This is a genomic window from Pseudoalteromonas agarivorans (assembly GCF_024518735.1).
Taxonomy (GTDB): domain Bacteria; phylum Pseudomonadota; class Gammaproteobacteria; order Enterobacterales; family Alteromonadaceae; genus Pseudoalteromonas; species Pseudoalteromonas atlantica.
Map to the genome: position 1 here is coordinate 57,672 of NZ_JANIGJ010000010.1, position 57,671 is coordinate 115,342.

A 57,671-nucleotide genomic window follows, 5' to 3' on the forward strand; every position below is an offset into this window, starting at 1 on the left:
AACTTTTAAATGCAAAGAGGCTCTGGTGTTCACTTAAAGTAACGCTTTTTGTACAGCTATCTTGCCAGTGCCTAATATAGGTTTACGCTAATTTGTTGAGTAAAATGTATTCATCATTACAATGCGCGCTCACTTTAAAACCCTTTTAAAAACATATGTTTATTTATTGTTTCAAGCGGGTTTTATATTAACATTTAAGTAACGAGCGAGGTTGTTTTGGCGCACTATCTACCTATTTTGTCGGCTTTTATTTTAGTTTTTAGCTTTTTACCGCTATTGAGCAAAATTAGAAAGAATCGCAGTGTGTCGGGGTTATCACTATTAATGATGACCTTTGGTTTAGCGCAAAGCCTCTACTTTATTACCTACAATATTTATTTTGAACGCTACTTTATTGCTTTACCATTTTTTGTAACTGGAGCGCTAAGTGGTTTAATCTTATATTACTTTGCACGCTATAACGCCGCAAAAGCTGAACGTATACAGCTTGTGGCTATGCTTGGCTTTTCGTTATTACCTTTTTTATTGCTGTTAAATAAAAGCCTAGAAACATCATCGGTGCTCAACGCCCTTACATACGTAGGGCTGGTAATGAGCTCAGTGCGGGTTATGCCGCAAACGTATAAAACCTTACGCAGTGGCAATATTAGCAATTTAAGCGCCCGCTACTTTAGCTTACAGTTTGTAGCAGGTACCTGTGGCTTATTTGTAGAGCTAAGCAGTGCTATGCCCAGCACCTCGCATATTTTAATGTTTGTTATGTTACTACTTACAAATGCCGTGCAATTTGCATGTATGCAATATTATAAAATGCGCCCCGCAATGGCTTAACTATAAAATTAATAGTGATTATTTAATGGCTATGTGGCAGGTTTAAACTCTAATTAATTTAGGGGGGAACCTATGCAACTCACCATCCATCAAATTGATGCGTTTACCAGCGAGTTATTCAAAGGCAATTACGCGGCTGTGATCCCGCTTGAGTCGTGGCTTAGTGATGAGTTAATGCTTAATATTGGCGCTGAAAATAATGTTTCTGAAACTGCGTTTACTTGCCCTCAGGCAGATGGCAGTTTTGCAATACGGTGGTTTTCGCCATTAATGGAAATAGATTTTTGCGGCCACGCTACGCTCGCTGCTGCGTATGTTTTATGCGAGCAGTACAACCTTAGCCAAGTGCGCTTTAACGCCGCGGCTGTAGGGGAGCTTATTGTTAATAAAAATAGCGATGGTAGTTTTGCTATGACCTTTCCTAAACAAGCGCCAGATGAAGTACAAACTATACCTGATGCGTTGTTGAAAGGATTGTCTATACAACCTATTAAGGTGCTTAAAAACCGCCAAGCATATTTTACTATATACGAAAATGCTCAACAAATTCATGATTTAACCACTGAGTCTGATTTGTTAAAAACCTTATATCCACTAGATGTGGTCGCCACAGCCAGTTCTGCTGAGTACGATATTGTGTCTCGTTATTTTTGGCCAGCAAGTGGTGGCGAAGAAGACTTTGTTACGGGCTCTATTCACACCGGCCTTGCCCCTTACTGGGCGCATCAGTTAGGTAAAAATAAATTAAACGCGTATCAGGCTTCAAGCCGTGGTGGTTTTATACAATGCGAAGTAGGCGAAAATACAGTGACCTTAACCGGTAACGCTGTGCGGTATTTAAAAGGCACAATTTATTTATAAATAAACAGGCCACGTATTACGTGGCCTGTTTGATTTAGTTAGTTAAGCTTCTAACGCTTTAGCTATTAAGTAATCAATATACTTTTTATGCGCTTTAGTTGCTGTATCGGCTCCCCATCCTACGCTTGTATCAGCTATTTGTGTTAACTGATAGAGCGCGGCAGTTTTTGCCAAATTGTCGTGTTTACTGGCTTTGCCTAGGCCTGCAATAGCAATAAGCTGATTTACATACTCAATTTGTAGATTGCGGCTAATAGACGTGCTCTCTTTGCTATCAACAAAAATACTGGCAGTTAGGTCGTCCATAAATTGCGTTAGGCTATATTCGTTACCGTACAACGCGGTGTCTGAAATACGCAGCATAACAGCAGGGTGCAGCAATTGCGCAAGTACTGTTTTTTGCATGCCTAAAATCATTTTGTGCGCTTTAGGGTCTTCATTTTTACCATAATGGCTAAAGCCGCGACGTTGTTGCTGTAAATAGTTATACAGTGGTTGCATGCTAGTGAGTACATCTGGCGCAAATACATATTTAGCAAGTATGTTCATTGCTTGTGTTTGGCGCTCAAGCGGTACGGGGGTAAAGGGTTTATCAGCATGCTTGTCGCCCACAACGGCACGTTCAACATATACGCCACCTATTTGGCGAGAAACAATGCCCGCTTGCGAGCGGTATTGGCCAAATAAACTATTAGCTGAGGTAACCAGTTGTTGGTAAGACTCACCTTTTACTGTGGCTTTCTCTTTTAGCTCAGTAAATAACGTATTAATTAGCGCCATACGGTCGGCGCCATAGGCTACAGGGTTTGATGAAAGGTCGCCTATCATTACGCGTGGGTCTATATGGCGACCCGGTGCGCGCATGTCGTCGGCATCGTTACCAAAGGCAAGCGCATGCTCGCTAGAGCGCGCTAATATAGTATTTAGGCGTGCGCGCTCTGCGGTTTCATCTTCAAGGGCTGTGCTGTAGCCATAGTTTATAGCCCAATCGTCATAAGGGCCTGGTTTGGTTTGAAAAATATCGCCTTGCTGCACACCAATGGGGGCTATGTTGGCCGGCGCATAATCCATCACTGAGCCTGTAACTATGCCTTGGGTTTTGGTTTTATCATGAACCTCTTTTTCATCCCACAAAATAGACGATTTCATATTGTGGTTTAAGCCTAGTGTATGGCCTACTTCATGAAGAATTAACTGAGTTAAACCTTGGCGAATCATTTCATTGTCATCAATCGAGGCACCTGTTGCTAAACCTTTAGCAAGTAATAGGTTTTGTTGAATTTCATGGCCTAGTGAGCAATTTAAATCGCCACTTGTGTGCAGGTTTTCGCCGTGGCTCATTGTACCTTGTGTATAAAGCGTGTCGTAAATCCAGCGGTTTTTCATAAACACAAACTCAAGCATAATGTCTGAGCCAAGTATTTCACCGGTTAGCGGGTTGGCCAGAGCCGGCCCGTAGCCACCAAATGGCGGTTTAGGTGATGAAGTCCAACGTAATACGTTGTAGTTAATATCACCAGCATCCCAGGTTGCGTCATCGGGTTGTACTTTAACTTCTAGTGCGTTTTTAAAACCGGCTTTTTCAAAAGCGCTATTCCAGGTAAGTACGGCATCGCGTATTGTGTCGCGCCACTCTACTGGGGTGGTATTTTCTATCCACCAGGTAATTGGCTTTACTGGCTCAGAAAGCTCAGCACTAGGGTTTTTCTTTTGTAGGTCCCAGCGTTTAATAACATCTTCATACGGTGCCCAATCGGTCGAGGTCATTAGATCAAATTGATTGGTGAAATAGCCTATGCGCGCGTCATCTTTACGTGGTTTATAGTCGTTTTTTGGTAATGCAACAAAAGAGTGCTGCACTTTTACAGAGACATTGCGCGGGTCGCTTACTGCGCTTGTACCACGCACTGTGGGGCTGGCATTACTAAATACGTAATCTACAACCACATCTAAGTTGTTTGGGTAAGGACGCTGCTTAACAATACGCGACTTTTTGCTGTTTAATTTACCCACTTTAAAGCGTTTTTTAGCTTTTTTATCGGCTGGGTTTGGCGTTGGCGATACCTTGTGTAGCGCCTCACTTAAAAATAGCTTGTTGACCTTAAAGGCTATTTTTCCTTGCTCTTCTTTTTCTATTTTAATGCTGGCTAAAACGGCTTCGCTAATATTGGCATTGCTTGCTTTGGCAATGGCACTGTTTTGATCAAATTTATAGCGAGGGGTTTTGCTAACTATATCTATGCGGTCAAAGTATTTTCTAAACTCAATAAGCTTGGTTTCTCTATAGGCACCGCGATAATGCCCAGCATCAGTGACACCGTCGACTGTATGAGCAAAGTATACAAAAGGGGTATTAAGCTGCGATTCGGCGATCACCATTAAGTGCTCACCGGTTTTTGGGTCTTGGTATAAATTAAAAATACCTGAAAATTCGGTTTGTCCTTCGACCATTTCGCTTAGGGTTTGTGGTTTTTTGTCTTCTTTTTTATCGCTAGCCAGTGCGTGGCCGCTAAGCGCTACACTAAGTGTTAGCGCAAGGGTTGTTAATTTCATTGTAATAATTTTTTTCGCTGTTATTTATTTAGTGTGACTGTACGTAAATTAAAATTTGTTCGCACATCTTCTCGATGAAATAATAGCCTAAACCTGTAATTTGTTGATTTTAAATAGTAAAAGTTTGTAACAAAATATAATAAATGCGATGAATAGCAGGTGTTTGTTAACGGGTACACAGCTATATTTAGTTCCCAATTTGATTTGTAACAGTTGCTTACAAATGTCAGGTTAATGTTTTATTGCGCTCTGTTATTATAGTGTTAGTAGAAATATGAGGTAATTAGGATATGCAATCAAATTCACTGAGATGGGTGTTCCCATTTGTAGCATTAGCCATTGGTGTAGTGGGCTTTATGGGAATAAACGCTATTGCACAAGAAGATCAAAGTAAAACAGCAGTAGATACACGCCCCACCGTGCAAGTTGAGCCTGTAGAAGCTAATAATCATCAAGTAATAATAAACAGCTATGGCGAAATAAAACCATTAGAAAACACGCAGTTGGCGGCGCAGGTGTCGGGCGAAGTAATTAGCTGGCACCCTAACTTTGTAGCGGGTGGCGTGGTTTCTCGTGGCGATACACTTATTAGCATTGAAAAAGACAACTACGAAGCAGCCGTATTGGTAGCCGAAGCCGATTTAGCGCGTGCCAAAGCGGCCTTAATTGAAGAGCAAGCGCAGGCAAAAGTGGCCGAAGACGAAGCAAAGCGTTTTCCGAGTAAGGCACGTACTGACTTGTTTTTACGTAAACCACAGGTGCTAAGCGCCCAAGCAGCGGTTAAATCGGCGCAAGCCGCATTAAAAAGAGCGCAACGCGATTTAGAAAACTGCGATATAAAAGCACCTTACGATGCGCTTGTTATAAGTCGTAATGTGGGGGTAGGCCAGTTTGTGGCTATGGGCGCACAAGTGGCCGATTTAAATAATATAGAAACAGCAGAGGTTATTATTCCTATTGCTGGTTTTGATAGCGTATTTTTACCGGAGCGAATTAAGGGCATTAAGGCCACTATTATTCAAAAAGGTTTAAACAGTTTTACACGTGAAGGCGTGATTGACCGCGACCTAGGTATTGTAGATAACGCGACGCGCATGAGCAGCTTAGTGGTACGTATTGAAGACCCATACGGCTTAAAAACACAGCAACCGGCTATTAAATTTGGCAGCTACGTGCAGGTTAATTTTGCAGGCGCCATGCTTAATAATATTTACCGTTTGCCGCAATCATTAGTTAATAACCAAACGGTGTGGATAGTTAACGAAAACCAAGAGCTTGAACCGCGCAAAGTAACCGTAGTGAGAGAAGAAGGCGAGTACTTTTATATTAGCAGCGGACTTAACGCCGATGATAAGTTGGTTACCACGTTACCTGAGTACCCACAAAAAGGCATGCAGGTTAAAGTGGCTGGCATGGGCGAGCCAAGTAACGCTAATACAAACACCGAAAGTAGCGCTGATGCGCAACAGTTGTAAGGTGTAAATTAATGAGCGAATCAATTGAAAAAAAACAAACAGGGTTAATAGCTTATTTTGCTAAAAACTCAGTTGCAGCCAACCTAATGATGGTTTTTATCATCATCATGGGGATTATTAGCTACTTAACCATTCAGCGCCAAATGTTTCCTAATGTAGAAATTAACTACATTAATGTTGAGGCAAATTACCCCGGTGCCTCACCACAAGAAATTGAAGAAAGCATTCTTATAAAAATTGAAGAATCACTAAAGGATGTGACCGAAATTAAAAAGGGCGTGTACCGCGCCTTTAGAAATGGCGGTAGAGCAAGCCTTGAAATTAACACTGATGCAGAGCTTACCGATGTACTTGATAAGGTAAAGCTGCGTGTTGATGGTATTGCAACCTTTCCTGCGGGTATGGAACCGGTCACCATAAGTCAGATTGAGTTTAGGCAAGATGTTATAGGGATGACCTTAGTTGCTGATTTGCCGCTGACAGAACTCAAACCAATTGCCAATCAAATTGAAGATGAGCTATTACAGCTATCAAACGTGTCGTTGGTAGAAAACGATGTGCCGCTTGATGAAATTGCCATTGAAATCGACCCAGACACTTTGCGCCAATACAACTTAACCCTAAGCGATGTAATGACCGCTGTGCGTAATTACTCTGCTAATTTTTCGGCGGGACAACTAACAACAGATGCAGGGATTATTTCTGTTCGGGTTGAAAACCAGTATTACTCTGGTGATGAGTTTAGACAAATTCCGGTAAAAATAGGCGAATACGGCGCTAAAGTATTGTTGCAAGACATTGCTGTTATTAAAGACCAATTTACCGAAGGCGAGCGCTACTTTAAATTTAATGGCGAAAACGCAGTGTATATGTCGGTAAAGGCAACGCAAGATCAAAACATGATCCCCGTTGCCGATTCGGTTAAAGCATTTATTGAACAAAAAAATACCCAGCTGCCACCGGGCGTTAGGTTAGAGCCATTAATGGACATGACGTACTACCTAAATGCGCGCCTTGATATGATGAAAGCTAACTTGTTTCAAGGAGCAATATTAGTCGCTATTATGCTTTCATTATTCTTGCGCTTTAAATTAGCGCTTTGGGTAATGATTGGCTTACCAGTGTGCTTTTTAGGCGCCATGATGCTAATGCCTTTATTTGGTATAAGCATTAATATTATTTCGTTGTTTGCTTTTATTATGGTGCTCGGGATAGTGGTAGATGACGCCATAGTAATAGGTGAGGCCGCCTATACTGAGGTTGAAAAAAGCGGAGGCGGAGTTGAAAACGTCGTCCGTGGTGCTAACCGTGTAGCAACCCCTGCTACATTTGGTGTACTAACAACCATTGCAGTGTTTGCCCCGTTTACACTTTCAAGCGGGCCAGAAAGCGCCTTTTTTTACGGTATTGCTGTAGTAGTTATGCTGTGTTTAGTATTTAGCTTAGTTGAATCAAAACTTATTTTACCGGCGCACATTGCCCACACGCACTTTTCACCTATTAAAAAAGGGGGCTGGCGCGATAGGTTTAATACCCGCTTTTTTGGTTTTGTAAATGGCCCTTATAAGCGTTTTATATCGCGTTGTGTAGATTGGCGTTGGACAGTATTGTTTGGCTTTATTGCTATGTTTTTTATAAGCATTGCGCTGATCACATCAAATAAAGTACGCACTGTACCCACTCCTAAAGTGCCGCATGATTTTCCGCAAATTCAAATAGAAATGAATGACAATGTGTCTGATTTACAAACTATTGCAGCTATTCGTGAAGTAGAAGCCATGGTGTTAAGAGTTGATGAAGAAACAGAGCGTGAATTTGGCCAAAAAATAATTCGTGATGTACTGGTATTTAACCAAGGCAGAACGGAGTCTCAGTTACTTGCGCCGTTAGTAGATGAAGACTTACGCCCTTATAACGCGTTTGAACTTTCGCGCCGCTGGCGAGAAGCTATGCCAACCATTGCCGGTATTAAATCACTCACTATTGAAGATGATGTTGGCGGCGGTGGCGGCACCGGCGAAGGCGAATTTGGTTATTTACTGTTTGGCTCTGATATAGAAACGCTTAATGCGGCAGGGCGTCGGTTTATTCAGCTATTGCAGCAACAAAAAGGCTTGTTTGATATAAGCTCAACCATTGACCCTGCTAGCAAAGAAGTGCAAATGAGCTTAAAACCTGTAGCTTACGATTTAGGGCTCGACCTTGCTAACATTGCAAACCAAGTAGGCGCTAGTTTTTATGGTGGCGAAGCACAGCGTGTAATACGTAACGGCGAAGAAGTAAGAGTAATGGTACGTTACCCTAAACTGACTCGCGAAGCGTTTTCATCGCTAAAACACACTGTAGTTACTACACCTCAAGGGCGTGAAGTACTTTTAGGTGATGTGGTTGAATTAACCGAAACGCCGGGTATTAGCTATATTCGCCGTGAGGGCGGTTATCGTACTGTTTATGTGTACGGCAGTATTGATGAAGAAGTTATAGAGCCAGGCGAAGTGGTTTCGCAAGTAAAAGAAAACTTACTGCCACAACTTAAAGAAGAATACCCAAGTGTAAAATCAGAGCTAGGTGGCGCAATAGAAGAGCAACAGGCGCAAGCTAATGAGCAGCTGCTGTTTTTTGTAGGCGGCATGATTTTAGTTTATATATTGCTTGCTGTACCACTTAAAAGTTATGCCCAGCCGCTTATTGTTATGTCGGTTATTCCGTTTAGTTTAACGGGGGCTATTTGGGGGCACTTTTGGTTTGATTTAGACATTAGCTTAATGTCGGGCTTTGGTTTAATAGCCGCGGCTGGCGTTGTAATAAACGACTCGCTGGTAATGACCGACTACGTAAACCAAGTACGCCGAGAGGGTGTAAGCGTTAAAAACGCGGTAATAGAAGCCGGTTGTGCACGCTTTAGGGCAATATTATTAACCTCTATTACAACCTTTGCAGGGGTTCTGCCCATAATGTTTGAAACCAGTTTACAAGCTAAATTTGTAATCCCTATGGCAGTAGCGCTAGGCTTTGCGGTAATGTTTGCAACACTAATCACCCTTATATTGGTGCCGTGCTTGTACATTATTTTAGGCGATATTGGCGGCGTGTTTAAAATGGCTTTTCGAAAAGTATTTAGGCGAAAAGCCCCTATAAACCAAACCTCTTAAACTATTAAAAGCCAACTTTAACAAGTTGGCTTTTTAGTTATTTAGGATTATATAAAAATCTCGGTTACATTCTTTTGTTTGAATAAGCTTTGCGCACGTTTTATAATCACTTTTTTCTGTTGGCAAATTAGTCGAAAGGCTAAGACGCAAAGTTTCCGGTCTAAGGTGTAAACTACGATAGCGGGGCTGCTGCATAATTTTTATACGGTATTGCTTGCCCTCAGTGTCGTTTTTGTGTATCCATATGATATGGATAAAATTTTGTGACTCTTAAGGTGTTACTGTGTTTATGCATACGTCGTTGGCCTGTGGAAAATGGTCAACTATAGGTTGTTTAAACCATCATACTCAATTATTCATTGGGGATGTGGTTAGTGTAACCTTTTCAGACATGCAAGGAGTGCTTGTTGATTTATCGTTTGATTATAAAATTACCTCTTTAGAACAAGGTGAGCCTCATGCTTGGCCACGCTTAGTTGCTGAGTATATAAACGTGCATGTGCCCCTGGTAAGTGCAGGTAGAATGACCAAGCAAGGGTTGGTTGTTGGCTATCGAGATAACGAAATATTTGCCCTAGAAAGTAGCGGTATTAATAAGGCAAAGGTTGATTTTCATTGCATTGCAAAGTGCGATACCCCCGCTAAGTACACCAACCAAGCATATGATTTTGTATACCCTAATGGGGGTGAGCAATACAACGCGGGGACTCGCGTACTGCAGCCTAAAACAGGTTATATATACCAATGTAAGGCATGGCCATTTAGCCAATTTTGCAGAACCAATAATGATAAAGACCCAAGCTTTGAACCTGGTATCGGAAAAAGCTGGGCAATGGCCTGGACTAAGGTCACTTAGCGCTTTTAAAATAAAAACCATCTTCCCATGGGTGTAATGACAAGAATAAAATTGCAGTAATTTTAAAATTTGGACTTATACCTCAAGCCCACTCTCTATGAGTGGGCTTTTTTATTTTTATGATAAACTGCCTGCATTGTTATTTTTTATACGGTTTTGTTGTGTCTTTAAGTGAATTTTCTTCTCAATCATTAGCGCGTTTTCCTGTTGCTAAAAAGCAACCTCATCAATTAACTATGCACAATAAAACGCGCACCGATAACTACTACTGGATGCGCGATGATGAGCGCGAAAACCCAGAAATACTCGCCCATTTAGCGGCCGAAAATACATACTGCGATGAGCAACTAGCCGCAATAAAACCACTTCAAAGCAGTATTTTTGAAGAACTAAAAGGGCGCATCGTAAAAGATGACAACACGGTGCCGGTTAAAGATGGCAAGTACTGGTATCACTCAGAGGTACGTGGTGACGATGAGTATTCGCGTCATTACAGAAGCACAAGTATTAACACCGATAACAAGCAGTTACTACTTGATGTAAATGCTTTAGCTCAAAACCATGAATTTTACGAACTAGGTGAAGTCGCGCTAAGCCCATGCGAGCAATTAATGGCATACAGCGAAGACACCGAAGGGCGCAGAATTTACAGCGTACATTTTAAAAACCTGCAAACAGGTGAAATGCTCAGCGATGTTTTAGAAAACACTGAAGGGCAAATTGTTTGGGCTAACGACAATAAAACCGTATTTTACGTTAAAAAAGACTTACAAACGTTACTGGGTTTTCAGGTGTTTAGGCATGAACTAGGCACAGCGCAAAGCCAAGATGTTATGGTGTACGAAGAGCACGATAAAAGCTTTTTTATGGGCTTGGGTAAAAGCCGTGACGAGAGCCTTATTATTATAGATTTGGCCACCACCGAAACAAACGATACCTGGGTGCTTGATGCCAATAACCCGCAAGGAGAATTTAACGCATTACTACCGCGCGAAGAAGGGCATGAGTTTGATATAGATAAACACGACGATACTTATTACATAGTAACCAACTGGCAAGCTAAAAACTTCAGACTGATGACGGCAACAAGCGAAACGATTGCAGATAAAACGCAGTGGCAAGAGCACACCGCGCACCGTGAGCATGTGTTGCTTGAAGGCGTAGAGATATTTGACGACTTTTTAGTATTAACTGAGCGCGAGCAAGGTCAAGCTCGCTTTGTTGTTATTAACCATGCTCAAGAGCGCATGGCGCTTGAATTTAGCGACCCATGTTACTATGCCGCTGTGGCGATGAACCCCGAGCCACAGGCACGTTCGGTACGTATTTATTATTCAAGCCTAACCACGCCTGGAACGTTGTACGATGTTGATTTAGCCACGGGCAAAAAAACATTGTTAAAACAGCAGCAAGTACTGGGCGGGTTTGATAGTGCACTTTATGCCTCTGAGCGCTTATTCGTGACAGCACGCGATGGCGTGCAAGTACCTGTTTCGTTAGTTTATAGAAAAGACACCTTTACCAAAGATGGCACTAACCCGCTGTTTCAATATGGCTATGGTGCATATGGTTACACGATAGATCCGAGCTTTTCGAGTACCTCATTGAGTTTGCTAGACCGCGGTTTTGTGTATGCGATTGCACATGTTAGAGGCTCCGAAATGCTAGGACGCCATTGGTACGAGCAAGGTAAAAAAGAGCATAAACAAAATAGTTTTAGCGACTTTATTGATATTACAAAGGCTCTTGTAGAGCAAGGCTACGGTGATAAAAACAAAGTATTTGCCTCTGGCGGCAGTGCAGGTGGTTTGTTAATGGGCACTGTATTAAACCAAGCGCCAGAGCTTTACTTAGGTGTAGGGTGTCATGTGCCATTTTTAGATGTGTTAACCACCATGCTAGATGAAAGTATTCCACTTACCACTAACGAGTATGATGAATGGGGCAACCCAAACGATGAACACTTTTATGATGTAATAGCCGCGTACTCACCGTACGATAATATTAGCGCCCAAGATTACCCGCACATTTTAGTCACCACAGGCTTGCACGACTCTCAAGTACAGTATTGGGAGCCTATGAAGTGGGTAGCAAAAATGCGAGAACTCAAAACCGATAACAATATACTGGTATTCAAAACCGACATGGATGCAGGGCATGGCGGCGCATCTGGGCGTTTTAAAAGCCTTGAAGAAAAAGCCCTCGAAATGGCCTTTTTTATTGCGCTTATAAATTAACTGCAAAATACGCAAAATGTATTAAGCTTTAATGAAGCACTGATATATAAAAGGTTATTTATGTTTGGAGCACATGGAGAGTTTTATATTTGCTCTCAGCCACCCACCATGTATTTAAAGCTAATGGGTAGTTTTAATAATGAAGGAATTACTTTACTAACTAATGGCGTGGTGAACGAATTAAGTATGCACCCCAAAGGCGCACTAAAATGTGTTGTGGTTAATTTAGAAGAATTTGAGTTAATAACTGTAGATAGCATGGACTCGTTAGAGGCGTACTTTGCCAGCGTAAAAGAGCGTGGCTACGAACGCGTAGATTACTTATATGCAAACATTATTGCTAAAAATATGTTCGAGAAGGTCTGGAACAACAGCGATATTGAAGTTAACTTTTATAAAGACTCAGAAAGTTACCTACATCAACACCCAGACGATGAATACATTAAAACCTACTGGTAAATAGAATTACAAGCCCCTATGCTACGGGGCTTATAATGCTCTCTAGGCAGTTTTTGTACCTTCTTGATAAATTTAACGAGATATTGTTTTTAAGCTTCACTTTATAGTCGCCGCTGTCTGTTGGCATAAGCTCTTTTATGGCATGTTTTCTAACTAGCGTGGAGCGGTGAATACGTATAAAACCTTCAGGCTCTAGCTGTTGCTCAATGTTTTTCATGGTTTCACGGTGTAAAACGGGGGCGCTGTTACCATTAAAGTGCAGCTCTACATAATTACCCGCACCATTTATCCATACAATATCGTTAATATCTATTAAACGTACCTTACCTACATCTTTAACAACAATATGTGCAGCAATGGGTTGCTCGTTTTCAGATGCGGCTTTAAACAAGCGCTCGGCTTGTGTGGCTAATGGGCATAAATGAATAAGCTTATCGAAGCATTTTTCAAGCCTTGAAGCGGTTGCATCGACGGTTAAAAAATCGACTGCGCCGACTTCAAACGCAAAATTAGCAAATTCAGCCGACCTAGCAATCACCACCACTTTCATTGTTTTAGCCAATTCAGTTAGGTGCACTATTTGAGTAGGATCATTTAAATTAGATAATTCGTAAAAAAGCACATTAAAACGAGAGGTATCTATTTGATCTAAACGCTGCTCGGGCAGTTGCGTTTGCGAATCAAAGTGACGGTGAGCTTGCACCTGCTGAGTTAAGAATGTTGCAAATTTGCTCGTGCTAACTCTAATTAGTGCATGAAAGTAAGTAATCATAAAAAAATCCATCTCTAGAGTGTGTAGTTATAAAGACCGTGTATTTAATAAAAAATGTTAAAAAAAATTTAATCTAATTTATAACAATCTGGGATAAGTACCTTCATCCCATATATCCTGCTGTTTGTACCTGACTAAATGCCTATTAAATAATGCGCATAGTGTCTTAAAATTATTCCACTTAATGTTGAAATGTTTGTAACCAACCAGTTACAAAAATAACATTTCAGGGACATTATAGTATGAAAAAAATAAATAACTTAGATAGTCGTACATTTAAAAAATCTTCATTGTCTTTAGCACTTAGTGCGACAGTGCTTGCTGGCTTTTCTTTTCAAGGTATAGCCGCAGAAGAAGACGAACTAGAAAAAATAGAACGCGTGCAAGTAACGGGTTCTCGTATTCGTTCAGCCGAGGCGATGTCATCTGCACCTATACAGGTTGTAAGTGGCGAGGCAATTGATGCATCGGGTTCTTTAAACATTCAAAACCTACTGCTAGAAAACCCAGCATTTGGTTCTCCAGCTATTAGCCGTACTAACTCTAACTTTTCAACGGCAAGCGCGGGTGTAGCTACTGTTGATTTGCGTAACTTAGGTTCAAACCGTACTTTAGTACTTGTGAATGGGCGCCGTTATGTATCGGGTGTACCTGGTAGCTCGGCAGTTGATTTAAATACCATTCCTAGTCAATTTATTGAGCGCGTGGAAATTATGACCGGTGGCGCATCATCAGTATATGGCTCTGATGCGGTGGCAGGTGTAGTTAACTTTGTACTAAAAGATGACTTTGAAGGCGTAGAGTTTGAAGGCCAATACGGCGAATCAAGCGAAGGCGATGATGAATCGCGCCAGTTTTCTTTTACCTCGGGTTTAACTACGGGTGATGGCAAAGGTCAAGCCATGTTCCACTTAGGCTACTCAGACCAAGGAGCTGTGTTTTCACGCGATCGTGAGCGCTCTGCAGTAGACCAATTTTCAGGTATTTATTTTGAAGACGATCCGGCGGCAAATCCGGGTTCTATTTTTGAAGCCGTTAATCCGTTTTTCTCATCATTTCCGCCACAAGGGCGTTTTGATGCAGGCGATACACGCTTTACTTACGATCCAAACAACAACTTACAAGACTCGTTTAGCACCAATGGCGGTGACGGTATAGATGCCAACGGCTTTAACCGAAGCGGCGTACGTACCATTGCTATACCAACAGAGCGTTACTTATTTGCCTCAAATGGTAGTTACGAGCTAACAGATAAACACAGCTTCTTTTTTGAAGGGACGTACGCATCTAGTACCACTATTTCAGAGTTAGAGCCTTTTCCGTTTGCCTCAGATGACATTTATGCCAATGGCCGCGTGCCAATTGAGTTTGACGTAAATGGCGAAATGCTCAGAAATGCCTTTGTGCCAGATGATATCTACAATGCAGCAACAGACACCGACGGTGATGGTGCTAGAGATATCTTTTTTGCAAAACGTTTAAGTGACGTAGGTAACCGTGGTGCCCGTGCAGAGCGTGATACATTCCGCTTAGCTGTGGGCTTTCAGGGTGAGATTAACGACAGCTGGTTTTACGATACCTACTATGTGTACGGTAAAACGAAAGAGTCGCAAGTATCAGGTGGCTTAGTAAATGTACAAAGCTTTCGCCAAGGTTTAGAGGCGGTAATTGATAGCCAAGATTTAGATGCGGATGGCATTACCGATGAAGCGATTTGTATTGATGCAACAGCGCGTGGCTTTAATTGTGCGCCAGTAAACATTTACGGATTTAATTCACTATCGCAAGGTGCAATTGATTTTGTAAGTGCGCCAAGTACGCTTTCTACGTCGGTCGAGCAAGAAATTATTGGCGGTAATGTCTCAGGTGATTTATTTGAGCTGCCTGCGGGTATGGTAGGTATTGCGGCTGGTTTTGAATACCGCGAAGAGTTTTCTCGCAGTGAATTTGATGCCCTACAGCAAGCGGGCTTAAATGCCGGTAATGCAATTCCTGCAACCGAAGGTTCTTTTGATGTAACTGAATACTATGTTGAGGCTAACATTCCTGTGCTGGATGCGGTAACAATGAACGCCGCAGTCCGTTTATCTGACTACTCAACAGTAGGTAATACAGAAAGTTGGAACGTAGGTGTTGATTGGGAAGTGATGGATAGCTTACGCCTTCGTGCTACCCGTGCTCGTTCTACACGTGCGCCTAATATTGATGAGTTATTTTCACCGCCTTCGCAAACATTCCCAAGTGGTTTAAACGATCCATGTATAGGTGTTACAAACAGTGGCGGTGGCGCTGTAGGTGATGCGTGTCGTGCCGATGCGGGTGTTACAAATAATATTGCATCAAACGGTGAGTTTACCCTTAACCAGTCTGATTTACAGGGTATTAGTGGTTTTAACCGTGGTAACCCAGACTTAAAAGAAGAAGTGGGCGACTCTGTGACTGTGGGTGTGGTATTTACCCCAGAGGAGCTAATTTCGGGCCTTGACGTTACCCTTGATTACTTTGATATAGAAATCACAGATGCGATTGTATCTACACCGCGCCAATTTATTTTAGACCAATGTTATGGCGGTGGTGATGATAGCTTCTGTAGCTTTATAACTCGTCGTAGCGGCCCTTCTGGTAATAATAGCGCAGGTTCACTTGAGTTTATTGACAGTGGTGTATCAAATAGTGGTGGTTTAGGAACTGAAGGTGTTGATTTAACACTAACTTACTCTGCCGATATTGGCCCAGGCGCATTTAGAACTCGCCTTGCATACACTTACTTGATTGACGGTTACACTATTCCGTTACCGGGTGCGGATAAAGATGAGTTTGCTGGTGAAATTGGCGCATCTGAGCACAAAGCTAACTGGAACTTAGGCTATAAGCTTGATGACTTTGATTTTAACTGGAGCATGACCTACATAGGGGCTGCTGACTTTGATGATCAATTCTTAAGTGGCTTTGGTATTCCAGCTGGCGGCGTGGGTATTGGCTCAGTAACCTACCATGATGTACAAGCAAGCTATCATATAAGTGACGCGGTAGAGCTATACGCTGGCGCTAACAACCTATTTGATAAAGAGCCTCCGCGTATACTTTCAGGTGTTAGTGGCTCAAGCACAGGTACTGAAACCGACGCAGGTACGTATGACCCAATCGGGCAAACCTTCTATATTGGTTTTAGAAGTAAATTTTAAGCAGTTAATACTGCACAATTGTCGTTTTTCCAGCTTCACTTAATTAAGGAACTGGTATTAACAAAAGCCCCAGCCGTTGCTGGGGCTTTTTAATGCAAGCGCGAAAAGGGTGGGCTAGTTTGCTTTAAAATTATTTATGCTCCGCTTAAACCAAAAACAACGCCACTGGTAACAGTGGCGTTGTTTAGTCAATAGGGGGCGCTAATATAGTATCCGAATCGCAAAGAAATTTACGATTCTCCCTATTTGTAGCCCTCCCCTTTTGAGGGCTTATTTTTTAGCTTAGTCTAAGTACGCTTTTAACATCCATACTAGTTTTTCTTGCTCTGAAATATAATCACCCATTAATGACGCTGTACCTTCATCATCTGCATCACCTGCTTGAGTTAGTATTTCACGTTGCATTTTAATTAGAGTGCTGTAGCCAGCTAATAGGTTTTCTACAGCTGCGGTACCATCGCTAATGTTTTTAGCTTCTTTAATTTCACTTACTTCTAAGTAATCAGAAAACGCATGAAGTGGCGCGCCATCTAACGTTAAAATACGTTCAGCAATTTCATCTACTTTTTCAAGCAGAAGATTGTAAATCTCTTCAAATTTAATGTGTAATTCAAAAAAGTTACGGCCTTTAATATTCCAATGAAAACCGCGCGCATTCATGTATTGAATTTGGTAGCTGCTCAATAATGTATTGAGTGACTTAACAATATCTTCGCTTTTTGCGCTGTTTAAACCAATTGCATTTACCTGTGACATACCTTGCTCCTTGATGAACCGTTTATTTATGAACTGATGATCATTATTGCTCAGTGCTATTAATTAGTAAAATTGTTTAAACCAGTCAATGCAATAGGTTTTAACTATTAATAACGTGCAGCGCAATAAATCACTCATACAATATAGATGGGTTGAATTTATTAAAATTCTACCCCTTAACAATAAAATAAAGACAAAACATGGATAAATTATGATCTAAAACAAGTTTTCTACAAGGTTGAATATTGGCTATTTGATGTATTGATCTAAATCAGTAAATGCTTATGGCTGTAGCGCATAATTCACTCAAGCAAAATAAATATCTTAAATTTATTGGAGAGCGATTATGGATGCAAAAACAGTAAAACAAAATAAAGCAGAGTTAATAGTGGTAGGTATAGCCGTTATAGCATTTGTATTGGGGCTGGTGGCGCATTTAGCAGGCGCAAGTTTTGCCAATGCCGACACGTTTGGCTACATTGCCGCGCCCATGCCACTTATTTTGGGGGTGATATTTTTAATCAGTTATAAAATAGCTGAGGCGGGGGAAGACTAGGCTGCTTCGTTAAGGCACTTAATAATGTATTCAAGCACTTGGCGAGAGTAAATCATACTGGTATGGCTTAAATGAAACACTTTATGCTCAGCCATGCCTTTAAGCTTGGTTTCGTCTAGTAAAACGGTGCCATCGGACTGACTGCCTTTGACAATTAACGGCATTAACCCAATGGGCAAATCGCCAGCAATACTGTAAAGCTTGGCCTTAAACGGCCAGTTACCATTTTTAGTGAGTAAAAACTCGACGCTGTTTTTTAAAAAGGTTTCAAACCCTTTTTGCTTCATCTTTTGCGCTATGTGGCTGCCTTGATGGGGTGTGCCAAGCGTAATCACTTTAGTGACATGGTGACTCGCTGGCGTGCCTGCCTCTAAGTAGGCGCGGGCAATTAATCCGCCCATAGAGTGACATACTAATGCAGAGGGCTCATCACCAATAAACTCATCAATTTGTTTAAATATGGTGCTTAAGTTAGGGTCGAGCGTATTGTAAGTGAGATTCAGTACTTTAACTCCAGACTGTTCAAGACGAGAGCAGAGCGGGCGCATAACAAAGCCCGACATATAAAGGCCGTGTAATACAATAACGTGGTTTATTTTCATACGCCCTTACCTACAATTTACATTAACTGTTGTGGTTTTATTTCGATATTAGCCGTATCAGAACTGACCCACACATCACCATCTTGAACGGTAATGGTAAGTTTTATATTGCGGTCAGCTAAATCTGCAAGTGCCTGAGTAGCGGCGTAATCAAGGCTAAAAATACTTAAGTTTTTAAAATCGTACAATTTAGGTTGATGTTTTTGCCACCAAATAGCTTGGTTGTTTTCGCCATAGGTATAAAGCACCACTTTTTTAGCTTTATTGCAGGCTTTTTTAAGACGCTTTTCATCTGGCAAGCCCAGCTCAATCCACAGCTCTATCTCTTCACTGTAGTTTACATGCCAAAGCTCAGGTTCATCGTCGGCACTTAAGCCTTTGGTAAATTCTAAGCCATCACAACTATTTAGCGCATAGGCTAATAAGCGAATCATCAAGCGTTGCTCGGTTTCAGAGGGATGCTGTGCCAACGTTAAATTAAAATCTTGGTACACGTGGCGGTCCATATCGCTTAACGATAATTGCGCTTTAATAATGGTAGATTTAAGAGCCATAATATCTAATCTAAAAAAATTTGCGCCAGTATAGCGCAATTAAATGAATTGCCAGTTAAAATAGCGTCAAATTATATGTTAGGAGTTAAAAATGGCTATCCAGTGGTTCCCTGGGCGCTTGTATTAACTTCCGCGCCGCTCCGTAGAGATAATAAAATCCCATTTAAAACATAGTTTTGACCTGTTTTTATTCCGTATTTGTCCAGTCTAATCTTGTTGCTTCTACTATTTTTAGTACCCACGTTAGTACCCATGAGATTGTATTTTATATATACTAGTCTTAATCATCATTGTGGAGCTTATTATGGCTAGGCCTGTAGTACGTCTAACGGATAAAAAGATAAAATCAATTACTAGTACAGGCAAAGAGCAAACGCTTTCTGACGGTGGCGGTCTTCAACTGCGTGTTTTACCTAGCGGTACTAAATCTTGGCAATTTAAGTTTAAAGATCCAATAAGTGATAAATTTAATAAATTACCCCTTGGGCTTTATCCAGCACTATCGCTTGCTAACGCAAGGACTAAAGCTATTGAGTATCAAGAACTATTAGCGCAAGGTATTAATCCAAAGGCATATGAACTAGCTAAAAAACAGGCAGAGAGCCGTAAAGCTGCGAATACTTTTTTAGCTGCCGCAGAACTTTGGTTTGAACGAAAAAAGCCAACTGTTACGCCTCATCACGCAGCTAGGGAGTGGCGAACACTTGAGATGTATATTTTCCCAAAGTTGCAAGACACACCTTTAGAAAGCATTACAGCGATTGATACTATTGAAATTCTCAGGCCACTTGAGACTGACGGTAAACACTCCACAATCAAACGTATTTGCCAAAGCTTAAACCAGATCATGGATTACTCAGTAAATCATGGCTTTATCAATGCCAATCCACTAGCAAAAATCATAAAAGTATTTACTAAAAATACAGTAGAGCATATGGCAACGATTAGACCTGAAGAGCTACCTGATTTTTTAACCGCTCTGAATGGCTCGCAAACCATCCAGAACAAAACAAAGCTTTTAATTTTGTGGCAACTGCATACTATTACTCGCTCAAAAGAAGCCGCAGGTGCTAAGTGGGCCGATATTAATGTTGAAGATGCTGTATGGATGATTCCAGCTGAAGAAATGAAACGCAGAAGAGCGCACCGAGTACCTTTAACGTCTGCTACTTTGGCAATACTTGAGCAAATGAAACCACTCAGCGGTCACCATGAATATGTATTCCCGAGTGAGCGTAATGAAAAGAGCCATGCAAGTACCTATACGGTGAATGCAGCGATTAAACGTAGCTTGGGTTACAAAGATAAACTGGTAGCACATGGCTTGCGCTCAGTTGCTTCTACAGCGCTTCATGAAAAAGGTTACGATAGCCTTTTAGTTGAAGCCTGCTTAGCTCATGCAGATGAAAATGAAACAAGAGCGGCATATAACCGCTCAGACTATTTAGAACAACGTAGGTCTATTATGCGCTGGTGGAGTGACTTTATTGAGCAAGCCAATTTAAAGTAATAAAACCTAATCAAGCATTGCTTCGACTATTTCATTGAGGGCTTTCTTTTCAGAGACGCTATGTTCCTTCATGTATTTTAACAAAAGCTTGTGGTTATTCTTTGTTAGTATGCTTAGCGATTGCGATTTTGTTCTAATTTCTCTTTGTTTAAAAGCATTCGTTAATTTGGAAACAAGCTCTTTTTTTGTTGGAGTTTTCTCTTGAGATTTAGTTACAATTGGGTCAAGGTCACCTATAAAATCTTTATTTAGTGTATTTGCATTGTGGTGGAGCAAATCCCAATTAGCTATGATAGCGATTATACTATGAAATAAATCTTCATTAGACAAAGGTTTTAAAAAATTTAAGCTCGTGAGTTTATCTGTCAAATAACCCCAAACCCATATGCAATCATCATCAGCTTTATCTGTGAGCCACTCTAAACTTGGCTTGCTTGTAAGGAATTGGTGATAGGAGTGTTTCATGTTTTTTATATAATTGCGCTTGCATTGCTTTGTTGTTTTAAATGAGTCGAATTTTTCAACTAACAAAGGATATATCTCTTCAAAAGTATAAACAGCCTCTTTAGCTAGCGGGTTTTCTGGCTTGTAATAAACTTCTTTTATTGGATTTTGGTGAATGTAAACCCAAGCCCAAAAAAGCTGTTGCTTATTCTTCTCTGAAATCCAAGATAAATCAGATTCTTCAATTGTTATATCTTCATAACAAGAGAGTATGCGGGTCATCTCATCTACTGCGCTTGGAAAAACAGACATCAACTCCATTGAATCCAAATAAGCACAGTGTTCTTTTATAATTGTAAAGGCTTCAAACTTATTTTTTGGCTGTTTGTGCCGACTTGGAGTATCTTCCATAATCTTCTTTACTGACCACATTAAAGCTCTCTGATCAGAACTCAATAAGTTTAGAATCGGTGTCCAGTGTTCCCTTAAATCATCCATTGAATTTCAATATGTATTATTCATTTATTAATTTGACTATCAGTCTATCATACATATTTTACCTGTCATATAGCTCCTGTTTTTTGTCATTCACTCATTTTAAAAGCGTCATTTTCATTTGTTTTTAGTGTCAACTATATATATTTAATATGTCATAAATGCATATAATTATTTTTTATTTGTAACAGAAAATCAAGGCTTTACTTGTTATAACTTCAGAGTAACTTTAAATCTGCAAAGCAGTTGCTCAGTAATGTGTTAATGAAATTAACCATCTAAAATAAAGCTGGTTTTTTTAGTGGGAATTTCGGTTTGGTAATATTAATTAGATTTACTAGTAACGAAGTAATTATCACAACAAATACAATTTAAAAAATACTATTCATCCACCTGATATGAACTCATACTTTTCAGGATAAAGAAGATGAATAATCAAAAACAATACTCAGTAACTACTATCCCTACTTACAAGCAATATCAAACACTCGCTAGAGACAATCAGCCCTTAGTTATTCCCTACTTAGATGCTATTGAGAAAGTCATGCTTGCTGCATGTGCTGAGCATAAAAGAACGTTTGCTGTGAGAGTTGATTTAAGGTTACCTGCTCATTCAAATACAATTGATTTAGATAGCAATAAAGTTATTAAACGATTCATTGCTTCTCTTGAGGCGCAGATTAAAGCTGATACAAAACGTAAAGCTCGTGAAGGTAGAACACCACACCCTTGCAATGTTAGGTATATTTGGGCAAGAGAACAGAGCACAGCTCATCATCAACATTACCATTGTGTACTGTTTTTTAATAAAGACCGCTATCACTGTACGGGTAAAATAAATGCAGAGAGTGATAACCTGTTTACTCGAACAGTTAAGGCCTGGGCGAGTGCGTTGAGCTTACCGTTGGATGAAACGATGCAATTAGTTCATTTACCTAATAATGCACATTACTACCTCGGCGCTAATAGCTCTGATTTCACTCAAGACTTTCATGCTCTGTTTTATCGACTGAGTTACCTCGCAAAGCTCAATACTAAGCAATATGGTTCAGGGCAGCGTTGTTTTGGCTATAGTCAGAGGTAATACTTTTAATAAAGACCTGTGCTTCCCATTATTCGTTTTAACTAGCTTTTGGGAACTTCAAGTAGCTAAATAAGCTTAACCCCTTAGTATATAAGGGATGGCAAGTTCCCAAAATACCATTATGAGAACCTAAAAAATAAATGGTGTTATCACACTTTAAAAGAGTGCTCATATTGAGCACTCGTATTTAACTAATCAAACAAACTAGCAATGCCAGCAACTAATCCACCAGCTACCGCCAAAGGGATTGTAACAGGCGCAGAGGCAACGCCTGCACCAATTACTATTGCGCCAGATGTAAGCGCTCCAGCGGCTGCACCGGAGCCTATAGCCACAGCTGTTCTGCTTACGCTAGCATCAATACTGCCAGTTATCTGTTTAGATAGCTCATTACCAACCAAGCCGCACGAAACAGCTTTATCTAAAGACATAATACCTTCCTTTTAGTTAAGTAAAACCAGCGCCAGAATGACGCTACTAAGGGTTATAGCTCTAGTTCTTCAAAGTCTTTGTCTATTTCCTCCTGTGTTATGCCTATATAACGAAGTGTGGTTGCTTCGGAGCTATGGCGAAGCATTTTCATTACTCGGGCGATGTCGTGGGTTTTCTGATACAAGTGATAACCGCGTGTTTTACGCATTGAGTGAGTACCTAAATGAATATTTAGTTCTTCACCAACTAGCGCAAATGCTTTTGTAACCGCTCTACGTGATAGCGGTTTAGGCTTTGAGTTAATCGCTTGTTGATTTCGGTATGATTGAAATAAGTAGATGTGGAGTGGATGAGTCAGTTTAATTTCGTTGATTAAGGTAAGCGCTTTATCATTTAACTTTATTTCAGCTAATTTCGAGGTCTTTGACTCGTAAATAATCAACCTATCGTTGTTTATGTCAGTGAACTTCACTGCAAGTAAGTCAGATATTCTAAGCGCGAGATTTAAGCCAATATTCCATATTTGGCTCATTTGTCTTGAACAACGCTTTTCTAGTAAATAACTAACAAGCCTTACTGTATCAAGATTTTTAACTGCTTGTACTTCAGCCATAAAAACCCCCCTTTATTCAGTTGTAACCGTAACCTGATAACAACCTGTGTTGTAGTACTCAACAAAGTTTGAAATGAACAAGGCTAATAGCTCTTTACCTTCCTTAGCGTTCAACCAACCAGCTAAAAAGTGATAAACTTGCTTAATGCTAAAGCACACATCAATTTCTTTTATCAGTTCAGGGGCATGACGGCCCTGATACGAAAAGTCAGTAATATAAATAAGCTGCCAGCTGGTGGCCTGCTTTTCTAACCTAACTTCTACTGGGTGAAAGCCGCCAGCTTCAGGGCTGTAGTCTGGATCTCTAAAGTTAAGTGTAACCGCCTTAGAACCGCCTAAAGAATCACCTCTATTGGTAACTGCACTCACAATCACATCAATAAAAGAGTCAGGCACTTTTAAGCCTGCTACTTGCTCTATTTTTAACGCCATATTTAACTCCTTTTAAATTAATCCATGCTCAGCAAATGAATACGTGCTTTCACCAATGATGATGTGATCAAGCACAGATACATCAATTAGGTTAAGTGCCTGTTGAAGTTTGGTAGTAATAAGTTTGTCTGCTTGAGATGGGGTGGTAACGCCCGAAGGGTGGTTATGCGCCAGGATAACGGATGCTGCATTAAGCTCTAACACTTCTTTAACGACTTCTCTAGGGTAAACACTAGCTGCATTAATAGTGCCTCTAAATAGCTCTTTAAACTCCAGTATGCGGTTTTGGCTATCTAAAAACAGTACGGCAAATACCTCATGCTCATGTATCGCGAGTTTATGCTTTAAGTATTCTTCGCAATCATTAGGGCTATTTAAAACGCCATCACGAAACTGCTTCTTAGCGATTATGTATGCAGCGGCTTCTAGTATCTGCTCATCATTTACTGGGTGTTTAAATTCATATAACGACTGTTGACCTTGCATTGTAAATTCCTCTTAAGTGGTTCATGCAAGTTAGTAATGTATATGTGTAAGTTTTTTGTTTGAGGGCATAAAAAAATACTAACCCCGGAAAGGTTATGTACTAATAACCAACCGGAGAAATTCCATGCGTTTAATCAAATTAAAAGAAGTAATCGAAAAAACATCACTAGGCCGTTCAACAATTTATGAGTTTATGACTAAAGGCACATTTCCAAAGCAAGTATCGTTAGGTGCCAAATCTGTAGCCTGGCTTGAGTCAGAAGTGGATGATTGGATAATGGAAAGAATTGGTGAAAGGGAAGTGTAAAGACAATAAAACTATTTATAAACTGAAGCAGCAGATTGATTATATAGAATTTGTGGTAGTATTATTTGAATGAAAAGTAAGTCAGATAAAGCTCGTATTGGCTTTATCTGACTTACTAAAATATGCGGCTTAATATTAAATAACGTACTTTACGGGAATAAAGAAATGACAAGTAATCAACAACGTGCTGAGCTTCAACGACAAATATGGGCTATTGCTAACGATGTGCGAGGTTCAGTAGATGGTTGGGACTTCAAGCAGTACGTGTTGGGTACTTTGTTCTATCGTTTTATCAGTGAGAACTTTGTTGGTTACATCACAGGCGGTGATGAAAGTGTTAATTATGCTGCCATGGACGATGATGATGAAAACATTCTAGCTGCAAAAGATGATGCAGTCCGTACGAAAGGATATTTTATCCTTCCAAGCCAGTTGTTTAGCAATGTGGCGGCTAATGCGCATAAGAACGAAAATTTAAATACGGATTTGGCGGCTATTTTTGCTGCAATCGAAAACTCAGCCAATGGCTATGATTCAGAAAAAGACATAAAAGGCTTGTTTGCGGATTTTGATACCACCAGTAATCGCTTAGGTAATACGGTAGAAGCAAAAAAACAAACACCTAGCAGCTGTGTTAAAAGGCGTGGCTGGCTTAAATATCACTCAATTTGAAGACAACGAAAACGACCTGTTTGGTGATGCTTACGAGTTCCTGATTTCAAACTATGCTGCCAATGCGGGTAAATCCGGTGGCGAATTTTTCACGCCTCAGCATGTTTCAAAACTCATCGCGCAGCTGGCCATGCACGGCCAAACCAGTGTGAATAAAATCTATGACCCTGCGGCGGGTTCGGGCTCGTTGCTTTTACAAGCCAAAAAGCACTTTGATGCGCATATCATTGAAGATGGTTTTTTTGGTCAAGAGCTGAACCACACCACCTACAACTTGGCGCGTATGAACATGTTTTTGCACAACATTAACTACGACAAGTTTAATATTCAGTTGGGTGATACTTTAACTGAACCACATTTTTTAGATGACAAGCCCTTTGATGCGATTGTCTCTAACCCGCCTTATTCGGTGAAATGGATTGGTAGCGACGACCCAACCTTAATTAACGATGACCGCTTTGCGCCCGCTGGCGTATTAGCGCCTAAATCAAAAGCCGACTTTGCTTTTGTGTTGCATGCGCTCAGTTACCTATCAAGCAAAGGTCGTGCAGCTATTGTTTGCTTCCCCGGTATTTTTTACCGTGGTGGAGCAGAGCAAAAAATTCGCCAGTACTTGGTTGATAACAACTATGTTGAAACCGTGATTTCACTGGCACCTAACCTGTTCTTTGGCACCACCATTGCGGTGAATATTTTAGTGCTTTCTAAACACAAAACCGACACCACCACCCAGTTTATCGATGCCAGCGGCGAGGCTTACTTTAAAAAGGAAACCAATACCAACGTTATCACCAATCAGCACATTGAAGACATCATGAATGTGTTTGCCAGCAAAAAGAATGTGGAGCACTTTGCTAAAACTGTAGATTTAGATGTTATCGCAGGCAATGGCTACAACCTGTCGGTAAGCAGTTATGTAGAAGCGAAAGATAATCGCGTCGTCACAAACATTACTGAACTCAATCGGGATTTAAAAACAACAGTCGCCAAAATCGATTCGCTTCGCAGTGATATTGACGCCATTGTGGCGGAAATTGAAGGTGAGGAGATTGAAGCATGAGTCAGTTGAGCTACATAGAGAAACTCTTGGATGGGGTTGAGGTTGATTGGAAAGCTCTAGAAAAAGTCGCTGACATTTACGACTCTCTCCATAAAACACCTCAGTATACTGAAACTGGGTTAAATATGATTAGAGTTACAGATATTAAAGGTGGGTATGTTAATTTAGAGCAAACTTTAAAAGTTAATGACGAAGTATTTGCTGATTTCACGAAAAAGTATTTACCTATTAAGGATGATTTAGTAATGTCTAGAGTAGGTTCTTATGGGAACGTAGGAATTATTCCTGCTGATAACATAGCTTGTATGGGGCAAAATACGGTAGTTATCCACCCTTTAATAAACAGTAAATTTATATTCTATATCTTAGGCTCTAATATTGGGCAAAACTTTATCGAGCGCAATGTTGGAGGTGGAAATCAAAAGACTCTTAGTTTAAAGTCTATTAAAGCAATCCCAGTCCCCATCCCATGCCCAGACAATCCAGAGAAATCTCTAGCAATACAAGCTGAAATAGTGCGCATTCTGGACGTATTTACCGCTATGACCGCCGAGCTGACCGCCGAGCTTAACATGCGGGAAAAACAATACAACTACTACCGCGACCAGTTGTTGAGTTTTGAAGATGGTGAAGTTGAGTGGAAGGCGCTGGGGGAAGTATTCAATATTTTCGCAGGTGGAGATAAACCAAAAGACGCTTTTTCAAAGGAAGAATCCGATGAATTTAACGTGCCAATTCTATCTAATGGAATAGGCTTAAAATCTTTGTATGGTTGGACAAACTTACCAAAAATAACTGAACCAAGCTTAACGGTTTCAGCTCGAGGGACTATTGGATGGACAAGTTATCGTGATCGACCATTTTTCCCGATTATCCGATTACTTGTTTTAACACCGAAAATTGGTGTGGATACAAAGTACGCTTATTACTATATGAAAACTATTGAAAATAATTATCCCGTGCCGCCAGCAGGGATACCTCAGTTAACAAAACCCATGATAAAGAATGTTCAATTTCCGATTCCCTATCCAAACGACCCTGAAAGATCGCAGGCAGAGCAAGCGCGCATTGTCGCTATCCTCGATAAATTCGACGCTCTAACTAACTCAATCACCGAAGGTCTCCCCCGCGAAATCGAGCTACGTCAAAAGCAATACGAGTATTATCGTGACCTGTTATTGAGCTTCCCGAAATCTCATTCAGATGAGGCAGCTTAATGAGTAAAACGCTAACGGAAATAGCAAGGTTGTTGCAAGCGTCCGACAAAAAGGTGCAGTTGATCTATGCCTTTAACGGCACAGGTAAAACGCGTTTGTCGCGTGAATTTAAAGAGATCATTGCGCCGAAAGACGATGGGCAAGATGCGCTTATTGATGCAGAGCAAGCGCCTCTGTCACGCCACAAGATTTTATATTACAACGCGTTTACAGAAGACTTGTTTTACTGGGATAACGACTTAGATGCAGATGTAGAACCTAAGTTAAAAATCCAACCCAATACGTTTATCGATTGGATATTAAAAGTACAAGGTCAAGAGGCTAACATCACCAGGTTGTTTCAGCGTTATAGCAACGAGAAGTTGACGCCTCATTTTAATGAAGACTTTACTCAAGTAACTTTTTCATTTGAGCGAGGAAATGCTGAAAGGGCACAGCATGTAAAGATATCTAAGGGCGAAGAAAGTAACTTTGTCTGGAGTATTTTTCATGGGCTTCTAGAGCAAGTTGTTAGGGTCATGAATAACCCTGATGAAGAGGATGATGAGAGCTTCAATCAGCTAGAATATGTGTTCATTGATGACCCCGTCAGCTCATTAGATGAAAACCATTTAATTGAACTTGCAGTTAATTTGGCGGAACTAATCAAGTTAAGCAAATCTGAGAAGCTTAAATTTATCATATCGACACATAATCCACTATTTTACAATGTGTTACACAATGAGCTTAATGCGAAAATTTGTTACTTATTGCAACGATTTGAAGATGGGACCTTTGATCTAAAAGAAAAAAAAGGTGGCGCGAATACCAGTTTTTCATATCACTTGTATATCAAGCAATTGATTGAACAAGCTATTACGAACAATGAAATACAGCGTTTCCACTTCAATTTGCTGCGCAACCTTTATGAGAAAGTCGCAGCATTTTTGGGGTACGCAGATTGGACTGCGCTATTACCCGAAAGCCGCGAGCTATACGCCAAACGAGTGATGCACTTTTATAGTCATCGTTCATTATCAAACGAAGAAGTTGCAGAACCTACCGAACCTGAGAAGCAGATTGTTAAGTTTCTACTTGAACATTTATTAAATAACTATGGTTTCAAACTGCAAGGAGAAGCCAATGCCTAACATCAGCCTACAAGATCAAACCTCTGAATTTTTACTTTATACCGCGCCTAACGGTGATGTGAAAGTAGAAGTATTACTCAGTGGCGAAACCATTTGGCTGACCCAAAAGCGTATTGCTGAATTATTTGGTGTGGGTGTTCCTGCTATTTCTAAGCATTTGAAAAACATTTTTGAAAGTGGTGAATTACAAGAGGAACTGGTTATTTCCATTTTGGAAAATACCACTGCACATGGCGCTATTGCTGACAAAACTCAAACTAAACCGGTGAAATACTACAACCTAGATGCGGTGATTTCAGTTGGTTATCGGGTTAATTCAGCGCAAGCCACCCAGTTTAGGATTTGGGCAACACAGTTGATTAAAGACTACATCATCAAAGGCTTTGCCATGGATGATGAGCGACTTAAAAATGGTCGTTTCTTTGGTAAAGATTATTTTAAAGAGTTACTGGATCGCGTTCGCTCTATTCGTACCAGTGAGCGACGTATTTATCAGCAAATCACTGACATTTTTGCAGAATGTAGTATTGATTACGATGCAAAGTCAGAAACTACGCGTCTGTTTTATGCTCATGTACAAGACAAGTTTCACTTTGCGATTACCGGCCATACTGCGGCTGAAATTATTGCACTTAAAGCTGACGCTAATAAGCCATTAATGGGCATGAGCACTTATAAAAATGCACCTGAAGGTAGAATACTCAAATCAGACACTACGGTTGCGAAAAACTATCTGGCAGAAGATGAAATTAAAAAGTTAGAGCGCGCAGTTTCAGCATTTTTTGATTACATAGAAGGTATTATTGAACGCCGTAATACTTTTACCATGGAAGCCTTCGCTGAAAGTGTGAATAAGTTTTTAGCCTTTAATGAGTACCAAGTGTTAGAAGGCTATGGCAATGTAACCCGCAAAGCGGCTGAGCAAAAAGCCCATGAAGCTTATGAGAAATTTAACAAACAACAAAAAATAGAGTCAGACTTTGACCGCGAAGTTAAAAAGCTACTTGGGCATGGAAGTAATAAAAAGGATGTAAACGAATGACGACTTATAAAACGGTGGCAGAATCCAATAATTTTATTGTTTTAGATAAATACACTAAAGACTGGAAAGTAGCAGAAAACTTTCAGAGCGAAGGTGATTTAGAGCGTGAGCTGATTCAGGATCTAAGCAATCAGGGCTATGAGTATTTACCCGCGCTAACGACACCCGATGCCATGTTGGCGAATGTGCGCAAGCAGCTACAAGCCCTTAATAAGGTCGAGTTTACCGATGCCGAGTGGGCTCGCTTTTGTGAGCAATACCTGAACACACCCAGCGACAATATTCTTGATAAAACTCGCAAAGTGCACAGTGACTATATCTTCGATTTTGTGTTTGATGATGGCCATATAGAAAACATCTACCTGTTCGACAAGAAAGCCATTGCTCGTAACAAAGTGCAGGTGATTAAGCAGTTTGAGCAAATGGGAAGCCATGCCAACCGTTACGATGTGACGATTTTGGTCAATGGTTTGCCTTTGGTGCAAATTGAACTGAAAAAACGTGGTGTGGCTATCCGTGAGGCGTTTAACCAAATACATCGCTACAGTAAAGAAAGCTTTAATGCAGAGAACTCGTTGTACAGGTTCTTGCAGCTTTTTGTGATCTCTAATGGCACCGACACGCGCTATTTTGCCAATACCACCAAGCGCGACAAAAACAGCTTCGATTTTACGATGAACTGGGCGAAATCAGACAATACGCTGATTAAGGATTTAAAAGACTTTACCGCCACTTTTTTCCAGAAAGAGACCTTGCTTGAAGTGATCTTGCGTTACTCGGTATTTGACGTCAGCAATACCTTACTCGTGATGCGCCCTTACCAAATTGCGGCTACTGAGCGCATTTTATGGAAGATAAAGAGCGCGTTTAACGCTAAGAATTGGAGCAACACCGAGAGCGGTGGGTACATTTGGCACACCACAGGTTCAGGAAAAACACTCACTAGCTTTAAAGCGGCACGTTTGGCCACCGATTTAGACTGTATCGATAAAGTCTTTTTTGTGGTGGACCGAAAAGACCTCGACTATCAGACGATGAAAGAGTATCAGCGCTTCTCACCTGATAGTGTGAACGGTTCAGACAGTACCGCAGGGCTTAAGAGTAACCTGGATAAAGACGATAACAAGATTGTCGTCACCACAATCCAAAAGCTCAACAACTTAATCAAAAGCGAAAGCGATTTAGCTATCTACAACAAGCAGGTTGTCTTTATTTTTGATGAGTGTCATCGAAGCCAGTTCGGTGAAGCGCAGAAAAATCTGAAGAAGAAATTCAAAAAGTACTACCAGTTTGGTTTTACCGGTACGCCAATTTTCCCTGAAAACGCCTTGGGTGCTGAAACCACGGGCAGCGTGTTTGGCCAGCAGTTGCACACTTATGTGATCACTGATGCCATTCGTGATGAAAAAGTACTCAAGTTCAAAGTGGACTATAACGATGTTCGTCCGCAATTTAAGAGCATTGAGACTGAGCAGGATGAAAAGAAGCTCAGTGCCGCTGAGAATAAGAAAGCCTTCTTACATCCAATGCGCATTCGTGAAATCTCGCAGTATATTCTGAACCATTTTAACCAAAAAACGCATCGAGCCTATTCTGGTGCAAAAGGGTTTAACTCCTTGTTTGCGGTAAGCAGTGTTGATGCAGCGAAAGCGTACTATGAAACCTTCAAAACATTGCAGACCGATGCCGAAAATGGACCCACTAGTAAGCCTCTGCGCATTGCGACCATCTTCTCGTTTGCTGCCAATGAAGAGCAGGACGCCATTGGTGATATTTTAGATGAGAGCTTTGAAGTTAGCGCCATGAATAGTAGCGCGAAAGAGTTTTTGAGCGCCGCGATTAACGATTACAACACAATGTTTAAATCTAACTATGGCGTAGACAGTAATGGCTTTCAGAACTACTACCGTGACCTTGCCCAGCGAGTTAAGAATAAAGAAATAGATCTGCTTATCGTGGTCGGTATGTTTTTAACGGGCTTTGATGCGCCTACGCTCAATACCTTATTTGTTGACAAGAATTTGCGCTATCACGGTTTGATGCAGGCGTTTTCTCGCACTAACCGCATTTATGATGCGACTAAGACCTTTGGCAATATTGTTACCTTCCGTGATTTGGAACAGGCAACCATTGATGCCATCACTTTGTTTGGTGACAAAAACACCAAAAACGTGGTGCTGGAGAAGAGCTACAAAGAATACATGGAAGGCTTCTACGATATTGTTAACAAACAAGAGCGTCGAGGTTTTGTTGATATCGTAAAAGAGCTGCAAGAACGCTTTCCTAACCCAGAAAATATTGAAAAAGAACAAGATAAAAAAGAATTTGCCAAGCTATTTGGTGAATACTTAAAAGCAGAAAATATTTTACAAAACTACGATGAATTTGCTGGATTAAAAGCGCTGCAAAGCTTAGATACCAGTGATGAACAAGCTGTTGAAGAGTTCAAGTCAAAGTACTATCTGGATGATGCTGACATCGAGGCAATGCAAACTATCGATATGCCAAGTGAGCGTGCTATTCAAGATTATCGCTCTACCTACAACGATACCCGCGACTGGTTGCGACGCAATAAAGAAGGTCAGGACAAAGATAAGTCAACGGTAGACTGGGACGATGTGGTCTTTGAAATTGATTTGCTTAAATCTCAGGAAATAAACCTCGATTACATTCTTGAGCTTATTTTTGATCACAATAAGAAGAACAAGAGCAAAGAAGGCTTGATTGAAGAAGTTCGTCGTATGATCCGCGGTAGCCTTGGCAATAGAGCGAAAGAAAGCTTGGTGGTTGATTTTATTAACCAGACAAACCTAGATAAGATCAATGACAAAGCCAGCATTATCGACGCTTTCTTCAAATTCGCCCAGGCGGAGCAGAAGCGCGAAGCCGATGCCATTATTGCCTCTGAGAAGCTCAATATCGATGCTGCCAAACGCTATATTGCGTCATCACTCAAACGTGAGTACGCCTCTGAAAATGGCACTGCACTTAATGATGCGCTGCCCAAACTTAGCCCATTGAACCCACAGTACCGGACCCAGAAGCAAACGGTTTTTCAGAAAATTGCCGCTTTTGTTGAGAAGTTTAAAGGTGTTGGTGGGCAGATATAAAAATCACGATCTATTTAAGTGCTGTTCACTTGAGAGATAATTTAGATTCTACAGAATCTACTCTCTTGGTGAGTAGCACTTTAGTGATACTAAGTAAGAAATTATCGTTTTTAAGTTCAACTTTATTAGATTAGGAAAGGGAATGACAAAAGAGTATATAAGGAATTGTGCGTGGGGCTACTCATGTGACCAAAAATGGGATAAGTTAACTGCAACTCATAATTTTGACATCAAGTTCTGTGAGGCCTGCCAAAGAGAAGTATACCGTTGTGAAACTCAAGAAGAGCTTGCCGAAAACATTACTTTAAATAGATGTGTTAATTTTTCAAGTGATATAACAAACATCATCGATACTGAGTTTTTACAGGATAAGACACCTCAGGGATATACAGGTTTCGCTCCAAAGCCTTCTCAAGATGCTCCTAATAAAAAAAGTGGGTTTAGCTCATTTGACTCTATGGAACCCACAATCGATTTTGATGACGACATCCCCTTCTAGCACACAGTTAAACTAAGACTGTAAGAACTTGGGACTCAATCGTAATAAGTCTTAACTAGGAAAGATTAAAATTTTGATATGGATATAGTTTGAGCATGTTGGTAGTTAAATGAGTTGGTTAAGTCATCTGTGGGCTAAGACTAAAAAAATAGCCAGTTTATACACTGGTACATTTATTTTTGTTATGTTTCTTAATCAACTGCTATTTTTTGGTTTGTGTTTAAATCCAATTTGCTTGATTGCAGCTATGCCTCATGTTTTATTGATCACTGTTTTTTTAGGGACATTAATTAATAAGATCTCTAATAGCTCTGATGCTGAAAAAGGTCCTCAAAAAAGCAGTGTAGAGATTTCAAAAAGGGCTTGTACAAAAAACAAACGTAATACTGAATCACCGTTACGCTTAAATAAAACGGTCAATACAAAGACGATATCAGAGAAAAGTACAAAAGCCCTTGAGCAAAGAACTAAAACTTTATCAGTTAAAACTTCAAGGCAATTAACGAAGGTAGACAAGCAAAAGACTGATTTCTTTTTAACGCAATCCTCACAACATAACCGAGTTAAGCTCGCTGAATTGAGAACTAAAGTTGATGTTAAACCAGCTTTAACAACTGAAAATACTACTTCTTTATCAAGTAAAAAAGGTACATTAAAACTTGCTAATAAATACTTAGAAGATAGCTCAACTCAAGAGAATTTTGAGCTTTTAACATGTTCACTAGGCCCCCAAAAAAATAATGAAAATACTTCCCTAACACAAAGCGCTCATCACACTTTTATCGAAGATGAGAGCCCTAGTTTTCCATTTAGCTTAAGCGAAGAGCTTCATAGAGTTAATAGCTTAAAAAAAGAGGAACTAGAAGGGATTAGCAGTAGTGTTGTGAAATGCAGAACCTTTATCAAACCCCGAGAGAGTTCTTTATATTGTGAGAAATGCAATATTGTATTACGGAGAACCAATAGTAAAGACTATTCAATATTAAGCTGTATGGCGTGTGGATCAAGTTTTCAAAATATAAGTTCGGTTCATGTTAGCCACAAATTTGATCAAGAGTTTAAGCATGTTGAGGCAAAACGGGCTAAAGCTAAGCATCAAATAAATTCAAAGTATAAGTTCAGAGAATCAATTTTAAGGCGCAAGGATGCCATTGAATGTGCCAATAGAAGCGCTGAAACGAATGCAAGAGCAGAGCTAATTTCCACAACAGTGCTATGTAGAAATAACGGTATTAAAAATAGGAATGGCTTCTTTAAGTACCTAATTGAAATTGGCCTAATTTTCTTTGAAAATAAAAAGTATTACCTAACAAACAAAGGTAAACAGTTTGGTGGTATGTATAGAGGAAATGAAAAAAATGAACGTTGGATTGTGTGGTCGAATGATGCACTTAATAATGTGATCTTTAACTTTAAGATCCCTTCACTTGAAAGGGTAAACATTAGTTATTTAATGCACATTACACACATTGCTAATCTTCCAGGCATTCTCTCTAAAGGCTTATTACCTCATAATAATAAGGCCCAAAAAGTTGATATAAGTAATGAGTTAGTAAATGCAAGACGTGCAAAGAAAGAGCCTATATATAAATATTCAGTACATGACTACGTACCTTTTTATTTTAATGTTAAAAATGCCATGTTGTTCCAGGTTCAAAAAGAGTTTGGAGCAGAGGTTGTTATCTTATCTTTTTGTAAAAAAGTTATAGCGTCCCCTAAAGCTATTTTTTCGAGAGGTAATGCATCCTCACTGAAGACAACTTTTACGTCTGATATAAATGAGCTAGCTTTTTTTAACTGGTCTAAGGTTTTTAGTTCAAGCTGGAGCCAAAATGGGATTATAGATTTAGAATTAAAATCGATAATGATGAGTGAATGCTTAGTTTATGAAAAGGTAGCTATTGATAAGCTTTATTGTATTTATTGTCAGAATGTAAGTGTACAACGACGGATAAAAAAAATGTGTGAAGATAACAAAATGGATATTGACGTTGTTGTTGACTCTAAGTTGTTTTTCTAGCATCACATTCAGAGTTATTAACTAAGGTATTGTTATGGGTGTTAAAGTAATAAGTGGAAACATATTTAATTCTAAATGTGATTTCTTAGTAAATCCCGTTAACTGTGACGGCGTTATGGGGGCGGGGTTAGCCTTAGAGTTTAAATTACGTTACCCAGACATGTTCATAAAGTACGAGGCTCTATGTGATGCAAAAAAACTAGATATAGGGCTCCTTTGGATATATAAATCAGAGCTAAAATTGATTCTGAATTTTCCGACTAAGTTGAGCTGGAAATACCCGTCAAAAGAGTCATATCTTCACCAAGGCCTAAAAAAATTTGTAGATACCTATCAAGATAAAAATATAAAATCGATAGCTTTTCCTATTTTAGGCGGGGGTAGAGGTGGGATAGATAGTGATGTTAGCCTTGCTATTATGCAGTCATACCTATCAGAGCTTAATATTGATATCGAAATTTATGAGTATTCCGCAACAGCTAATGATGATTTGTATATCGAGTTCGCTAAAAAAATAACGCCTTTATCGAGTAAGCAAATATCCGTTGAGAGCGGAGTTAAAATTATCTATATTGAAAGAATTTTAGAAGCCATTAAGGAAGGCCGTATATATCAGCTAAATCAGCTTTTATCGATACAAGGTGTTGGAATCAAAACAGTTGAAAAAATATTTTCATATAGCCAAAAGTTAGATAATCATGTGCAGCAGAATGATTTATTTTTATAATAACGAAGTTGCCACAATTTTTGATTCGCATGTAAGTGAAGGATGCCTAGATCTTTGTTGTTTGGAATAAAGTAAAAACAAGAAGACTGGCTAAATTTAAAAGCACAAACAGCTTAAAACTATTTTAAAGGGAAGCGTGATGCTTCCCTTTTATGCAGTATTGCTGAATGATAAGGCCCAATCGGCTCAATATTCCCCAGCTTTATAGCTCTGACCTCTAGAGTTATACAAAAGCAGCTAACTTCACATTGTTACCTTTATAAAATACAATATAATAACGCTAATTATAAAGGACTGCATTGTGCGCATTCAGCATCTAATCATTTTTACTTTTCTTATCTTCATTGCATCTTGTAAATCTACTATGCAAGCGAGTTACTCTTCTCAAGTTGATCCTAACTTTAAGTTTTATACAGATACTTATATCGCTGTTTTTGCAGCACAAGGTGAGAATTTTAACACTCTTGAATCTAAATATTATATCGATCACGTTATTTACTCACTGAAGCAGAGAGGGTTTAAAAATGTATATTCCTATAAAGACCTTCCAGTACCTGGAGTTAACTTTGATGCTGTTGTTTATATTAACGTTAGTAAAAGTAATGGCTCATATCAGTATGAAACATCAAATTATGGTTTAATTGATAGTGGTTACTCTACTATCAATTGTACAGGTACTTTTTGTACTCAAAATAAACAAAAAACATTAGGTATAACAGGTAGTTCAACTAATACGGGATACTTCACTAATTACTACTTTTCTACAAATTGGTTTTCTGTAAATTCAGATGAAAAAATATTATTTAGTTTTTCCTCTTCAAGCCAAGAGGATTGTTCAGATCGTGGCATGTATGAGTTTTTGATAGCACAGACAATAGATCGTTTAAATTTTAAAGAGCCGAAGGAATATAAATACTCGGTTGATATGCCATCTGAATATAGCTGCAATTACTAAGGAAGGTTGTTTTAATGGACAAGTTATTAGAAAAATTACCTTTTATTATAATGTTTGGTTTTGCCGCTACATTTGCTGTAATAGGCTTTATGGGCGATGGCTTTATAGGAGGTTTCAAAGGATGGTTTGGTGGTGTACTACTTAGTCTACCTATTATGATATTCATTATGATTTTAAGCAGCGATGTTAAATGGTACCTAAAATTTCCAAGTGCAATCATTGGAGCATTGTTATATCTAAACTATATTCTTGGTACGTTTAAAGGAATTTTTTAGCTAAGACTGTGGTTGGTATAGTGCTTTACTAATTTTTTATAGTTGGTATCTAAAGTTTATAAACCACTTTAAGTTTATCGTTTTTATTTTCTATGGGAGTTCAAGGCCGATTTTGTAGTAAACTATTTGCAGAAACGAAAGTACAAAAGCATAGTTTTACTTTTAGTACCCACATTAGTACCCATGGCCTACGGCCTGAAATTAAAGGTCATATAAATCAAATGAGTAGAGCAGGAATACAGTGGTTCCCTGGGCACATGAATAAAGCCCGTAATGAGATTAAAGAAATAATGCCGCAAATGGATGTGATCATTGAAGTGCTTGATGCACGCATTCCTTACAGTAGTGAAAACCCTATGGTAACTACGCTTCGTGAAGGTAAACCGGTCATCAAAATTTTAAATAAGGCAGATTTAGCCGACCCTAAAATGACCCAAGCGTGGAAAGACTATTTTGAGCAAGAAAGTGACGTAAAAGCGATTGCGTTTGGCCATGATAAAGCCGCTGAGGTGCACCGCATTAATGAGCTTTGTAAAAAATTGGTGCCACATAAAGTGGGTGCCGATAAGCAAATTAAAGCCATGATCATGGGTATTCCAAATGTGGGCAAATCAACGTTAATTAACGTATTAGCTGGGCGTATAGTTGCAAAAACGGGTAACGAGCCTGCGGTAACAAAAGCGCAGCAACGTATTAAGCTTGAAGACGGCATTATGCTTTACGACACACCAGGTATGCTGTGGCCTAAAGTAGAAAATGAGAACTCGGGTTATCGTTTAGGTGCCACCGGTGCAATACGTGATACAGCGCTTGAATACGAAGATGTGGCAAGTTATACCGCAGAGTATTTATTAAAAGCCTACCCAGAGCTTTTAAAAGCACGCTATAAAATAGATGAACTGCCAGAAAGTGACTGGGAGTTTGTAGAAATGGCCGGTAAAAAGCGTGGTTGTATTCGTGGCGGTAACCAAATAGACACCTATAAAATGTCTGAAATACTGATTAACGAATTACGTGATGGGATTATCGGCCGTATTACCATGGAAACCCCAGCCATGCGTGAAGAAGAAGAAATTATGGTAGCTGGCTTACGCGCCGCTGCAGAGGCCAAAAAAGCCGCTAAAGAAGAAGAGAAAAAACAGCGCCGTGCACGTGCACGTAAAAACCGCCGTTAATATGTGAGTTTATGTGAGTATATTACTTACTAAATTACAGACATAAAAAAAGCCCGTAAGGGCTTTTTTAGTTTCATATCTACCGTCACCGATATGAGCAATGTAGCAAGTAAAATAGTAGGGCGGTTACTTATCATCAACATCAAGGGGCGTTGCGGTTCATAACAAGTAACCATAGCTGTTTACGTGCGCCACACGTTGTTTCAGGGTCGAGAAACAAGTTAGTTCATTCCGTCACAAGTGGGTATGCATTCCCGTCTTGTTGATATTGATTATCAGTTAGATCTAATAAACTGTCAACACCTAAATGCAAATAATTCTTATTTTATTAAGTGCGTTTTTCATTCGCTTTTCAATGGTAATTACTCGTGTTGTTTTTTAGTCATTTAAGAATTTCATACATAATTCGAAAGCATCGAATACAGGAAAACCGAATCAAGTTGATTTCTTAAAAGGAGTTTTTTGCTCAATAAAGAGGCAATTAAATAGCTGTACTGAGGCGAAATATTTATATTTTTAAGTGTTTTTAATCAAAACTAACGCGCTAGCGGCAGATTAAAGTGGCGTTAGTATTGCGCACTATGAAGGTGGTTACAAAATAATTAAGTAACTGAGTGCCATTCAGATTACAAGAATAAAGCATAATCTTTTTAATGGGTTACATAATAATCAGTGCTATTTAACCAGTGCTTGACGTAAATCTAGAAAAATTTTATTGAATTGATTGCATTTTAAGCGACTTGTATGGTGATGTTCGCTTTAAGTAATGCTATACTCCCGCCGAATAATTTATCGACTTTATTAAGAGTAAAATAATGGCAGATTTATCGAAGTACAGAAACATTGGTATTTTCGCGCACGTTGATGCGGGTAAAACCACGACTACTGAGCGTATCCTAAAGCTTACTGGTCAAATCCATAAAACAGGTGAGGTTCATGATGGTGAATCTACAACTGACTTCATGGAACAAGAAGCTGAGCGCGGTATTACTATCCAGTCTGCGGCTGTAAGCTGTTTCTGGAAAGATCACCGTTTTAACGTTATCGATACTCCTGGACACGTTGACTTCACAGTTGAAGTTTACCGTTCACTTAAAGTATTAGACGGCGGCGTTGGTGTATTCTGTGGTTCTGGTGGTGTTGAGCCACAATCAGAAACTAACTGGCGTTACGCTAACGAATCAGAAGTTGCACGTATTATCTTCGTAAACAAATTAGACCGTATGGGTGCTGATTTTTACCGTGTAACTGAGCAAGTACGTAAAGTACTTGGTGCTGTACCACTAGTTATGACTTTACCAATCGGTATTGAAGATGATTTCGTTGGTGTTGTAGACGTTCTTACTAAAAAAGCATACGTTTGGGATGACACTGGTCTTCCTGAAAACTACGAAATCACAGACGTTCCTGCAGACATGGTTGACAAAGTTGACGAATACCATGAAATGCTTATCGAAACTGCTGTAGAGCAAGACGATGACCTAATGGAAGCGTACATGGAAGGTGAAGTACCTTCTTTAGAAGATATCAAGCGTTGTATCCGTAAAGGTACTCGTGACCTTGCTTTCTTCCCTACATTCTGTGGTTCTGCATTCAAAAACAAAGGTGTTCAACTAGTACTTGACGCTGTTGTTGATTACTTACCATCTCCTACAGAAGTTGACCCTCAACCTCTTATGGACGAAGAAGGTAACGAAACTGGCGACCATGCAATCGTATCTGCTGATGAGTCTTTCAAAGCATTAGCATTTAAGATCATGGATGACCGTTTTGGTGCATTAACATTCGTACGTATTTACTCAGGTAAACTTAACAAGGGTGACACTATCCTTAACTCGTTTACTGGTAAAACAGAGCGTGTTGGCCGTATGGTTGAGATGCAAGCTGACGAACGTAAAGAGTTAACTAGCGCACAAGCTGGTGACATCATTGCAATCGTAGGTATGAAAAACGTTCAAACTGGTCACACTCTATGTGATCCGAAAGACAAAGTAACTCTAGAGCCAATGGTATTCCCAACTCCAGTAATCTCGATTGCTGTACAGCCTAAAGATAAAGGCGGTAATGAGAAAATGGGTATTGCTATCGGTAAAATGGTTGCAGAAGATCCGTCTTTCCAAGTTGAGACTGATGAAGATTCAGGCGAAACTATCCTTAAAGGTATGGGTGAGCTTCACTTAGATATCAAAGTAGATATCCTTAAGCGTACTTACGGCGTAGACCTTATTGTTGGTCAACCACAGGTTGCTTACCGTGAAACTATCACTCGTGAAATCGAAGATAGCTACACGCATAAGAAACAATCTGGTGGTTCTGGTCAGTTCGGTAAAATTGATTACCGCATCAAGCCAGGCGAAGCGAATTCAGGCTTCACGTTCACTTCATCAGTTGTTGGTGGTAACGTACCGAAAGAATTCTGGCCTGCAGTTGAGAAAGGCTTCAAGTCAATGATGAACGAAGGTGTTCTAGCTGGCTTCCCAGTACTTGACGTTGAAGTAGAACTTTTCGACGGTGGCTTCCACGCCGTGGATTCATCTGCAATCGCATTCGAAATCGCTGCTAAAGGCGCTTTCCGTCAATCGATCCCTAAAGCGGGCGCACAACTTCTTGAGCCAATCATGAAAGTTGACGTGTTCACGCCAGAAGATCACGTTGGTGACGTAATCGGTGACCTTAACCGTCGTCGTGGTATGCTAAGCGACCAAGAAGCTGGTTTAACTGGCGTTCGCATTAAAGCAGACGTTCCGTTATCAGAAATGTTTGGTTACATCGGTTCACTACGTACAATGACATCAGGTCGTGGTCAGTTCTCTATGGAGTTCTCACACTACGCAGCATGTCCACAAAACGTAGCTGACACTGTAATCGCTGCAGAAAAAGAGAAAAAAGCAGCTAAGTAATTAGCTCTGTAACTCTTTAAAAAAACCCGCACATGTTGCGGGTTTTTTATTGCCTACGATTTAATTACTCTTTGAGTTAGCGTCTCTCAAAAACAGTAATACCAACAATGACAGCCTAAATAAAAGGTTGCTTAAAGCGGTGAGCTATACATGCTTTAATTAAAGCAGAAGTGATGACCGTAGGAGCAATGGCTGCTTAGCTTCGCACAGAGTGCGTAAGAGCGCTCACCTAATACAGTAATTTATACTTGGGTTAGTGAGGCGCAGTTATGAAAGGGAAGTTGTATAACGGCTTATTTTAGGTATAAAAAAAGGAGCAATCATGCTCCTTTTTGTATTTAGTGCGTGCCCATTGCGCTAATTAAACTTCTTAATTGCTTTAGCTCTTAGCGCTTTCATCTTTGGCAAGCGAGGCTTATTAAAGCTTTGTATTGGCATAACCACTAAATGCTCTTGTGGCAGGGCTGGCACCGTTTTAGGGTATTGCCCAGGCTCTGGTACCGAAATCTCTTTTAAATGCACTTTAAGGTTGTTTAGCATAGGGTCGTTATCAACTTCGCTAGGGCAAATAAATATTCCCATTTTACGCAGCTGCACACCTAACTTAATGCTACTGGTGTAGCGTATTATTGGCGCTCCAAGTAATAGACCAAGTAATATAGGCGATAACCACCAAAAGAACACTGGCGTAAAGTAATAGGCTGTAGCGCCCCATACTATGGCAACCAAGGTAGAAAATAGTGTGTAATTAAACGCTTCTTTCCACGGTACCATGCGGCCTTCGCGCGGTTGTGCATCCCACTTAACTTTTTTACCCAAAAATACACACACTACAAAGTAAGCATGAAACACCATCATAAGTGGTGCCACAATAATGGCAAATACAGTCTCTATTATTGAGCCTAATATTAATTTAAACGAGCCGCCAAAGCGCTTATTTCTGTGCACTAGCGTAACAATTACACCCATTAATTTAGGCACCAATAATATAATAATGGTTAAATAAAGTAGTGAATCAATTAGGTCTGTTTTAGCTATTTGCCACGTTGGGAATAACTGATAAACCCGATTAAAGTACACATCGCTATTTAATGCACGTGTTACCGCATCTATGGTGCTTAGTGCCAGCATAGATAACCAAATAAGCGATGAAATATAAGCGGTTGCGCCTAATAAAAAGTGAAACTTACTCATTAACTTTAATTTAGACGAGCCTAATAAACCAAGATGCTGAATGTTACCTTGCACCCAACGTCTGTCGCGTATGGCATAATCTAAAATGTTACTTGGTACTTCTTCGTAGCTACCTTCAATATCGCTAAGTAATAGAACATCCCAGCCTGCACTGTGCAGTAGTGAAGCTTCTACAAAGTCATGACTTAAAATTTCGCCACCAAAGGGGGCATTGCCTTCAAGCGTAGGTAAACCACAATAGTTAATAAATGCTTCAACACGAATAATGGCATTGTGGCCCCAATAATTAGCTTTGTCGGTTTGCCAAAAAGCAGACCCCGTTGCCAGCATTGGGCTGTAAAGCACAGAGGCAAATTGTAAAAAACGACCAAAGTAGGTGTCTTGACGAACTGGAATAGGGATAGTTTGAATTAAGCCAGCTTGCGGGTTGTTGATCATGCTTGTGGTCAGCTCTAGCATACATTTACCCGTCATTACGCTGTCGGCATCAAGTACAATCATGTGATCGTATTGGCTGCCCCAGCGCTCGCAAAAGTCGGTTAAGTTACCTACTTTACGGTGTTTATTATCTTCGCGACGACGATAGAAAACCTGTTTTGCAGTATCGCCTAAACGCTCACATAAAGCATGCCACGCGCTTAGCTCGTTTTGTGCTATTTCAGGGTCTTGCGTGTCGCTAAGTAAATAAAAGTCAAAATTGGCAAGTTGCCCTGTCTCTTTTAGCGATTGTAAGCTCACTTCAAAGCCGGCAATAACACGGTGCGTGTCTTCGTTATAAATAGGCATAACTACCGCGGTTTTTTGCTGTGCAAGCGCGGTATTGTCAAACTCAATAGGCTTAATGCGTCTTAGGGTGAGCGGGTCAATACGAAATAATTGCAGTACAAATCCTATCGTGCCGCTACAAAATGCCGTAACAATCCATGCAAAGGTTATTGAAAATAAAACCAATAGCGCATATTCAAGCAAGGTCATTCCGTTTGAGCTTAAAATTTCAAACATAATGGAGATGCCGTACCCTGAAACAGTGAGTGCAGCAATAGCAAATAACCATACGCGCAGTGTTTTGAATGGCATTGGTGTGCCCTTTCCTTTATTACTTGATGTCATTTGGGTACCAAACATAGCTCCATACCTCACTAATTTCTTTATCACGAAGTTTTAACGATAAACGCATATCTACGGGTTGATCGTCCTGTGGTGCAATTTTAAACGCTACTCGCCAACCAAGAGATTTAGGAAGTTTTTGCACTGTTACATCTCTTACTTCACCTGTTGTTAGCTGAATGTCGGCTTCAAGTGTTAGCTTTTCAGACAGGTTGTTTAAATCGGGGCCTGCAAAGTCAACGGTAAACTGGCGATGGCTTTGCGGTGGTGGATTATCTTCACCTGGCAGCGCTGCGCTACCAATACGTGTGCGTGTTACACGCGCCTTTTGGTGTTGAGTTAAATGGGCGTTAAAGGTGCTCATTTTGTAGCTTAGCTTTAATGAATCACCAGCTTTCATTGGCTTTTCAGGCACCCAGTAACTCACTATATTGTCGTTCGTTTCTGTATCTGTTGGTATTTCTACTAGCTCAACTCGGCCATTACCCCATTCACCTTTTGGCTCTATCCACAGGCTTGGACGGTCGTGGTAGTGCGCTTCAGTATCTAGGTAATTGTTAAAGTCACGGTCACGCTGTGCTAAACCAAACCCCTTAGGGTTGGTGTACGAAAACGAGGTAACGCTTAACTGTGTTGGGTTGTTAAGCGGGCGCCATACCCATTTGTTATCAGCTGACTGTGTTAACAAGCCGTCTGAGTCATGCACTTCTGGGCGGTAGTCATCAAAAAACTTAGTGCTGTTTTCACCGTGGTAAAACATACTTGTTAAAGGGGCTACGCCTAGCTTTTTAATATCTTTACGGGCAAAAATTTGCATATCAACATCAACTAACATGCTGGTTGTTGGGTCAATATCAAATTTGTAAGCACCAGATACCGAAGGGCTATCAAGCAATGCAAAGATAGTGATGTTAGTTTGCTCAGCCTGGGGCTTAACAAGCCAAAACTCTTTAAACATAGGGAACTCTTCACCCGATGTTTCGGCGGTATCGATTGCTAATCCACGTGCTGATAAACCATATACTTGATTAGGGCCAACAACTCTAAAATAAGAGGCCCCTTGAAACACCATTACCTCATCTTTGTATTCGTTTGTGTTAATTGGGTAATGTAAGCGAAAGCCTGCATGGCCTAGTTGCGTGCCGGCTACGCTTTTTGCTATTTCGTCTTTTAAAGGGGCGGCCGTGCCATCGTATTGATAAAAATCAGTACTAAAAGGTAGGCGATTACGTTTTGAGTCACCTTCTACGGTATTAATTGTTACCGGTGTTTTATATAAAAAACCAGGGTGAAAGAGTTGTAGCTCATACAGGCCTTCATCTTTCCACACCGATTTGTCCTGCTTAAATCGAATTGAGCGGTAATCTTGGTAATCAATGTTATTTAATGCTTCTAGCTCTATATTTTTTGGAGGTGCATATTCTTGTTCGGCTAGTTTTTTAGCGCGGGCGCTTATTACTTCAAATAGGCTTTCTTGCGGAATTGCTGCATCAACACTTGCGGCTATTGCCTGCGTGCTATAGCCCCAGCCAGAAAAAATAAAAAGTAGACCCAATAATGGCGTTGCTTTTTTCTGCCAAGTAGGAGGTGTTTGGGTTAATTGTTTCATTTCCATTCCTTTATAAAAACACGACTTATTTTTACGCTTAGGGTTTGTTACTTAACTACTACACAAGGGTGACGAACTTATAGTGCAACTTTTAATCCGTAAATAAAGTGTTTACATTTCAACAGTTAAATTTATTAAAAAGGGTTTTAACTACGGCTTATGTGTAAAAAATACTCATTTAATGTATTTGTTGCGCGGCTAATTCTATTAATAGTTAATAAACGGTATGGAAGATATTAAGGGTTGTTTACTGAAGCTTGTCTGAATTACATTTTTATAAGCATAAAAAAAGCCGCAAAAATGCGGCTTTAAAACAAATCACTCGTTATTTTTTCTTAAATCTGCGCACTAATGAAAGTGGCGCTAATAAAAGAGATAACCAAAGCAATGAGCCTGAGTCGTTATCGTCATCACCACGTAGGTTGTTTACTCTTACTACAACCGTTTGTGCTTCAGATACGTTACCTACACTATCCTCTGCCTGTACTGTAAGGGTAATACGATTTTCAAACTCGTAATCTACTTCGCTTGCAACAATTAACTGACCTTGCTCGTTAATTGATACAGAATCGTTACCTGATACGATAAATTTAACCACAGGTGATACATCAGCGTTAGGGTCACTAAAATCAAGTGTGCCAATCACAGTGCCTACAGCGCTGTTTTCATCTACTGTGAATATTTGATCAGGTGCAATTACCGGTGTTTGCTCTTCAGGGGTAAGTACTACTTCAGATTTTATATCAACAATAACTGGGTCGTGATCAGATGCACGGTATGGCCCTTCTGCGTATAGCGTAGATTGATGACCTTCGCTCTTAAACTCTAGGTTGTAATCAAGCACAATAGGCTCATCAGCATTGATATGCCAATCATTTGCTGCAACAACTTTGCTTAGTAAAGACTCGGTTGCTAAAGCATGGTCAAGGCTACCTGCACGACCAGAGAAGCTATAAGAGTAGCTTAGTGTATCGCCATCAAGCTCTGCGACTACGTTTTTATAGCCTTTCTCATCAAACTTACGGATTGGATCTTCCATTGCATAAGCGTTCATATCACCAACAAGAATGATATCTTCGTCATCTACGCCAGTAGGTTTGTTGTCTAACCAATCAGTAAACGCATCAGCAGCTTCGGTACGAATTTCATTCCAACAGCCTTGGCCATCACCTAGGTCGTCGTTGTTATCATCACCACAGCTACCTTTAGATTTAAGGTGGGCTACAGAAACAGTAAATACTTCATCTGTTGAAAGTGACTTAAAGCTTTGTGCAATTGGTGCACGGTTGCTGTAATCAAACGGGTAATCAGTAGTAATAGCGGCTGTGCCTACTTCTTCTACTTTATCTGCGCGGTAAATAAGGGCTGTGGTGATTTCGTCGGTACCAATTTGGGCTACGTTAAAATCTACAAACGCGTAGTTGTTAGCGCTGTCAGCATCGTTTAATGCATTTACTAAACTTGCTATAGCACTGAACTCACCAAAGCCATCATTTTCAATTTCCATTAAGCCAACAACATCAGCTTGCATTGCACTAATAGCGCTTACAAGTTTTGATTCTTGACGTACAAACTCTTCTTCTGAGTCTGCACCACGGCTAGTAGGGAAACCACCGCCTTGGCCATCACCGTTAAAGTAGTTAAGTACGTTAAAGCTGGCGATTCGTAAATCGGCTTCTTCACTTTGCTCAGGCGCATCTTCACGCGCATTAGTCGCTATAAACTGTGGTGTAACTGTTGGGTGAATGCGATACGTGCTAAAGCTGTATGTAACTACCCCTGTTACCGCATTTACAGTATCGCCGGTACGTAGAGTATTTTCTGCCGATAGGCCTGGCGCTGGGTAAGCCGTTGGATCTGAGTTTTGAGCTGTAGAGCCATCATCTAATAAGATTTTTTTAGTCAAGTTAGCCGCTTCAACAGCATTGGCTGCATCACCTGGCAATGCAACTTGAGTGCCTTGGTATAAACGCTCAGTGGCTAGTTCTACTTCACCATAGCGACCTAAGCCGAAGTTGTTAGTAACTACAAGTGTTTGATCTAGGCTTACTAGCATACCTTCATAAGCTTCTAGGTCAGCTTGGCTCTCTAAAGGTAAACTTATTGACGTTGCAGAGGCCACTTCGTCAGTACCACATACAGCAATTTGTGTTACATCTGCTAGTTGTGTTGAATCATAGTATTCATCAACCGTACCTTGTACGCGCACGTGGTCACCTACATTTACATCGGTATCAGTAAAGTAAACAAACAAACCTTCAGAGGTCATTGGATCGTTATCTACATCTGCAGCAAGCGAGGTCATAAAGAAACCATCTAAGCCATCTTCACCTTGAAAATCGGCAGTTACAATACCTTCAATTTCAACAAGGGTATCTACTAACGGGCTTGCTTCACCAGAACCTTGCACAGCGCTAATTAGCGTTTTATCTGCGCCACATACAAGCGGTTCTAATGGTTCTGGCTCAGGGTCTGGCGCAGGAGCCGTACCACCATCGCCAGCATGCGAGCCTAAGCCGTCAAAGGTATCCTCATCAAACTGTTCCCATTCATCGCTAGGATTAAAAGTTGCAGTTGAGTCAGTTCGACCCGTTGTGATGCTATTTTTTCTTCGTAAGGTTTTATTTTGAGTTTGTACGGTATCATCAGACCAAAAAGAGCCAGGATCAACACCCACTTGGCCAAAGCTATCAACTACCACACCATCTTTAGTTAAAACAAGGGCATCGTCACCGTTGTAGTAAGTTACTGTGCTAGTTATGTCTGCAATATCAAGAATGGCAGCGTCTGCACCGGAGTTTGAAATTATATAGGTGGTATTGGCAGCCAATGTGCCTGATAAATCTATTGAGTTACCTACCGAACTACTACCATTTGAATAAAGTCCTAAAGTATAACCTTCAAGAGAAAGCTCGGTATCAGCATTGTTATAAAGCTCAATCGCTTTATTGTTGCTGCTGCCTTCGATGTATTCAGAAATGATTAGATCGGCGGAGGCTGGTGCACTGAGGCTTGCTAATACAAGCGCCAGTGGCGTTATTTTCGTTTTTAACATTTTTTATTATTCCCGTGTATTTAAATCCCAAAATGGGACACCAGTTTAGGCAATCTAAATGACAAAAAGAATACAAAAATGTTAATGATTGTAAAAAAATTAAGGCGGCGTACCGCCTTTGATAACATGTTTACTTATTTTGCAGCCATTGCGCGGCCTGCTTGGCAAAATACGTTAAAATACCATCCGCTCCGGCGCGTTTAAATGCCAGTAAAGATTCCATAATTGTGGCCTCTTCACTCAACCAGCCGTTATCGATTGCCGCTTTGTGCATTGCATATTCGCCACTGACCTGATATGCGAAAGTAGGTACACCAAATTCATCTTTAACACGACGAACAATATCAAGGTACGGCATACCCGGTTTCACCATCACCATGTCGGCGCCTTCTTGTAAATCAAGTGCCACTTCACGAATTGCCTCATCAGAGTTGGCAGGATCCATTTGATACGTTTTTTTGTCGGCCCCTTTCAAGTTACCTGCAGAGCCAACAGCGTCTCTAAACGGCCCATAATAGCTAGAGGCATATTTGGCTGAGTAAGCCATTATGCGTGTGTGAATATGTCCATCTGCTTCAAGTGCTTCGCGAATAGCACCAATACGGCCATCCATCATGTCAGAGGGTGCAACCACATCTGCGCCTGCCTCGGCGTGCGAAAGCGCCTGCTTAACAAGAATTTCAGTGGTTATGTCATTAATTACATAACCTTCATCATCAATAATGCCGTCTTGGCCATGAGTAGTAAATGGGTCAAGAGCTACATCGGTAATAACCCCAAGCTCAGGAAAAGCTTCTTTTAAAGCACGAACTGTGCGTTGTGCTAAGCCATCTTCACTGTAGGCTTCTTCGGCCATCAAAGATTTTTTGTCAGCAGGGGTTACCGGAAAAATAGCGACGGCAGGTACACCTAAATCTACAAGCTCTTTAGCTTCTTCAAGCAATAAATCAATTGATAAACGCTCAATTCCTGGCATTGATTCAATTGCTTCGCGGCGGTTTTTACCTTCAAGTACAAATACCGGAAAAATTAAATCGTTTACCGATAGTTGGTTTTCGGCCATTAAACGGCGAGAAAAATCACTGCGGCGCATTCTACGCATGCGGGTATATGGGAAAAGGTCGAGTCCTGATTGGGCCATGTTACTAAGCTCCTACTGTGGGATTGGAAAACTAATTACTTGATTTCGGCCATGTTGTTTAGCGAAATAGAGCGCTTTATCTGCGTCGTCTGTAAATAGCTCAGGGTTACTAATATCGTTTACTACAGCGCTGTTTACGCCAGCACTAATGGTTACTTTTACGGATGTTCCGGCTACGTTTACGGTATTACTTTCTACGGCTTGGCGAATTTTTTCAGCAATATCAACAGCCCCCTCTTTTGGGGTGTTAGGTAGCAAAACAACAAACTCTTCGCCGCCGTAGCGAGCCACTTCATCCAACGGGCGTTTTAAATGCTGTTTTATAATGTCGGCTACAGCGCGTATTACTTGGTCGCCGGTTAAGTGCCCGTAGTTATCATTTACGCGTTTAAACCGGTCTATATCGAGCATAATCATACTCAAAGGCGTTTGTTCACGCCGAGAGCGACGCAGTTCCATCACTAATTTTTTATCAAAAAAGCGACGATTTTTAACGCCGCTCAGCGCGTCTTCCATATTAAGTAGCTCAAGCTCGCGGTTTTTATCTTCTAGTTCGCGCAAAGTGACTTGTAGCTCAAAGGTGCGCTCATCAACTAACGACTCTAATTCTTTTTGTGTTTGGGCTTGCAGCGCGAGTCGCTCATTTAATAGTGTATCTTGGGCTGCATTTTCAGCAATCAAGGTTTGTTGAGCAATAACTTGTTCATCACGCTCTAAAATAAAGCGCTTCATAACGCCATAACATAGGCAAAATGTACTACCAAAAAAGCATATAAAAACAAAAGCTAAGCTACTTCTACCTAAAGGGTATAAGCCAAATACCGCAACAATAAGGTACACCATAACAAGTAAAAATAGCATGAGTGCAATTAGCAGTGCTTGGATTGGTTTTGAAGGCGCATTTTGCTGGCAGATGTAGGCGCTTACCAAGCAATAAATAATAACAATCGGGCTCGCCAGTAAGCTAAATGGGGTAAACACTGTGCTAGGTAAAGCCCACATAAACAACAGGCTAATTGCGTAAATATTAGCAACAATGGTTTGCCATTTTAGTAGTTTAGAGGCTTTAGGTTGGCACAGTTGTTTTTGTAGCGGCACAAAAGCAAGCGTAGTGAGCATTAGTAAAACAGGTATCATTACTTGCTGTAATGAAGGCGAATTTGGATGAAAATAACGAGCGCCAAAACCGCATAAATAAGCCAGTAGCACACCTAAGGTCAGCGTAATAATGCCTGCATAAGCAAAATAGAACTTGCGCGAAAACCCATACAAAACCAAACAACTTATGGCCAATGAAAATAAAAAACCAATGAGTAAGCCATAAATTAAATTAAGCTTACCTTTATGCGCTAGGTAGGCATCTGGTTGCCATAAAGTCAGCGGGATGCGTAGCCCAGCACTGTTGTTAACCTTCATTATTACGGTGCTAATACTATTTGCCGGCAGCCTCAAGGTTGCTAATAAAGATTCACTTTTTATTAGCCGTGATGAGAGCTTAAAGTTATCGCCAGTTTGCATGTGTGAGAGCAGTGCTGAATTATAAAAATGAAAAATTTGCGCTTCATTTAACAGCGGGTTATCGAGCGATAAAATAGGGCTTATATTGTTATTTAAGGTATTTTTAACTGTAAACTTGACCCATACAGGGCGTTGTTCAAACCCTAAATTTAATGGCTTATCACTTACTGTTTGCCAGTCGCTAACCTCATGATAGGCATTGTTTGCTGTGGTGGGCGTAAACGAATAGCTCAGGGTGTCTATTTTTATTGATTTAAAATTTTCAGAAATTACGGGGTTTGCAACACTGCAAAATGAACAAAGGAGCATAAATAGGCTAAATAGCGCCTTTGGGCTTGTCATTAGCGACCTGCTATATCAAATAAGCTATAAAAGTTAGCCGTACTATGGGCGGCAATAGTACTTGGTTCAACGTTATAAAGCTTAGCGAGTGTTTCACACACATAACTAAGATAGGCGGGCTCATTTTTACGTGATTTTGGTTTAGGGGTTATTGTGCGTGGAATTAAAAAAGGCGCATCGGTTTCTATTAATAACCGCTCAAGCGGGATACTTGGCACCAATTGTTGCAATGCTTTACCGCGGCGCTCGTCACACACCCACCCAGTAATGCCAATATAAAGGCCTAATTCTAAATAGTCTTTAAGTGCTTGGGCATTGCCTGTAAAGCAATGCAGCACACCACGTACGTTATAGTTAGCCAAAATATTTAGCATATCTTCGCTTGCGTCACGTTCGTGTAAATAAACAGGTAGGTTTAGTTTTTCAGCTAACGCTAACTGGCGTTTTAATACGCTGCGCTGAATATCGCGAGGAGAAAAATCGCGATTATAATCAAGCCCACACTCACCAATGGCCACAACGCAATCGTTACTAGCAAGCTGCGTTAAAGTGGTTTCAAGTTCATCGGTGGCGTCTTTAGCGTCATGTGGATGCACGCCAGCAGTAGAAAACTGATTATATTGTTTTGCTAATGCAAGCGATTGTTCGCTACTAGGCACATCGCAGCCGATCAGTAACATAGCTTGCACGCCCGCGGCATTTGCGCGGGCAATAATGGCCTGATGCTCACCTTCAAACTGGTGATTGGTTAAATTAACGCCGGCATCAACTAACGTGTAGGTCATTACTGAGTGCGCTTCACACGGATTGAGCGGTTTTGACCATCTTTACGAAGTAAAAAAGAATTAAATACACCGCGGCTAATAACCACTGTGTCTGACTCTTTTAATTTAAGGCTGTCAGAGCCAATTTGACGCCATTGCTGATCGTTATCAAGGGTAATAATGAGCTCGCCATAAGGAGCTTTTCTAACTGATGATACTGATGCTGTGATATTTTCGTCTTTATCTTTAGTGATCTCTTTATGCTCAAGGCCAAAGTCATCTGCTTTAGCAGCAGGCGCTGCTTTAGAAACAGCTGCAACAGGTGCACTTACGTTTGGCGATACATTGGTTACGGCTTTTGGTGGGGTAAGGGTTTTTTTCTCACTAGGTTTAGTAAGCGGTTTACCTGCCACTGTGTTGTCATAACATAGTAAACGGTTAAAGTCGTTTTCAATAAAGCTACATGCTTGCAAAGCTTGCACGTTAATTTCTTGCGCTGCAAACGTCGGTGCGCTTAGTAAAACCAGTAGTGAGAGTAGTTGTTTTTTCATTTTATTCCTCAGATTCCTGTTGTTCTTTAGCGCTATAAAATTTCGCTAAAATTAACCCTAGCTCAAATAAAAGCAGCATAGGAAGTGCTAATAGTGTTTGTGATAACACATCGGGCGGTGTTAAAAACATCGCCACAACAAATACACCAACCACAATATAAGGGCGTTTTTGCTTTAAACTCTGCGTGGTTGTAGCGCCACTCCAACATAGCAACATTATGGCTACGGGTATTTCAAACGCCACACCAAATGCAAAAAATAGCTTAAGTACAAATCCTAAATAGCTACTAATATCCGGTGCTAGGGTCATCATTTGCGGCCCTACACTAGTAAAAAAGCCTAATATAATAGGGAGCACTATAAAGTAGCAAAAAGCGATACCGCCATAAAATAGCAAAATACTCGAGGCCAAAATTGGCATTAGCATGCGTTTTTCGTGTTGGTATAAGCCAGGTGCTATAAATCCCCAAATTTGATGCAATATCCACGGAATAGCGCCAAACAAGGCAACAAATAGCGTTAGTTTAAACGGTGCAAAAAACGGTGCCGTAACATCGGTAGCTATCATAGTGGCAGTGCTTGGTAAATGTGCGACTAAAGGGGCGGCTACAAACTCATATATATCATTGGCAAAATACACTAGGCCAATAAATATCACTAAAATACTAAAAAGTGATTTAATAAGCCGATCGCGCAGCTCAATTAAGTGTGCGACGAACCCTGATTTAGCTTGTTCAGACATTATTTTTTATACCACGTAATAAGTTGACCACAAATAGGGGAATTAATTTCACTTTTTTTCATCGAGTTGTTCGTTAGATGACGTGCTTGAAGTGTTTTTATAGCTATGAGTAACCGACTGCGCTGCTTTTTGCAGTTCATCAACCGATTGTTGTAGCTCAGGGCTTAAATCTTTAAGCTCTTGTTGCTCTGCTTTTTTTAGGTTTTCGTGAAGCTCGTGTATGCGTAGCTCTTCACTCACTTCTGCTTTAACTGAGTTGGCCATCGACTTAACGGTTTTTACCCAGCGCATTACGGTGCGAATGGCAACCGGTAACCGCTCAGGGCCAAGTACCACTAGGCCAACAATAAAAACAACAACGAGCTCCCACATTCCCATATTGCTTAAACCTTAGTATCGTCTTTGGTTTTTTCAGTGCTTTGTGTCTGTGTTGGCGCTGCTTTTTGAGACTCTTGGATTTGCTCAGCTTTTTCGCTTTCAGCCTCTTTAGTTTGGTCATCAGACATGGCTTTTTTAAACCCTTTTACTGCACCGCCTAAATCACCACCCATGCCGCGTAGTTTTTTAGTACCAAAAAGAAGTACGATAATCGCTAAAACAATCAATAATTGCCAAATACTAATGCCACCTAAACCCATGGTTATCTCCAACTGATAAATGCTTAAATGTTTATTTTAAGTACTAATTATACGCCCTGTGGCATAAATAGCACTTAGTTTATGTGTTACGCCACGCCACAATAAAGCTAATTGCAGACGCTGCTAATGTTACGCCTGCCGCTATGAGGTCGTGCTGCAGATAACACAGTGCCGATACAATCAGTGTAGCACTGCCAAATAGGCTAAGTACTAGCGCTTTGTGTGACACTTTACTTGGCTGAGAATGCTGCATTTGCGGACTACGTTTTAAATTTTGATAAATTAAATCAGGTAGTTCTGGCATTTTTTCAGCCCAAAATGGCAAGTTAGCATACATTTGTTTCATTACTGATAACGGTCCAACTTGTTGTTTTACCCAATCTTCTAAAAATGGCTTAGCGGTTTTCCACAAATCAAGCTGAGGATAAAGCTGACGCCCTAAGCCCTCAACGTATAATAACGTTTTTTGTAATAATACTAACTGCGGCTGTACTTGCATGTTAAAGCGGCGTGCGGTGTTAAATAAATTAACGAGTACATGACCAAACGATATCTCAGCGAGCGGCTTATTAAATATAGGTTCGCACACGGTACGAATTGCAAATTCAAACTCTTCTATGCTGGTATCGGGCGGAACCCAGCCCGAGTCAACATGTAGCTGAGCAACTTGGCGGTAGTCACGATTAAAAAAGGCGATAAAGTTTTCTGCGAGATAGCGTTTATCTTCTTTGTTTAATGTGCCAACAATGCCACAGTCGATACCAATATACATGGGGTTTTCAGGGTGCTCGCGAGAGACAAATATATTGCCAGGGTGCATATCAGCATGAAAAAAACTGTCTCTAAATACTTGGGTAAAAAACACTTCTACACCGCGCTCAGCGAGTAATTTCATATTGGTATTTTGCGCAATTAACGACTCAGTATCTGAGACCGGGATTCCGTAAATACGCTCCATAACCAAAACGTTACTGCGGCTATAATCGCTATAAACAGCCGGGATATATAACGAATCAGAGCCTTCAAAGTTACGCTTAAGTTGTATGCCATTTGCGCCTTCGCGCATTAAATCGAGCTCATCTAACAAGGTTTTTTTATACTCTTTGACTACTTCGACAGGGCGTAACCTTTTTGCTTCGCTGTGTACATTGGCAAGCACTTTAGCGAGCTTTTCCATAAGTGCTAAGTCGGCATTAATTTGTGTTTTTATGTTTGGCCTAATCACTTTTATAACAACATCTTGGGTATTGTTATGGGCATCAACTAGCTTAGCAGTATGCACTTGTGCAATAGACGCTGAGGCCAATGGGGTTTGCGAAAACTCACTAAACAACTGGTTTATATCGCTAATTTCGAGCGCTTTTTCAATTATTTTTTGGGCAAGTTCGCCTTCAAAGGGCTCGACTTGGTCTTGCAAAAAAGCAAGCTCTAGCGCAATGTCGTGAGGAAGTAAGTCTCGGCGGGTAGAAAGCATTTGGCCAAACTTAATCCACACCGGGCCAAGCTCTTGCAAGGCTAAGCGCAGTCGCAAGCCCGCGGGCTTATTTTTGTGCTGGTTACGTAACCAAAACAAGCTACCACGCGCAATTTTAGCGTACCAAGGTATTTTTTGTTTTGGTATTAACTCATCTAGTCCGTAGCTAAGTAATGTTTTAGTGATGTAATACAATCGAGCAGTCGACACAAAAAATCCTTAGCGGCTGTTGGTGTTAGAAGAGTTGATTAATGCATTTATGCGTTGTTCAATAGCGGCCACTTGCCCTTTTAACACTCTGTTTTGTTGTTTAAATTGCTCAAGCTCTAAAGGGTGAATAGTTACAGCGAGCTCATCTTGGCATAGGCTGGTTAATGTGGTGCTAATTTGCTGACGTGCTTTACGCTCTTTACTGCGTAAAGCGTTTAGCTGTATGTAAAGTTGTTGTGCGGGCGCATCGCCAATATAGTGCGATAGTTGCTCAGGCCAATCTATATCTAGCCCAGAAAATGCGGCGCTGTACGCCTGAGCGACGTTTAAGTCGCCTTGCAGGTCTAGTTTATCTTGACGAATGAGCTGTGTAAGCATGGCAGGGTCTTTAAGCGCCATAAGAGTATCTATATCTGCGCTGATCATACACTCTGCGCTATTTTCATCGCTGGCACTGTAAAGGTGTAATAGTTTACCATCAAAGGTTAATACTATTTGCTGCTGCCAATTGCGGATTTCGACCTTTAATGGTTTGTGCTTAACGGCACTGAGCTTATCTACTAAGGTGGCGTCGAGTTGTAGTACCTTATTAAGCACTCGCTCTATAAGCGAAAGTACAAAATTAGGTAACATAAAAAACTGCGAATCGGGTTTTGCTGCGATTACATGCTCGCTTTTTTGCTCAAACGCCATAACTGCCTGCCTTAATATTTAAAACCACGGTGCAGTGCAACAATACCACCGGTTAGGTTTTGATACGTTGTTTGTTCAAAGCCTGCTTCTTCCATCATTGCTTTTAAGGTTTCTTGGTCTGGGTGCATACGAATCGACTCAGCTAAGTATTGGTATGACTCGCTATCGTTCGCCACTACTTTACCCATAGTTGGTAATAGGTTGAACGAGTAAAAATCGTACGCTTTACTTAAAATTTCATGCTCAGGTTTGGAAAACTCTAGTACTAATAAACGTCCACCTGGCTTTAATATACGGTACATAGAGCGCAGGGCTTTGTCTTTATCGGTTACATTACGTAGGCCAAAGGCAATCGTGATCACATCAAAGCTGTTATCTGGAAATGGCAGCATTTCGGCATTCATTTGCACGTAGTCGATATTGCCGACTAAACCCAAGTTGTGCAGCTTTTCACGGCCCACTTTTAACATTGATGAGTTAATGTCACCTAAAACTACTTGGCCGGTGTCACCGACTAGCTGGCTAAATTTTGCTGTTAGGTCGCCAGTGCCGCCTGCTAAATCAAGGACGTGGTGGCCTTTGCGCACACCTGAGCTGGCTATAGTTTGACGTTTCCATAATCGATGTACACCAAAAGACATTAAATCGTTCATTACATCGTACTTTGCTGCAACCGAGTGAAATACGTCTGCAACCATTGAGGCTTTATCGTTTTCGGCTACGGTTTTATAGCCAAAATGCGTGGTCTTTTGCTCTGTTTCGTTCATGGTTAGTCTCTATCGTGGCAATAAAGACTAGTGTACTTGATTGTATACTGCAGGTGCAATTTGAATATGATTTATCAGGTAATTTAGCGTAAAACCTAGTGGCCAGCTGTAAAGCTACTTTGCCCCAGTGAGCGTGCTTTAAATGCCGCTTGCGAGGCTTTTTTAGCTAACTGGTTAAAGTCATCATTTTTAAGCTGCTGCGCTATGCCTAAAGATAAGTTAATACCAGGCAGCTTAGTGCCGCTTTTTGAGCTAACAAAGCGAAGTTTTTCTACGCCATTACGCACTTTTTCAGCAATAACATTGGCGGTTTCGGGGTCTATATCTGGCAGTAATACAGTAAATTGGGCCTTTGCTGTGCGCCCAGGTAAACCACTTTGAAAAACATATTTTTTTACTTGTTTAGCCACTTTGTTCAAAATAACTTCGCCA

At 40.5% G+C, this 57,671-nt stretch carries 47 protein-coding genes, 1 pseudogene and 1 riboswitch (1 of these 49 only partly in view); of the genes and pseudogenes, 24 read left to right on the forward strand and 24 right to left on the reverse strand.

Going from position 1 to position 57,671, the window contains the following annotated elements:
• The first annotated feature begins 216 nt into the window (after positions 1 to 216).
• Both NQT65_RS16460 and NQT65_RS16465 read left to right on the forward strand, forming a co-directional pair.
• Entirely contained in the window at positions 217 to 831 is a 615-nt protein-coding gene (locus NQT65_RS16460; protein WP_029773076.1) for a PQ-loop domain-containing transporter, read from the forward strand.
• 72 nt (positions 832 to 903) lie between these two features.
• Positions 904 to 1,692 (forward strand): PhzF family phenazine biosynthesis protein, encoded by a 789-nt coding sequence (locus tag NQT65_RS16465; RefSeq protein WP_256851579.1) that lies wholly within the window; start codon positions 904 to 906, stop codon positions 1,690 to 1,692.
• Between the two features lie 42 nt (positions 1,693 to 1,734).
• Here NQT65_RS16465 and NQT65_RS16470 read toward each other — a convergent pair whose 3' ends face one another.
• The gene (locus NQT65_RS16470; RefSeq protein WP_256851580.1) at positions 1,735 to 4,245 is read right to left on the reverse strand and encodes a zinc-dependent metalloprotease; all 2,511 of its coding nucleotides are present in this window, start codon (positions 4,243 to 4,245) and stop codon (positions 1,735 to 1,737) included.
• Between the two features lie 290 nt (positions 4,246 to 4,535).
• Between NQT65_RS16470 and NQT65_RS16475 the strand changes: the two genes are divergently transcribed.
• The 5 genes from NQT65_RS16475 to NQT65_RS16495 all read left to right on the forward strand — a co-directional run bounded on the left by NQT65_RS16475 (position 4,536) and on the right by NQT65_RS16495 (position 12,424).
• Positions 4,536 to 5,720 (forward strand): efflux RND transporter periplasmic adaptor subunit, encoded by a 1,185-nt coding sequence (locus NQT65_RS16475; RefSeq protein WP_054983590.1) that lies wholly within the window; start codon positions 4,536 to 4,538, stop codon positions 5,718 to 5,720.
• A gap of 11 nt (positions 5,721 to 5,731) precedes the next feature.
• On the forward strand, positions 5,732 to 8,872 hold the full coding sequence (locus NQT65_RS16480; RefSeq protein WP_126008619.1) for an efflux RND transporter permease subunit: 3,141 nt from the start codon (positions 5,732 to 5,734) through the stop codon (positions 8,870 to 8,872).
• Between the two features lie 111 nt (positions 8,873 to 8,983).
• Positions 8,984 to 9,066: riboswitch (cyclic di-GMP riboswitch) on the forward strand.
• A gap of 95 nt (positions 9,067 to 9,161) precedes the next feature.
• On the forward strand, positions 9,162 to 9,728 hold the full coding sequence (locus tag NQT65_RS16485) for a chitin-binding protein (RefSeq protein WP_256851581.1): 567 nt from the start codon (positions 9,162 to 9,164) through the stop codon (positions 9,726 to 9,728).
• A 119-nt stretch (positions 9,729 to 9,847) separates the two neighbouring features.
• On the forward strand, positions 9,848 to 11,965 hold the full coding sequence (locus tag NQT65_RS16490; protein WP_276537891.1) for a S9 family peptidase: 2,118 nt from the start codon (positions 9,848 to 9,850) through the stop codon (positions 11,963 to 11,965).
• A gap of 60 nt (positions 11,966 to 12,025) precedes the next feature.
• Positions 12,026 to 12,424: a hypothetical protein gene (locus NQT65_RS16495; RefSeq protein WP_138685051.1), complete on the forward strand. Its 399-nt coding sequence runs from the start codon at positions 12,026 to 12,028 to the stop codon at positions 12,422 to 12,424.
• 16 nt (positions 12,425 to 12,440) lie between these two features.
• Here NQT65_RS16495 and NQT65_RS16500 read toward each other — a convergent pair whose 3' ends face one another.
• Complete coding sequence (locus NQT65_RS16500; protein ID WP_024033980.1) at positions 12,441 to 13,196, reverse strand: LytR/AlgR family response regulator transcription factor; 756 nt, start codon at positions 13,194 to 13,196, stop codon at positions 12,441 to 12,443.
• 242 nt (positions 13,197 to 13,438) lie between these two features.
• Here NQT65_RS16500 and NQT65_RS16505 point away from each other — a divergent pair, with 242 nt between their 5' ends.
• Positions 13,439 to 16,381, forward strand: a complete 2,943-nt coding sequence (locus tag NQT65_RS16505) for a TonB-dependent receptor domain-containing protein (protein ID WP_256851582.1) — start codon at positions 13,439 to 13,441, stop codon at positions 16,379 to 16,381.
• Positions 16,382 to 16,663: 282 nt separating this feature from the next.
• On the opposite strand, the gene NQT65_RS16510 is transcribed toward NQT65_RS16505, so the two are convergent.
• Positions 16,664 to 17,137, reverse strand: a complete 474-nt coding sequence (locus NQT65_RS16510; RefSeq protein ID WP_096042489.1) for a Dps family protein — start codon at positions 17,135 to 17,137, stop codon at positions 16,664 to 16,666.
• 346 nt (positions 17,138 to 17,483) lie between these two features.
• Between NQT65_RS16510 and NQT65_RS16515 the strand changes: the two genes are divergently transcribed.
• The gene (locus NQT65_RS16515; protein ID WP_024033977.1) at positions 17,484 to 17,693 is read left to right on the forward strand and encodes a hypothetical protein; all 210 of its coding nucleotides are present in this window, start codon (positions 17,484 to 17,486) and stop codon (positions 17,691 to 17,693) included.
• Here the strand turns inward: NQT65_RS16515 and NQT65_RS16520 are convergent.
• Both NQT65_RS16520 and NQT65_RS16525 read right to left on the reverse strand, forming a co-directional pair.
• On the reverse strand, positions 17,690 to 18,295 hold the full coding sequence (locus NQT65_RS16520; RefSeq protein WP_004585990.1) for a PGAP1-like alpha/beta domain-containing protein: 606 nt from the start codon (positions 18,293 to 18,295) through the stop codon (positions 17,690 to 17,692). The two genes, NQT65_RS16515 and NQT65_RS16520, sit on opposite strands and share 4 nt — an antisense overlap.
• Before the next feature lie 17 nt (positions 18,296 to 18,312).
• Entirely contained in the window at positions 18,313 to 18,849 is a 537-nt protein-coding gene (locus NQT65_RS16525) for a YaeQ family protein (protein WP_024033976.1), read from the reverse strand.
• A gap of 304 nt (positions 18,850 to 19,153) precedes the next feature.
• Between NQT65_RS16525 and NQT65_RS16530 the strand changes: the two genes are divergently transcribed.
• Positions 19,154 to 20,359 carry a tyrosine-type recombinase/integrase gene (locus tag NQT65_RS16530; RefSeq protein WP_256851583.1) on the forward strand — a complete coding sequence of 402 codons (1,206 nt, stop codon included), beginning with the start codon at positions 19,154 to 19,156 and terminating at the stop codon, positions 20,357 to 20,359.
• 6 nt (positions 20,360 to 20,365) lie between these two features.
• Here the strand turns inward: NQT65_RS16530 and NQT65_RS16535 are convergent, their stop codons facing one another.
• Positions 20,366 to 21,214 carry a hypothetical protein gene (locus NQT65_RS16535; RefSeq protein WP_256851584.1) on the reverse strand — a complete coding sequence of 283 codons (849 nt, stop codon included), beginning with the start codon at positions 21,212 to 21,214 and terminating at the stop codon, positions 20,366 to 20,368.
• A 511-nt stretch (positions 21,215 to 21,725) separates the two neighbouring features.
• On the opposite strand from NQT65_RS16535, the gene NQT65_RS16540 reads away from it, so the two are divergent.
• Positions 21,726 to 22,382: an inovirus Gp2 family protein gene (locus tag NQT65_RS16540; RefSeq protein WP_256851585.1), complete on the forward strand. Its 657-nt coding sequence runs from the start codon at positions 21,726 to 21,728 to the stop codon at positions 22,380 to 22,382.
• A 191-nt stretch (positions 22,383 to 22,573) separates the two neighbouring features.
• Here NQT65_RS16540 and NQT65_RS16545 read toward each other — a convergent pair whose 3' ends face one another.
• Genes NQT65_RS16545 through radC form a run of 4 tightly spaced genes read right to left on the reverse strand, consistent with a single transcriptional unit; the run spans position 22,574 to position 24,345 of the window.
• Positions 22,574 to 22,813: a hypothetical protein gene (locus NQT65_RS16545; protein ID WP_039488705.1), complete on the reverse strand. Its 240-nt coding sequence runs from the start codon at positions 22,811 to 22,813 to the stop codon at positions 22,574 to 22,576.
• Positions 22,814 to 22,866: 53 nt separating this feature from the next.
• Positions 22,867 to 23,427 (reverse strand): tyrosine-type recombinase/integrase, encoded by a 561-nt coding sequence (locus NQT65_RS16550; RefSeq protein WP_256851586.1) that lies wholly within the window; start codon positions 23,425 to 23,427, stop codon positions 22,867 to 22,869.
• A gap of 12 nt (positions 23,428 to 23,439) precedes the next feature.
• Positions 23,440 to 23,859 carry a DUF2787 domain-containing protein gene (locus tag NQT65_RS16555; RefSeq protein WP_256851587.1) on the reverse strand — a complete coding sequence of 140 codons (420 nt, stop codon included), beginning with the start codon at positions 23,857 to 23,859 and terminating at the stop codon, positions 23,440 to 23,442.
• Between the two features lie 12 nt (positions 23,860 to 23,871).
• Entirely contained in the window at positions 23,872 to 24,345 is a 474-nt protein-coding gene (gene radC / locus NQT65_RS16560) for a RadC family protein (RefSeq protein ID WP_024595466.1), read from the reverse strand.
• A gap of 124 nt (positions 24,346 to 24,469) precedes the next feature.
• On the opposite strand from radC, the gene NQT65_RS16565 reads away from it, so the two are divergent.
• The 13 genes and pseudogenes from NQT65_RS16565 (at position 24,470) to fusA (ending at position 41,434) form a co-directional block, all read left to right on the forward strand.
• Positions 24,470 to 24,652, forward strand: a complete 183-nt coding sequence (locus NQT65_RS16565; protein ID WP_024595467.1) for an AlpA family transcriptional regulator — start codon at positions 24,470 to 24,472, stop codon at positions 24,650 to 24,652.
• A 165-nt stretch (positions 24,653 to 24,817) separates the two neighbouring features.
• Positions 24,818 to 26,384, forward strand: a pseudogene (locus NQT65_RS16575) (type I restriction-modification system subunit M).
• Positions 26,381 to 27,601: a restriction endonuclease subunit S gene (locus NQT65_RS16580; RefSeq protein ID WP_256851590.1), complete on the forward strand. Its 1,221-nt coding sequence runs from the start codon at positions 26,381 to 26,383 to the stop codon at positions 27,599 to 27,601. Before NQT65_RS16575 ends, NQT65_RS16580 begins: the two are co-directional and overlap by 4 nt.
• Positions 27,601 to 28,731 (forward strand): AAA family ATPase, encoded by a 1,131-nt coding sequence (locus tag NQT65_RS16585; RefSeq protein ID WP_256851591.1) that lies wholly within the window; start codon positions 27,601 to 27,603, stop codon positions 28,729 to 28,731. Before NQT65_RS16580 ends, NQT65_RS16585 begins: the two co-directional genes overlap by 1 nt.
• The gene (locus tag NQT65_RS16590) at positions 28,724 to 29,773 is read left to right on the forward strand and encodes a virulence RhuM family protein (protein WP_256851592.1); all 1,050 of its coding nucleotides are present in this window, start codon (positions 28,724 to 28,726) and stop codon (positions 29,771 to 29,773) included. The genes NQT65_RS16585 and NQT65_RS16590 overlap by 8 nt, the downstream gene beginning before the upstream one ends.
• On the forward strand, positions 29,770 to 32,883 hold the full coding sequence (locus NQT65_RS16595) for an HsdR family type I site-specific deoxyribonuclease (protein WP_256851593.1): 3,114 nt from the start codon (positions 29,770 to 29,772) through the stop codon (positions 32,881 to 32,883). The genes NQT65_RS16590 and NQT65_RS16595 overlap by 4 nt, the downstream gene beginning before the upstream one ends.
• A 142-nt stretch (positions 32,884 to 33,025) precedes the next feature.
• Entirely contained in the window at positions 33,026 to 33,382 is a 357-nt protein-coding gene (locus NQT65_RS20315; RefSeq protein WP_420875627.1) for a single stranded DNA-binding domain-containing protein, read from the forward strand.
• 109 nt (positions 33,383 to 33,491) lie between these two features.
• The gene (locus NQT65_RS16605; RefSeq protein WP_256851594.1) at positions 33,492 to 35,402 is read left to right on the forward strand and encodes a DarT ssDNA thymidine ADP-ribosyltransferase family protein; all 1,911 of its coding nucleotides are present in this window, start codon (positions 33,492 to 33,494) and stop codon (positions 35,400 to 35,402) included.
• 34 nt (positions 35,403 to 35,436) lie between these two features.
• Entirely contained in the window at positions 35,437 to 36,129 is a 693-nt protein-coding gene (locus tag NQT65_RS16610; RefSeq protein WP_256851595.1) for a macro domain-containing protein, read from the forward strand.
• A gap of 301 nt (positions 36,130 to 36,430) precedes the next feature.
• Positions 36,431 to 37,084, forward strand: a complete 654-nt coding sequence (locus NQT65_RS16615) for a hypothetical protein (RefSeq protein WP_256851596.1) — start codon at positions 36,431 to 36,433, stop codon at positions 37,082 to 37,084.
• 14 nt (positions 37,085 to 37,098) lie between these two features.
• Positions 37,099 to 37,359 carry a hypothetical protein gene (locus NQT65_RS16620; protein ID WP_256851597.1) on the forward strand — a complete coding sequence of 87 codons (261 nt, stop codon included), beginning with the start codon at positions 37,099 to 37,101 and terminating at the stop codon, positions 37,357 to 37,359.
• A 221-nt stretch (positions 37,360 to 37,580) separates the two neighbouring features.
• A complete protein-coding gene (gene ylqF / locus NQT65_RS16625; protein WP_256851598.1) occupies positions 37,581 to 38,534 on the forward strand; it encodes a ribosome biogenesis GTPase YlqF in 954 nt (317 codons plus the stop codon).
• Positions 38,535 to 39,349: 815 nt separating this feature from the next.
• Positions 39,350 to 41,434, forward strand: coding sequence for an elongation factor G (gene fusA, locus NQT65_RS16630; protein WP_138685047.1), 2,085 nt, complete (start codon positions 39,350 to 39,352; stop codon positions 41,432 to 41,434).
• Between the two features lie 357 nt (positions 41,435 to 41,791).
• Here the strand turns inward: fusA and mdoH are convergent, their stop codons facing one another.
• The 14 genes from mdoH to NQT65_RS16700 form a co-directional block, all read right to left on the reverse strand.
• Complete coding sequence (mdoH, locus tag NQT65_RS16635; protein WP_031289970.1) at positions 41,792 to 43,753, reverse strand: glucans biosynthesis glucosyltransferase MdoH; 1,962 nt, start codon at positions 43,751 to 43,753, stop codon at positions 41,792 to 41,794.
• A complete protein-coding gene (locus NQT65_RS16640; protein WP_054983610.1) occupies positions 43,725 to 45,344 on the reverse strand; it encodes an OpgD/OpgG family glucan biosynthesis protein in 1,620 nt (539 codons plus the stop codon). Before NQT65_RS16640 ends, mdoH begins: the two co-directional genes overlap by 29 nt.
• 325 nt (positions 45,345 to 45,669) lie before the next feature.
• Entirely contained in the window at positions 45,670 to 48,399 is a 2,730-nt protein-coding gene (locus NQT65_RS16645; protein WP_256851599.1) for an ExeM/NucH family extracellular endonuclease, read from the reverse strand.
• A 130-nt stretch (positions 48,400 to 48,529) separates the two neighbouring features.
• On the reverse strand, positions 48,530 to 49,540 hold the full coding sequence (gene hemB / locus NQT65_RS16650; RefSeq protein ID WP_029772896.1) for a porphobilinogen synthase: 1,011 nt from the start codon (positions 49,538 to 49,540) through the stop codon (positions 48,530 to 48,532).
• A gap of 12 nt (positions 49,541 to 49,552) precedes the next feature.
• Positions 49,553 to 51,400 carry a sensor domain-containing diguanylate cyclase gene (locus NQT65_RS16655; RefSeq protein WP_256851600.1) on the reverse strand — a complete coding sequence of 616 codons (1,848 nt, stop codon included), beginning with the start codon at positions 51,398 to 51,400 and terminating at the stop codon, positions 49,553 to 49,555.
• Entirely contained in the window at positions 51,400 to 52,185 is a 786-nt protein-coding gene (locus NQT65_RS16660; RefSeq protein ID WP_138685043.1) for a TatD family hydrolase, read from the reverse strand. The genes NQT65_RS16655 and NQT65_RS16660 overlap by 1 nt, the downstream gene beginning before the upstream one ends.
• A complete protein-coding gene (locus NQT65_RS16665) occupies positions 52,185 to 52,715 on the reverse strand; it encodes a hypothetical protein (protein ID WP_096042484.1) in 531 nt (176 codons plus the stop codon). Before NQT65_RS16665 ends, NQT65_RS16660 begins: the two co-directional genes overlap by 1 nt.
• Position 52,716: 1 nt before the next feature.
• Positions 52,717 to 53,457 (reverse strand): twin-arginine translocase subunit TatC, encoded by a 741-nt coding sequence (gene tatC / locus NQT65_RS16670; protein ID WP_004587473.1) that lies wholly within the window; start codon positions 53,455 to 53,457, stop codon positions 52,717 to 52,719.
• Positions 53,458 to 53,505: 48 nt separating this feature from the next.
• Positions 53,506 to 53,829: a Sec-independent protein translocase protein TatB gene (gene tatB / locus NQT65_RS16675; RefSeq protein ID WP_232423994.1), complete on the reverse strand. Its 324-nt coding sequence runs from the start codon at positions 53,827 to 53,829 to the stop codon at positions 53,506 to 53,508.
• Between the two features lie 11 nt (positions 53,830 to 53,840).
• Positions 53,841 to 54,095, reverse strand: a complete 255-nt coding sequence (gene tatA / locus NQT65_RS16680; RefSeq protein ID WP_256846360.1) for a Sec-independent protein translocase subunit TatA — start codon at positions 54,093 to 54,095, stop codon at positions 53,841 to 53,843.
• 79 nt (positions 54,096 to 54,174) lie between these two features.
• Positions 54,175 to 55,779: a ubiquinone biosynthesis regulatory protein kinase UbiB gene (gene ubiB, locus NQT65_RS16685; RefSeq protein ID WP_029772890.1), complete on the reverse strand. Its 1,605-nt coding sequence runs from the start codon at positions 55,777 to 55,779 to the stop codon at positions 54,175 to 54,177.
• Between the two features lie 9 nt (positions 55,780 to 55,788).
• Positions 55,789 to 56,472: a ubiquinone biosynthesis accessory factor UbiJ gene (locus NQT65_RS16690; RefSeq protein WP_138611249.1), complete on the reverse strand. Its 684-nt coding sequence runs from the start codon at positions 56,470 to 56,472 to the stop codon at positions 55,789 to 55,791.
• A gap of 11 nt (positions 56,473 to 56,483) precedes the next feature.
• Positions 56,484 to 57,239 (reverse strand): bifunctional demethylmenaquinone methyltransferase/2-methoxy-6-polyprenyl-1,4-benzoquinol methylase UbiE, encoded by a 756-nt coding sequence (ubiE, locus tag NQT65_RS16695; protein ID WP_004587478.1) that lies wholly within the window; start codon positions 57,237 to 57,239, stop codon positions 56,484 to 56,486.
• A 95-nt stretch (positions 57,240 to 57,334) separates the two neighbouring features.
• A protein-coding gene (locus NQT65_RS16700) for a GGDEF domain-containing protein (RefSeq protein WP_256851613.1) crosses the window boundary here: on the reverse strand, positions 57,335 to 57,671 show its 3' portion. The gene runs 650 nt beyond the window's last position; only the last 337 of its 987 coding nucleotides appear in the window; its start codon lies off the right edge, out of view — the gene reads right to left on this strand; the stop codon is at positions 57,335 to 57,337.

Coding starts and splice junctions, on each gene's coding strand:
- NQT65_RS16470 (WP_256851580.1), bottom strand. CDS start 4,245: ATGAAATTAACAACCCTTGCGCTAACACTTAGTGTAGCGCTTAGCGGC.
- NQT65_RS16545 (WP_039488705.1), bottom strand. CDS start 22,813: ATGTCTTTAGATAAAGCTGTTTCGTGCGGCTTGGTTGGTAATGAGCTA.
- NQT65_RS16505 (WP_256851582.1), top strand. CDS start 13,439: ATGAAAAAAATAAATAACTTAGATAGTCGTACATTTAAAAAATCTTCA.
- NQT65_RS16640 (WP_054983610.1), bottom strand. CDS start 45,344: ATGAAACAATTAACCCAAACACCTCCTACTTGGCAGAAAAAAGCAACG.
- tatB (WP_232423994.1), bottom strand. CDS start 53,829: ATGTGGGAGCTCGTTGTTGTTTTTATTGTTGGCCTAGTGGTACTTGGC.
- NQT65_RS16530 (WP_256851583.1), top strand. CDS start 19,154: ATGGCTAGGCCTGTAGTACGTCTAACGGATAAAAAGATAAAATCAATT.
- NQT65_RS16520 (WP_004585990.1), bottom strand. CDS start 18,295: ATGAAAATAAACCACGTTATTGTATTACACGGCCTTTATATGTCGGGC.
- ubiE (WP_004587478.1), bottom strand. CDS start 57,239: ATGAACGAAACAGAGCAAAAGACCACGCATTTTGGCTATAAAACCGTA.
- NQT65_RS16485 (WP_256851581.1), top strand. CDS start 9,162: ATGCATACGTCGTTGGCCTGTGGAAAATGGTCAACTATAGGTTGTTTA.
- NQT65_RS16510 (WP_096042489.1), bottom strand. CDS start 17,137: ATGTCACAGGTAAATGCAATTGGTTTAAACAGCGCAAAAAGCGAAGAT.
- hemB (WP_029772896.1), bottom strand. CDS start 49,540: ATGGCCCAATCAGGACTCGACCTTTTCCCATATACCCGCATGCGTAGA.
- NQT65_RS16590 (WP_256851592.1), top strand. CDS start 28,724: ATGCCTAACATCAGCCTACAAGATCAAACCTCTGAATTTTTACTTTAT.
- NQT65_RS16490 (WP_276537891.1), top strand. CDS start 9,848: ATGATAAACTGCCTGCATTGTTATTTTTTATACGGTTTTGTTGTGTCT.
- NQT65_RS16655 (WP_256851600.1), bottom strand. CDS start 51,400: ATGACAAGCCCAAAGGCGCTATTTAGCCTATTTATGCTCCTTTGTTCA.
- NQT65_RS16595 (WP_256851593.1), top strand. CDS start 29,770: ATGACGACTTATAAAACGGTGGCAGAATCCAATAATTTTATTGTTTTA.
- fusA (WP_138685047.1), top strand. CDS start 39,350: ATGGCAGATTTATCGAAGTACAGAAACATTGGTATTTTCGCGCACGTT.
- NQT65_RS16495 (WP_138685051.1), top strand. CDS start 12,026: ATGTTTGGAGCACATGGAGAGTTTTATATTTGCTCTCAGCCACCCACC.
- tatC (WP_004587473.1), bottom strand. CDS start 53,457: ATGTCTGAACAAGCTAAATCAGGGTTCGTCGCACACTTAATTGAGCTG.
- NQT65_RS16540 (WP_256851585.1), top strand. CDS start 21,726: ATGAATAATCAAAAACAATACTCAGTAACTACTATCCCTACTTACAAG.
- radC (WP_024595466.1), bottom strand. CDS start 24,345: ATGCAAGGTCAACAGTCGTTATATGAATTTAAACACCCAGTAAATGAT.
- NQT65_RS16690 (WP_138611249.1), bottom strand. CDS start 56,472: ATGGCGTTTGAGCAAAAAAGCGAGCATGTAATCGCAGCAAAACCCGAT.
- NQT65_RS16645 (WP_256851599.1), bottom strand. CDS start 48,399: ATGTTAAAAACGAAAATAACGCCACTGGCGCTTGTATTAGCAAGCCTC.
- NQT65_RS16535 (WP_256851584.1), bottom strand. CDS start 21,214: ATGGAAGATACTCCAAGTCGGCACAAACAGCCAAAAAATAAGTTTGAA.
- NQT65_RS16620 (WP_256851597.1), top strand. CDS start 37,099: ATGGACAAGTTATTAGAAAAATTACCTTTTATTATAATGTTTGGTTTT.
- NQT65_RS16660 (WP_138685043.1), bottom strand. CDS start 52,185: ATGACCTACACGTTAGTTGATGCCGGCGTTAATTTAACCAATCACCAG.
- tatA (WP_256846360.1), bottom strand. CDS start 54,095: ATGGGTTTAGGTGGCATTAGTATTTGGCAATTATTGATTGTTTTAGCG.
- NQT65_RS16480 (WP_126008619.1), top strand. CDS start 5,732: ATGAGCGAATCAATTGAAAAAAAACAAACAGGGTTAATAGCTTATTTT.
- NQT65_RS16500 (WP_024033980.1), bottom strand. CDS start 13,196: ATGATTACTTACTTTCATGCACTAATTAGAGTTAGCACGAGCAAATTT.
- NQT65_RS16605 (WP_256851594.1), top strand. CDS start 33,492: ATGAGTTGGTTAAGTCATCTGTGGGCTAAGACTAAAAAAATAGCCAGT.
- NQT65_RS16610 (WP_256851595.1), top strand. CDS start 35,437: ATGGGTGTTAAAGTAATAAGTGGAAACATATTTAATTCTAAATGTGAT.
- NQT65_RS16475 (WP_054983590.1), top strand. CDS start 4,536: ATGCAATCAAATTCACTGAGATGGGTGTTCCCATTTGTAGCATTAGCC.
- NQT65_RS16525 (WP_024033976.1), bottom strand. CDS start 18,849: ATGGCTCTTAAATCTACCATTATTAAAGCGCAATTATCGTTAAGCGAT.
- NQT65_RS16580 (WP_256851590.1), top strand. CDS start 26,381: ATGAGTCAGTTGAGCTACATAGAGAAACTCTTGGATGGGGTTGAGGTT.
- NQT65_RS16550 (WP_256851586.1), bottom strand. CDS start 23,427: ATGGCTGAAGTACAAGCAGTTAAAAATCTTGATACAGTAAGGCTTGTT.
- NQT65_RS16515 (WP_024033977.1), top strand. CDS start 17,484: ATGGATGCAAAAACAGTAAAACAAAATAAAGCAGAGTTAATAGTGGTA.
- NQT65_RS16555 (WP_256851587.1), bottom strand. CDS start 23,859: ATGGCGTTAAAAATAGAGCAAGTAGCAGGCTTAAAAGTGCCTGACTCT.
- NQT65_RS16585 (WP_256851591.1), top strand. CDS start 27,601: ATGAGTAAAACGCTAACGGAAATAGCAAGGTTGTTGCAAGCGTCCGAC.
- NQT65_RS16465 (WP_256851579.1), top strand. CDS start 904: ATGCAACTCACCATCCATCAAATTGATGCGTTTACCAGCGAGTTATTC.
- mdoH (WP_031289970.1), bottom strand. CDS start 43,753: ATGTTTGGTACCCAAATGACATCAAGTAATAAAGGAAAGGGCACACCA.
- NQT65_RS16565 (WP_024595467.1), top strand. CDS start 24,470: ATGCGTTTAATCAAATTAAAAGAAGTAATCGAAAAAACATCACTAGGC.
- ylqF (WP_256851598.1), top strand. CDS start 37,581: ATGAGTAGAGCAGGAATACAGTGGTTCCCTGGGCACATGAATAAAGCC.
- NQT65_RS16665 (WP_096042484.1), bottom strand. CDS start 52,715: ATGAAAAAACAACTACTCTCACTACTGGTTTTACTAAGCGCACCGACG.
- NQT65_RS20315 (WP_420875627.1), top strand. CDS start 33,026: ATGACAAAAGAGTATATAAGGAATTGTGCGTGGGGCTACTCATGTGAC.